Source organism: Flavobacterium stagni, from assembly GCF_004122105.1.
Classification (GTDB): domain Bacteria; phylum Bacteroidota; class Bacteroidia; order Flavobacteriales; family Flavobacteriaceae; genus Flavobacterium; species Flavobacterium stagni.
On record NZ_SBKN01000004.1, the window covers coordinates 1 to 57,671 of the forward strand.

20 protein-coding genes (1 of these 20 running past the window's edge) are annotated in these 57,671 nt (G+C 39.4%); 15 read left to right on the forward strand and 5 right to left on the reverse strand.

The window, feature by feature from the left end; genetic code table 11:
• The 10 genes from EQG61_RS07570 to EQG61_RS07615 form a co-directional block, all read left to right on the forward strand.
• The coding region (locus EQG61_RS07570) for a T9SS type A sorting domain-containing protein (protein WP_164974908.1) at positions 1-421 on the forward strand (421 nt) is incomplete at its 5' end.
• 312 nt (positions 422-733) lie between these two features.
• A complete protein-coding gene (locus tag EQG61_RS07575; RefSeq protein ID WP_129461322.1) occupies positions 734-3,871 on the forward strand; it encodes a PAS domain S-box protein in 3,138 nt (1,045 codons plus the stop codon).
• Between the two features lie 1,128 nt (positions 3,872-4,999).
• Positions 5,000-11,083, forward strand: coding sequence for a YDG domain-containing protein (locus EQG61_RS07580; protein ID WP_129461323.1), 6,084 nt, complete (start codon positions 5,000-5,002; stop codon positions 11,081-11,083).
• A 449-nt stretch (positions 11,084-11,532) separates the two neighbouring features.
• Entirely contained in the window at positions 11,533-15,687 is a 4,155-nt protein-coding gene (locus EQG61_RS07585; RefSeq protein ID WP_129461324.1) for a glycine-rich domain-containing protein, read from the forward strand.
• A gap of 225 nt (positions 15,688-15,912) precedes the next feature.
• Positions 15,913-21,594: a hypothetical protein gene (locus tag EQG61_RS07590; protein ID WP_129461325.1), complete on the forward strand. Its 5,682-nt coding sequence runs from the start codon at positions 15,913-15,915 to the stop codon at positions 21,592-21,594.
• A gap of 296 nt (positions 21,595-21,890) precedes the next feature.
• Entirely contained in the window at positions 21,891-25,514 is a 3,624-nt protein-coding gene (locus EQG61_RS07595; RefSeq protein WP_129461326.1) for a glycine-rich domain-containing protein, read from the forward strand.
• A 196-nt stretch (positions 25,515-25,710) separates the two neighbouring features.
• On the forward strand, positions 25,711-31,524 hold the full coding sequence (locus EQG61_RS07600) for a fibronectin type III domain-containing protein (RefSeq protein WP_129461327.1): 5,814 nt from the start codon (positions 25,711-25,713) through the stop codon (positions 31,522-31,524).
• Between the two features lie 203 nt (positions 31,525-31,727).
• The gene (locus tag EQG61_RS07605) at positions 31,728-32,039 is read left to right on the forward strand and encodes a hypothetical protein (RefSeq protein WP_129461328.1); all 312 of its coding nucleotides are present in this window, start codon (positions 31,728-31,730) and stop codon (positions 32,037-32,039) included.
• A gap of 307 nt (positions 32,040-32,346) precedes the next feature.
• Entirely contained in the window at positions 32,347-37,701 is a 5,355-nt protein-coding gene (locus tag EQG61_RS07610) for a fibronectin type III domain-containing protein (protein WP_129461329.1), read from the forward strand.
• Positions 37,702-37,971: 270 nt separating this feature from the next.
• A complete protein-coding gene (locus tag EQG61_RS07615; RefSeq protein WP_164974909.1) occupies positions 37,972-46,377 on the forward strand; it encodes a GEVED domain-containing protein in 8,406 nt (2,801 codons plus the stop codon).
• Between the two features lie 148 nt (positions 46,378-46,525).
• On the opposite strand, the gene EQG61_RS07620 is transcribed toward EQG61_RS07615, so the two are convergent.
• Both EQG61_RS07620 and EQG61_RS07625 read right to left on the reverse strand, forming a co-directional pair.
• Positions 46,526-46,744: a hypothetical protein gene (locus tag EQG61_RS07620; protein ID WP_129461331.1), complete on the reverse strand. Its 219-nt coding sequence runs from the start codon at positions 46,742-46,744 to the stop codon at positions 46,526-46,528.
• A 117-nt stretch (positions 46,745-46,861) separates the two neighbouring features.
• On the reverse strand, positions 46,862-48,451 hold the full coding sequence (locus tag EQG61_RS07625) for a peptide chain release factor 3 (protein WP_129461332.1): 1,590 nt from the start codon (positions 48,449-48,451) through the stop codon (positions 46,862-46,864).
• A gap of 205 nt (positions 48,452-48,656) precedes the next feature.
• Between EQG61_RS07625 and EQG61_RS07630 the strand changes: the two genes are divergently transcribed.
• From EQG61_RS07630 to EQG61_RS07650, 5 genes are all read left to right on the forward strand, one after another.
• Positions 48,657-50,624: a peptidylprolyl isomerase gene (locus tag EQG61_RS07630; protein ID WP_129461333.1), complete on the forward strand. Its 1,968-nt coding sequence runs from the start codon at positions 48,657-48,659 to the stop codon at positions 50,622-50,624.
• 5 nt (positions 50,625-50,629) lie between these two features.
• Entirely contained in the window at positions 50,630-52,030 is a 1,401-nt protein-coding gene (locus EQG61_RS07635; protein WP_129461334.1) for a peptidylprolyl isomerase, read from the forward strand.
• 25 nt (positions 52,031-52,055) lie between these two features.
• The gene (locus EQG61_RS07640) at positions 52,056-53,009 is read left to right on the forward strand and encodes an AAA family ATPase (protein WP_129461335.1); all 954 of its coding nucleotides are present in this window, start codon (positions 52,056-52,058) and stop codon (positions 53,007-53,009) included.
• Positions 53,009-53,368, forward strand: coding sequence for a hypothetical protein (locus tag EQG61_RS07645; protein WP_129461336.1), 360 nt, complete (start codon positions 53,009-53,011; stop codon positions 53,366-53,368). The genes EQG61_RS07640 and EQG61_RS07645 overlap by 1 nt, the downstream gene beginning before the upstream one ends.
• A 197-nt stretch (positions 53,369-53,565) precedes the next feature.
• Positions 53,566-55,833: an aconitate hydratase gene (locus EQG61_RS07650; RefSeq protein ID WP_129461337.1), complete on the forward strand. Its 2,268-nt coding sequence runs from the start codon at positions 53,566-53,568 to the stop codon at positions 55,831-55,833.
• A gap of 92 nt (positions 55,834-55,925) precedes the next feature.
• On the opposite strand, the gene EQG61_RS07655 is transcribed toward EQG61_RS07650, so the two are convergent.
• The 3 genes from EQG61_RS07655 to EQG61_RS07665 form a co-directional block, all read right to left on the reverse strand.
• Complete coding sequence (locus tag EQG61_RS07655; RefSeq protein ID WP_129461338.1) at positions 55,926-56,342, reverse strand: hypothetical protein; 417 nt, start codon at positions 56,340-56,342, stop codon at positions 55,926-55,928.
• A gap of 219 nt (positions 56,343-56,561) precedes the next feature.
• Positions 56,562-56,957 (reverse strand): hypothetical protein, encoded by a 396-nt coding sequence (locus EQG61_RS07660; RefSeq protein WP_129461339.1) that lies wholly within the window; start codon positions 56,955-56,957, stop codon positions 56,562-56,564.
• A gap of 153 nt (positions 56,958-57,110) precedes the next feature.
• Positions 57,111-57,671, reverse strand: partial view of a glyceraldehyde-3-phosphate dehydrogenase gene (locus EQG61_RS07665; RefSeq protein WP_129461340.1) — the 3' end only. Its footprint extends 888 nt past the window's final position; the window shows 561 of its 1,449 coding nt (coding positions 889-1,449); its start codon lies beyond the right edge, outside the window; the stop codon is at positions 57,111-57,113.

Consider the following 57,671-nt stretch of genomic DNA (forward strand, 5'->3'; position numbering starts at 1 on the left):
AAATGCGAACTACTTTAGATTGACTGATTTCCCGGGCTTGGTTCCTGGTGAAACGTATTCCGTGCAAGTAGCGGTGAAAATGCCCAACCAACCTGATTTTGGATCGTTTAGTAAAACGTGCTCGATTATTGTTCCTATGAATGCACGAGCGGTAGAAACAAGTACGGAACCAATGGCTTTTGAAGTGACTGTTTATCCGAACCCATTTGCAGAGAATTGCTACTTCAAAGTGAATTCAGCGAGCACAGCAGATTATACAATTCAAGTATATGATATGTTAGGTAAAATGGTGGAATCGAAAACGGTTTCATCCGATTCAGTGGAAAGCACAGAAGTAGGGGCTAACTTCCCAGCAGGTGTTTACAATGTGATCTTAACACAAGGTGAGAATATCAAAACACTACGTGTAGTGAAACGATAATCAATTTTCTTTAAGATGATATAAATTAAGGCCTCTCCATTAGAGAGGCCTTTTTTATGCGCCATACAAATATTCCTACCTAATTCGTAATTCTTTAATCATTAAATCAATTAAACTTTTTCGCATATTCTCAATCCTGACGCATCAGTGAAGAATAAAGTTCAATTCTTATGTTATTTTTTTTTAAAAGTTTTAAAAGAATTAAGAATAGTTTATACTCGAGTAATGTATGTTTGTGCCGATATCCCCAGAATCTGACTGATAATACTTACCCAATTTGTTGAAAAACAATTTTTATAAAACTGATATGTTATGAAAAAAGCTCCCATTTTTATTCATGAAAAGGAACGACTTCAGGAGCTGGAAAGCTATGAACTTATCGGGCTGGATGAGCATGAAGACTATGACTTCATCACCTCGATGGCTGCCCAAATCTGTGGTACTAAAATTTCTTTAATCAGTTTAATTACCGAAGATAAGCAGTGGTTTCTCTCGCATCGAGGTATGACTGTACGTGAAACACCTCGTGATATTGCGTTCTGTGCTCATGCTATAGTGGACCCCCACCAACCTTTAATCGTGGAAGATGCACGAAAGGATGAACGCTTTTTTGATAATCCGCTGACTGTAGAAGATCCCAATGTAGTGTTTTATGCAGGATTTCCCTTGGTCGAGTCCAATGGCTATGCCTTGGGTACCTTATGTGCTATTGATCATGAACCCAAAACCTTAACGTCTGAACAGATTAGTCAATTGCAAAAGTTGGCTCGTCAAACGGTGAAGCTTTTTGAAAACCGCAAATACAACTTGCAATTAGAAGCGTTGTATCTTGAATTGGAAAAGAAGAATCAATTGTTGGAGGCCACTCAAGCTGTCAATCAATTGGGAACCTGGGAGCTTGACATCGCGACAGGGGCAACTGTTTGGAGTGATGTGGTCTATACCATTCACGAAGTGTCTGAAGATTTTGAACATAACAAAAGCATAGGTCTTGCTTTTTTTCATCCCGAATCCCGACCTAATATTGATGTTGCACTACACGAGTGCATTCAATCAGGAACTCCTTTTGATTTGGTGTCTCGTTTAATTACCGCTAAAGGAAACCATATTTGGGTGCGCTCCACGGGGCGGAAATTAGGGGAGAAATTAGTTGGAAGTTTTCAAGACATCACAACCCTCAAGAGTGATGAGATACGTTATAAATCTGTTCTAGAAGGTACCAATGTAGGTACCTGGGAGTGGAATGTGCAAACGGGTAAATTAGTTTGTAATGCCCGTTGGGGTGCCATTGTTGGAGCCACTTTTGCTTCGGCAGAAATTTGTGATGCAAGTCTTTGGGAAACCTACACGCACCCTCAGGATTGGGTAGAAGCCTCGCGGCGCTTGCAAGCTTGTTTTGATAAAGTATCCGACTTCTATGAAATGGAATGCCGTATGCAACACCAAGACGGACATTGGGTGTGGGTGTATTGCCGCGGTACGGTATTTGAATGGACCGAATCGGGGGCACCTTTAATGTTTTATGGAACGATACAAGAAATTACGGAACGCAAACAAAAGGAAGAAGCCTTACGTATTAGTGAAGCAGCTTTTCGCGGTAATTTTGAAAATGCCGGGATTGGTATGGCACTGCTCGATATCAAAGGCAATTGGTTGAAAGTAAACCAAAAGGTCTGTACGATCATTGGGTATTCCGAAGCGGAACTGTTGGCCTTGAATTATCAAACCGTTACCCATCCCGATGATTTGGATAAGGATTTGATGTTACTTAATGAACTCATTCGCGGGAAGCGCAGTCATTACCAATTAGAGAAAAGGTATTTTCACAAGAATGGTCATTTGATTCATGTCATCCTTGCGGTCTCTGCTGTGCGGGATACAGAGGGGTCATTACTCTATTTTATTTCCCAATTTATTGACATTACGGCGGCCAAACAACAACAAGTGGCGTTGGATTATCAACGTAATTTGTTCACCGCTTTGTTCGATCTTTCGCCCATAGGAATCGCCTTGAATGATTATGAAACTGGAGCCTATCTGGAGGTAAATCAGGCGTTGTTGCAATCCTCGGGTTTTAGTTATGAAGACTTTTTGGCATCCAACAATTGGTTTTCGGGAAATCCAGCCTACACCGATAAAGAACGTTTGGCATTGGAACAACTCCAAACCCAAAGTGCATATACCCCTTTTGAAAAGAACATTACCTGTTCCGATGGAACCACTTACCCCGTAATCCTGCAAGGCGTGTTGATTCAAGACGAAGTGCATCAACGGCAATTGATATGGTCGTTTGTGCGGGATGTTCGCCATGAGAAGGAAGCTGAGCGCCAATTGCATGAGGCGATTGATAATTTGCAAGCCGTCTTGGACGGTAGTCGTCAAGTGGCTATTATTGCAACAGATATACACGGAACCATCACGCGCTTTAATTCAGGGGCTGAATTTTTATTAGGGTATCAAGCCAATGAAGTAGTGGGTAAAGCGAGTCCACAACTAATTCATTTGGCGAGTGAAATAGAAGTGGAGAGTCAGGCGCTCACCGCCAAATATCAAACTTCCATTACGGGGTTTGAAACGTTAGTATATGAAGCGAGTCAAGGGGATTCAACCACAAAGGAATGGACATATATTCATAAAGATGGCACGATGTTCCCTGTTTTGCTGTCGGTTAATGCGTTACGCTCCGAGGGTAAATTGGTGGGGTATCTTGCAGTGGCAACCGATGTGAGTGCCTTGAAAGCGGTGGAAAAGGAAATTACGTCTCTTTTGGATATTACCAACGAACAAAATGAACGCTTGCGTAATTTTGCCCATATTGTTTCTCATAACTTGCGTTCGCATAGCGGCGGATTTTCAGGAATTTTGGATTTGATTGATATGGAGTATCCTGATATTGCAGCCAATGAATTGGTCCAATTGATACGTCGTGGTGCCCATAATTTAAAACAAACGGTGCATGATCTTACTGAAATTGTAAAGGTGAATCTCACGCAAATTGAATCGGCCGATATCTCGTTGTACGATTTGATTCAAAAAAATATTGAAAGTTTACGAATTCCGATTCATCAAGCCGAAATTGAAATCCAGAATAGGATTCCCCCAGAACTGCGTGTCAAAGGGGTGCAAGCCTACATGGATAGTATTGTGTTGAATATGATTACCAATGCCATCAAATACCGCAGTTTAGAGCGTAGTAGTTATCTCAAAATCTCAGTTACTGAAGATGCCATTGAAAATATCCTGACTTTTGAAGACAATGGGTTAGGGATTGATATGCAGCGTCATGGTGAAAAGTTGTTTGGGATGTATAAAACCTTCCATAATCATGCCGATTCCCGTGGAGTAGGGCTTTTTATTACCAAAAATCAGGTGGAGAGTATGGGTGGTAAAATAGCTGTGGAAAGTGCTGTTAATGAAGGAACCACCTTTAGCATTACACTTCCCAAATAAGATTAATCGGGTTCCTCTCTTAAATTAATGATGATCGCATCCCACTTTATATTGTACAGCGAAACATCGAAATCAAGAGTTTAGTCAACGAAATACGCGTCTGTAGTAATGGAAAAGATGCTTATGAAACGCTGCTGGATTTGCATGCCCAAGGCAAACCAATGCCCGAACTGATCTTTCTGGATCTGAACATGCCCATTTGGTAGGGTTGGTACTTTTTGGAGGAATACATGTAGACGCCTTTTGCTGAACATTCGGAGGTGTATATTTTAACCAGTCCCAATAGTGATTTGGACTTATAGTTGGTTACTAAATACCCGTTACAAAATCACTATTTGACCAAGTTCTTGTATCGAAAAGCCTTGTGGGAAGTAGTGGAGCGTATGTGTTTACAATTGAACTAGGACGTCATGATGTTCTGTGGGGTGTATTTGGGATGGTTTGACAAAAAGGAAAGCGAGAATCACTATTACTTAGGATACACCTAGTAATACCTTTAGGTATTTTTTATACTACTTTAATAGTACTCTATTAGTGTTGTATCAGTGCTATATCTATGCTGTATCTATGCTATATCTATGCTGTATATATACCAAAGTGTGTTAGTAATGTTTAATAAAGCGAGAGGAGATTTGAGTTATAAATTATGAATTATAACTATACTGATGACTGATGACTGATGACTTACGACTTAAGACTTACGACTTAAGACTTACGACTGATGACTTACGACTGATGACTTCAAGTTTTTTGGACAGTACACCCAGAAATACCCCTGTTTCCTTTCTATAGATTATCCTTTTTTGATGGTCGTTGAAGTGTATTTCAAATTATCGATAAACGTCACTTTTTTAACACTTCTCTTGGGTAAAATTCTTACTTATATGGAAAAGTACTACAAGAAATTAAAGCGAATTTCGACACGATTTCCTCCATAAACTGTGCAAAAAGAACGTTTTTTGGAGTTGTTGAATGTTGTTGGTCGGTAAAAAAGGTTATACATCGATTTTGTTTGATATGTTAAAAAAACCGCTTGAAGAAATGGTTTTTTCACTTAATTTTACACCCCCTGAACGAACTCATTTTCAACAGGGTAAAAGGCGAAATTAGACTCTAAAACAGTATCGAATGATGGAAAAATCTACTTCGAAAGCATACGGATCAAGTATGCCAACCTACAGCTTGCGATGGCTATTCTTAATCGTGTTATTGGTATTTGCAAATACTTTAACCTTTGGACAATTGTTCCAACAAAATTTTAGTTCGTCTACAACCGTAGCCGATTATGCCAATGCTACTACTCCAACAAACGGACAGTTCAATGCGATTTCTACCTCTGGGGCAGGTACAGTTTTGTCGATCAATACGACAACATCGAATAAACTGCGATTTGCACGTACAGGAAATGCAGGGGCATTTTCTAGAACGACTGATTTTACAGGAACCCCAACCAGTTTGTTGTACCGTTTTGATTTTACGTTAAGTGCAAATTCTACAGCAACTACAAATGCAGCTACATTTCAGATAGGAAGTGGTTTTGGTACGGCGAGTAGTACAGAGACTAATGCGAATACCCATTCTCGAATCGGTGTTAACTTTACGACCACAGCAGGTCAATTTTCTTTACGGGATATTGGTGGTGGAACAAGTTCGGCCAATTTTACCGGTGTTCAAACAATTTTGTTAGCCATCAACAACTCTGGAGCAACTTTGACTTATCGTGCTCCTAACGGTACTTTTGAAACGGTTGCCAATGATACACAAGATGTTTGGGTTGGGACAACAAAAGTTTTTAATGATATTGCAGCAACTACTGCAACTCAAACTTTAACTGATATTAAGTATGTTATTTCTGGAGCTAATGGTACAACGGATTTTGATAACTTTTTAATTGATCCAATACCAGCTGTTCCAACATCTAATGCAGCTTCTTCTATTACCTCCTCTGGATTTACTGCCAATTGGACAGCTGTGTCAGGTGTTACAGGTTATCGTATTGATGTCGCAACCGATGCTGCATTCACAAGTTTAGTGTCGGGTTATAACAATCTATATGTTTCTGGTCAAGCAACCAACTCGTTAAATGTTACAGGGCTAAGTGGCAATACTACTTATTATTATAGAGTTCGTGGTGCTTCTCAATACACTGTTGATGAATTTGCTGGTGGAAATTCTACGTCTCAAAGTTTAACAACTTTATCATCTGCCGCAACCGATTTCTGTAACATTCAATTCCCAACCAGTGCTACTATTGGCGAGGGTGAAACAGTTGCTGTATATGCACAAGCGTATGAGCCAGGCTTAACAGAAGCGGCAGGTGCTGGTTCAGGTTTGTCTGCATGGATTGGATACAGCGCAACCAATTCAGATCCTTCATTAGGAGGATGGACATGGGTGGCAGCAACATTTAATATTCAATCAGGAAATAATGATGAGTTTGTGGCCAATTTAGGTAGTGGTTTAGCCATTGGAACCTATTATTATGCCTCTCGTTTTCAAATAAATTCAGGGCCTTATACTTATGGTGGTACAGCAGGTAACTGGTCAAGTACAGCCAATAATGGTGTTTTAACCGTCACTTCAAATGTTGTTGACTTTGCCAATATTCAATCGCCTACTTCAGGTTCAATTACAGAAGGCGGTACCTATTCCGTTTATGCTCGTGTGTATGAGCCGGGGGTTACTGTTCCCGCGGGTGCAAGTGCCAACATAACGGCTTGGATTGGAGTAAATGCTTCTAATACAAATCCAAATACTTGGACAACATGGATTCCGGCTACGTTTAATGCGCAATTTGGAAATGATGATGAATATTTTGCTAATATCGCTTCAGGGTTAACACCTGGTACCTATTACTATGCTTCGCGTTTTCAAAAAACGGGCAGTACTGAATACAGCTATGGTGGTGTAGGTGGATTATGGAGTAATAACAGTGGTGTACTTACTGTAAATCCTGATGTGGTTGATTTTGCTAATATTCAATTCCCTGCTTCGGGGTCAGTGGCTGAAGGCGGTACTTTAAACGTTTACATTCAAGCGTATGAGCCTAGTTATACAGAAGCTGGCGGAGCCAATGCAGGATTAACAGCTGAATTGGGTTACAGTTCGACCAATTCCAATCCCAACGGTGCGGGTTGGACATGGATTGCCACTACTTATAATACACAATCGGGAAATAATGACGAATATGTGGCCAATATTGCGGCAGGTTTAACGCCAGGTACCTATTATTATGCTTCTCGTTTTAAAAAATCAACCAGTACCTATTACCAATACGGAGGAACCAATGGAGTTTGGAACAACGATAATGGGGTATTAACCATTACGGCTGCCACACCGGTAGTCAGTTCAGGTTCGCCATCAGGTACTGTAGGTGTTGCGTTTTCATATTCCATTGTTGCATCCAATTCACCCACTTCATTTGCGGTGTCATTGGGTACATTACCTTCAGGATTAACGTTAAATACTACAACTGGTCAAATTACCGGTACGCCAACAGCGGCTGGAACATTTGTAGTTAGCGTAACCGCTTCAAATGCGGCGGGTACAAGTACACCTGCAACATTAACCTTCACTATTGCGCAAGGAAGTCAGACCATCACGTTTGGTGCATTAGCCAATGCTACTTATGGGGATGCTCCTATAGCTTTAACGGCTACTGCTTCTTCAGGATTAACAGTTTCGTATAGCAGTTCTGATACCAATGTGGCAACTGTTTCTGGAGCTACTTTAACAATCGTGGGAGTAGGGACTACTACAATTACAGCTTCGCAAGCGGGCGATGCTAATTATACAGCAGCGACCTCGGTAAATCAATCGTTTACTGTTGGAGCAAAAGGATTAACAATTTCTGGCATTACAGCCAATGACAAAGTACAAGACGGTACTACAACGGCCACTTTAGCAGGAACCGCTACATTAGTAGGTGTTGTTTCGGGTGACGAGTTGTTGGTAAGTCTTTCCGGTACACCGACCGCTAATTTTGCAACGGCATTACCGGGTGCAAACCAAGTGGTTACCGTGTCAGGTTATACATTATCAGGAACAAAGGCTGGTAACTATACTGTAGCACAACCTTCAGGTTTAACCGCTTCGATTACGGCGTTAAATACATCGGTAGCTACAGCCGACACCAATGCAACGGCGACATCTTTTGATGCGAATTGGAATGCGGTTACAGGCGCTTCAGGATATCAATTAGATGTTTATCAAGAAACGACCACTTTTACACCAGGATTATCTGTTTTAAATAATACAGGTACTTTAGGTGCATCGGGTTGGACAGAAACGGCTACTCAAGGAACTGTTTCTGGAAACAGTTATTATCAATTGTTAACTTCAACTTCAGTATTGATTAGTCCTGCAATGGATTTTTCGAATTTGTCTAATAAATCTTTGGTTTTCAAGGCACGTACTTTTGGAGGGCCATCAACAGCTGAAGCTACAATTACAGTTTCTATTTCGACTAATAATGGTTCCACATGGACAACCCTTGGAACTCGTATCCCTGGTTCGACAACATTAACCAATCAAGCTGTGTTTGACTTAAATAGTTATACAGGAACTCAAGTGAAGATTCGTCTTCAAACATTGGGTGCAGCAGGAGGTAGAGGAGTTGGAGTAGATGATATCATTTTAACAGCTGATCAAACTATCGTTAATCAAACCTTTTTGTCAGGATATAACCCTATGGTATTAGGAGCAGTTACATCTACTACAGTGACTGGTATAACTTCTTGTACTCAATATAAATACAGAGTTCGTGCAATCAACGGATCAATTGTTACTGCAAATTCAAATGTAATTACAGTTGAAGCGGTTTCTATAGGCGGAACAGCAACAGGTGATCAAACCATTTGTGAAGGAACACAACCTGCTGCATTGAATGTAAGTGGTCAATGCGGTTCTATTGTAAAATGGCAATCGGCAAGTGATGCATTGTTTACAACGCCAGTAGATATTGCCTCCACAGCTACTACTTTGAGTGGAGCTACTATAGGTAACTTAACAGCTACTACGTATTTCAGAGCTGTAGTTCAAAATGGGACACGTCCCGTGGCATATTCGAATGCAGTAACCGTTACTGTTACTCCTTCTACGGTAGCTTCGGTAGCTATTGTTTCTACAGCAACTACGATATGTATGGGAACTTCAGTAACCTTTACTGCTACACCAACGAACGGTGGCACAACCCCTTCGTACCAATGGAAAGTGAACGGAAACAATGTGGGTACAGATAATGCTATTTTCACTACAACGGCTTTGGCTAATGGTGATGTGGTAACCGTAGAAATGACTTCCAATGCGACACCTTGTTTAGTAGGTTCGCCCGCTACTTCGAATAGTATTGCTATCACCGTAAATGCTTTAGCTGCGGCTACGATTTCTGGTACTAACGGTCCGGCACTTTGCCCAGGTAGTGATGTTACCTTTACCGTAACAGGAACTTCGAATGCCATTTTATATTATAATTTGAATGGAGGAAGTACAGCGTTTACTGTGTTAACAGGAGGTTCCGCTACCATTACTGTTACAGGAGCGACTTCAACCCAAACCTTGAATTTAGAATCTGTTGACAATGGAATTTGTCCGGTTACTTTGTCTGAATCCGCTTCAGTAACTGTTGAAACAACTACTTGGGATGGTACAGCATGGAGCAATGGTGCGCCTTCAGCAACTAAAGCAGCTATCATTGCGGGTAACATGACCATTACTTCTAATATTGAAGCTTGTAGTTTAATTGTAAATAACAATGCGGTGGTTACGGTTGCCTCAGGTTATAATGTAACCTTACAAAATGCATTAACAGTAGCTTCAGGAAGTACCTTTACAGTAAATAGTAATGCCAACTTGATTCAAGTGAATCCAGCCGCTGTGAATAGTGGAAATATCGTAGTAAAACGTACAACCAACCCATTAATGCGTTTTGATTATGTATTATGGGGTTCACCTGTTGCGGCGCAGAATATCTTTAATTTCTCACCGTTGACTTCTGTGAGTCCGACTGTTCGTTTCTATTCTTATAATAGCACAACGAATTCGTATAATTCAGTTTCTGATTATGCTACACACGTAATGAATGTTGGAAAAGGCTATTTGATTCGTTTACCGTTTAACCACCCTACGGCACCTGCCACTTGGACAGGTTCGTTTACAGGCGTACCTAACAACGGTACGGTAACGGTTAGCTTAGCGAATAATGGAGCAGGTTTCCGTTATAATGCGGTAAGTAATCCGTATCCATCGACTTTAAGTATGGCACAGTTCTATGCGGATAACGTGAATAACATTGAGCCTACTTTGTATTACTGGAGAAAAACCAACAGTACGTCGAATCCTTCGTATTGTTCGTACAACTTATTTACCGATACATTCATTGATAACGATCAGCCGTTTACAGAGAATCCAAATGGTGCTATTCAAGTAGGACAAGGATTCTTTGTAGAAGCCAAAGACGCTTCAACCAGTGTTGAATTTAACAACGGACAACGTATTGGTAACAATGCCAACCAAATGTTCCGTAACGCAACGCCAAGTGCACAAACTATAGAGAAACACCGTATTTGGTTGAATCTTACCGGTGCAGCAGGAGAGTTCTCTCAAGCGATGGTTGGGTATTTCACAGGAGGTACTTTGGGTGCTGATGCTACTGACGCCAAGTTCTTTAATGACGGTATTGCGGTGTTGAATTCAAAAATTAATGGTACAGAATACATTATGAATGGTCGTCCAGTTCCTTTTGATGCGTCGGATATTGTGCCGATGAATTTGAAAGTAACAACTGCTGGAACATATACGATTGCCATCGATCACAAAGACGGATTGTTTGCGGATACAGCACAAGATATTTTCTTGAAGGATAATGAAACAGCTACGTATCACAATTTGAATAATGGTCCGTATACTTTCACAGCGCAAGCGGGTGCTTTTGAAAACCGTTTTGAATTGGTATATCAAAATGCATTAGGAACAATCGATCAAACATTAGATGCAACTGCTTTTGCCGTGGTAAAATCCAACGGTAAAGTAAGTGTTAAAGCCAATACTACATTAGAAACTGTGTCTATCTATGATATTCATGGCCGATTAATCACACAAGTTACGAATGTGAATGCACAAGAAGTAACGGTACCGGTGCAAGTTGCGGACCAAGTTTTACTGGTTCAGGTAACTACAACCGATAAGAAAACAGGAGTGAAGAAAGCGTTATAAAAAATAACTCCCGTTAAATTAGAGCGTGAAAGAGCTGTCATTAGTGGCAGCTCTTTTTTTTGTAGGAAATAGATTTAAATAATTTTTTAAAACTATGGAGCGAATTGTTACGTATATGCATTAAAAATGTTAAATGTTTGCGACCTCAATTTCAATACGTTATGCTATAAATACTAAAATACTTACAAAAAACAAAGTTTTAATTGTAAGGTATTTAGCTGATAATTTTGTTAAAACGTTGTAATTCAAATGATTTTAGGTGTTTATTTTGTAAGAATTAGTCCTTTCTGGTCTCGGTTAAAAGTGAAATTTATCGATGAAATTCAAAAAAAATCTTAAAAAGTGGACTTTGTCGAGTTTTTAAATCGTTTGCCGTAAGTTTGCCAACTTTTATCTATAGTACTTCTAATTTTGTATTCAAATCGCTCTAATTAATTTATATAACGCAAATGGAAAAAATGTACACACAATTATCGAAGAGATTCTGTTATTTGTTTTTGTTGTTTTTGTTTTTTGGCAATGTGGGTCAACTTATGGCTCAGTCATCAACATACAATGCTGATGGAACTTTTACAGCACCTCACAACACAAGTTCAGTTACTGTAGAGTGCTGGGGAGGTGGAGGACGTGGTGGATCCACGGCAAGTAACGGTACTGAAACCGGTGGAGGAGGAGGGGGTGCTTATGCCCGCAAAAATTCACAAGCAGTAACTCCTAATTCAAATTACACTGTTGTGGTAGGTGTTGGTAGTACAGGAACAACTGCTGGTGGTGATTCTTATTTTAACACTGCAGCTACTGTTATGGCCAAAGGAGGGAACTCAGTAGCCAATAATACTGCAGGTGGAGCAACCGGTGGATCAGCAGCTGCTTCAGTTGGTGATGTTAAATTTTCAGGAGGTAATGGAGCTAATGGTTCTAATGGTAACAATGGAGGCGGAGGCGGATCTTCTGCCGGTACTGCTGCAAATGGAACAAATGGAGGAAGTCCGGCTGGAGGTGTAGCGCCGACAGGTGGAGGAAATGGAGGAGCAGGACGTTCAGGAAGTAATGGAAATGGTAACGCAGGAAGTATTCCTGGCGGCGGCGGCGGCGGCGTACTATCGGGTAACACAAACAGTAGAACGGGTGGAGCTGGAGCGAATGGTCGTGTAGTCGTTTCATGGACATGTTCCAATGTATTGACATCAGGTACAGGTACAAATAATCAAACCATTTGTTTTGGTAGTGCGATTACAACCATTACGTATACATGTTCGGGTGCTTATGGGGCTACTTTTACAGGATTGCCAGCTGGGGTTACAGGAACCTACACAGATGGTTCAATAGTAATTTCTGGAACTCCTACAGTTACGGGGGTATTTAATTATACCGTAACTCCTACAGGCAGTTGTACATCTTCGATAGTAACAGGTACGCTTACTGTGAATCCAAAGCCTACAGATGTTACCGCTACTGCAAGTCAGAGTTCAATTTGTGTGGGTAGTAGTGTAAATTTAACAGCTGCTGCTAATTCTAATATTTTCTCAACTCCAATTACTGTTTTTTCTGAGAATTTCAATGCAGGAACAAATAGTTGGACCTTAACCAATACTGGTACAGGTGGTACACCCGCATTAGCGGATTGGACTTTGCGTGCAAATGGGTATACGGTAAGTTCTGAGACTTTCAATAGTAATGATGCTTCACAGTTTTACATGTCCAACAGTGATGCACAAGGAAATGGATCTACAACTGCAACGATTCTTCAATCCCCTGCATTTAGCACTGTGGGAATGAATTCTGCAAATTTAACTTTTTATCATTACTACCGCTATAATGGTTCAGAAACTGGATTAGTTCAAATTTCTACCAATGGTACAACTTGGACAACGCTTTCGGGTCCCTATACAGCTACTCAAGGTACTTCTACCAATTTTAGTTTGGTGACTTTGAATATTAATGCTTATATCAATCAACCAACCGTTTATGTTCGTTTCAAATACGATGCAAGTTGGGATTGGTATTGGGCAGTTGATAATGTTACAGTAAGTGGTATTTCTTCAACGCCAGAAGATTGTACCTATGCATGGACTTCTTCTCCAGCTGGGTTTACTTCTTCGCTTAAAAACCCTTCAGGAGTTACACCATCTGTAACTACAACGTATACAGTTGTTGCTACAAACGCGTTAGGTTGTTCAACATCGGCTTCAACAACGGTTACGGTTAATAATTACGTTACTGCATCAGTAAATATTGCGGCTTCTCAAACTACAATTTGTGAGGGCACTAATGTAACTTTTACTGCAACACCGACCAATGGAGGAACAACTCCATCTTATCAGTGGAAAGTAAATGGAAATAATGTGGGAACAGATAGTGCAACGTATGCTTCAACTAGTTTAGTTAATGGTGATGTAGTTACTGTGGTGATGATTTCTAATGCAACACCATGTGTTAATGGTACACCTGCTACATCCAATAGTATTTCAATGACTGTAATACCGAGTTTACCAGCTTCTGTAAGCATTGCAGCATCAGCGACAACCATCTGTGAAGGGACTTCAGTAACGTTTACAGCGACACCAACCAATGGAGGTTCAACCCCTTCGTACCAATGGAAAGTGAACGGTAATAACGTAGGTACAGATAATGCTTTGTATACGACTACAGCTTTACAAAATGGCGATGTGGTAACGGTTGTGATGACATCAAACGCTTCACCGTGTTTGACGGGTTCCCCTGCGACTTCAAATACTGTTACGATGACAGTAAATCCATTAGCGTCAGCAAGTATTACAGCTAACAATGGCCCTGTTCAATGTTATGGAAGCGATATTAGCTTTACGGTAAGTGGAACAACCAATGCGATTTTATATTATAATTTAAATGGAGGAGGGACTCAGTTTACGGTATTAACCGGTGGCTCGGCAACCATTACGGTAACGGGAGCTACGGCTTCACAAACTTTAAACTTGGTATCGGTAGACAACGGTCAATGTCCTGTAACCCTCTCAGAAACGGCTACAGTTACTGTAAATACCACAACTTGGGATGGAACATCATGGAGTGATGGTACACCAGATGCTACCAAGGCTGCTTTTGTAACCGGTAACTTAACCATTGCGAGTAACCTACAAGCTTGTGCGTTAGTGATTTCAAATAATGCTATCGTTTCGGTGGCTTCGGGATCGAATGTAACCTTACAAAACGCGATTTCAGTAGCTTCAGGAAGTAGCTTTACGGTGAATAGTAATGCGAACTTGATTCAAGTAAATCCGAATGCGGTGAATAGCGGAAACATCGTGGTAAAACGCGCTTCGAATCCATTGATTCGTTTGGATTATATCTTATGGGGTTCACCAGTGGCGGGACAGAATTTGTTCAACTTTTCACCGCTGACTTCTGTAAATCCTAATATTCGATTCTACCAATATAACCCTACAACAAATATTTACAATTCAATTGCTGACTATGCTACGCATACCATGCAAACGGGTAAAGGGTATTTAATTCGTTTACCGTTTAACCATCCTACGGCAGCAGCAGTTTGGAACGGTTCGTTCACGGGAGTTCCAAATAACGGTACCTATACGGTAACTTTAGGCAATACAGGATCAGGTTTTGGGTACAATGCGGTAAGTAATCCGTATCCTTCGACCTTGGATATTGCGCAATTCTACAGTGAAAATGCATCAAACGTTGAGCCTACTTTGTATTTCTGGAGAAAAACCAACAATGCAACCAAACCTTCGTATTGTACATGGAACATGGATACGGACACGTTTGTAGATAATGGAGAAGCCTATACGGAAACACCGAATGGCATTATCCAAGTGGGACAAGGATTCTTTGTAGAAGCGAAAGGCAGTGCGACATCTGTAGTATTCAACAATACCCAACGTGTGGGGAACAATGCCAACCAAATGTTTAAAACGCAAGGTGTTGCTACTCAAAATACAGAGAAACACCGTATTTGGTTGAATATTACCAGTGGTAACGACTTTGCACAAGCCGTAGTAGGTTACTTCAGTAACGGAACAGTAACCGCTGATGCAACGGATAGTAAATTATTTAACGATGGGAATTTAGCGTTAACTGCGCCTATTAATGGAGAGCAATATATTGTAAATGGTCGTCCAGTACCTTTTGATGCTGCTGATGTAGTGCCATTATCCTATAAAACAACTACAGCGGGTACAATGACTATAGCCATTGATCACGTGGATGGGTTATTTGTAGGTGGCTCACAAGCAATATACTTGCATGATTTAGCTGATAATACCTATCATAATTTGAATGCAGGTTCCTATTCTTTCACATCTCCAATAGGAACATTTGCCAACCGTTTTGAATTGGTATATCAAAATGCCTTAGGTACAATCGAAGTTACGCCTAGTTCAGAAGATTTATTGGTTACACATACGGAGCCATTAATCAAAGTTCAATTATTGCAAAATACAATTCAAGATGTTTATGTATATGACTTAAATGGAAGAATGTTAACCAGCAGTAAAGGGAATACTTCACAAAATGTAAATGTTCCGTTCTTGGGGGCACAACAGACATTAATTGTTGTTGTTAAAACTAATGATGGAAAAATTCTATCCAAAAAAGTGAATTAAATAATACACAGTACTTTATAGTAAGAAAAAAGAGTCAGCTAAATTCAAGTTGGCTCTTTTTATTTGTAAGAAATGGTGATTTAAAAATACAATAAATTGCATTTCGTCGATTATTTCTGTTTTTTATCGATAAAAAATTGCATTTCGTCGATTATTTTTTGTGATATTTGGTTCCGAATAGAAGTAAGTTTTACGACTATTTGAAGTCAAATCAACACAAATCTTATGAAAACAACAGTACTCATTAATAAGGAGCTGCATTTACATTCAGCACACATCAATGTGAAGAATTTAGTAGTTCTGACATTATTCTTTTTGTTATCCTACATTTCCAAAGGAGCAACAATCACCAGTACAGCAACGGGGGGCGCTTGGAATGCAACAACAACTTGGGTTGGAGGCGTAGTTCCTGCAACTACGGATAATGCAATTATAGCAACTGGAGCAACGGTAAATTTAACAGCTGCAGCTACTGCCGTAAATGTAACTGTTAATGCGGGTGGTACTTTAAGTATAGCTACTCAAATATTAACTGTTACGGGAACATTTGCCAATAATGGTACGCTTAATGGCACTACCGGTCGTTTGTATTTTGGGGGTAATGTAACCACTATGGGAACCCATACGTTAACAGGTACTCAAATCCGATTCACTGGTGCTGCGGCACAATCAATTGCTAGTTTTACAACAACAGGAATAGTGAATATGGTTAAAAATGGAGGAACAGCTACATTGACCGGAAATATTTCCTGTGGAGGTATTACCATCAACAGTACTGGAGGTAGTGTGTTAAATTTGGGTACAGCACTAACACATACTACAACAGGGGTTGTTACTTTAACACGAGGGACTTTAAATGGAGGCTCAAGTACGTTAAATGTAAATGTTGTAAGTACTACAGCTTGGAATGGATCAGGAACTGTGTTTGTGTCAGGAACGGGTACCGTAAATTTTGGAGCTGCGGGTAATCAAACCTTATCCAATAATCCTGTTACCAATTTTAATAATTTGACTTTCTCAAATACAGGAACAAAAACGATAACTACAGCCCGTTGTCAAGTAAATAATATTTTATCTATGGAAGGAAACGCAGTTTTATCTGCTGCTCCAACCTATGGAGCCGCTGCGACTCTACGATATAATCGAACAGCTGCTCGTGCCGCTGGAGTGGAATGGATTACTCCATTTGTAGCTACAGGAGGAGTTCAAGTGACCAATACGGGAACTATAACGATGAATGCGGCTAAAGTTTTTAATGCCTCAATTCCATTGTCAATTGCTACGGGAGCTACTTTGGCTACTGGAAATTTTCAATTGACATTAGGAGGAAACTTTACCAATTCAGGAACATTTACGGCAGGATCATCTGCAATCGTTATCAACAATACGATGGCTACGCAATCCATTTCTGGATTTACAACTACAGGATTGGTTAGTATGACCAAGACTGCGGGTGTTGCTACTTTTACAAGTAATGTTACTTCTGCAGGTTTGACTATTAATGGAACAGGAGGGACATTAAACTTAGGAGCTGCATTGACACATACATCATCGGGTGTCATTACGCTAACTGCAGGTTCATTAAATGGAGGTTCGAGTACATTAAATGTAAATGCAGTTAGTGCTACAGCATGGAATGGAACAGGAACTGTTTTTACTGCCGGTACCAGTACAGTAAACTTTGGAGCTGCAGGAGCACAAACACTTTCTGCATCTGCGACTACATTTTATAATTTGACGTTTTCCAATTCGGGTGTTAAAACACTAACTACAGCCAATTGTACAGCAACAAATACTGTATCCATGGAGGGTACTGCAACTGTTTCAGCGGCTCCCACCTATGGTAGCGCTGCCAAATTGATTTACAATACTGCTACAGCAAGAACTGCCGGAGTAGAGTGGATTACACCATTTGCGGCTACTGGAGGAGTGGTGATTGCCAATACAGGTATCATCACAATGAACAATGCAAAAGTGTTCAATACTTCGATTCCACTGACCATTAATACGGGGGCAACATTAGCTACTAATAATTTTCAATTGAATTTGGGAGGTGATTTTAATCGCTTAGGAAATTTTACCGCAGGAAGTTCGGCTGTAGTAATTGAAGGTACCATGGCAACACAAACCATTGTTGGTTTCACAACTACAGGTGTGGTGAGCATGACCAAAACTTCTGGAACAGCTACTTTTACAGCTAATGTTACTGCAGCGGGATTAACAATAAATGGAACAGGTGGAGCTTTGCATTTGGGCACGGGTTTAACACATACAATTTCTACCACTTTAACTCGAACGGCAGGAACGTTAAATGGAGGAGCAAGTACGCTACAATTAGCAGGTACAGTGAGTGGAACAGGTGGAACATTTGATGCGGGAACCGGTACTTTTGAATACACAGGCGCAGCACAATCCATTGCAGTATTACCGTATTACAATTTAACATTATCAGGTTCGGGTACTAAAACTTTTTCAGCTACGACAACCGTAACAAATACGATTTCCATTAATTCAGGAACCATCGCCAATTTAACGGCTGGTTTAACACATACTACCAATGGATTGATTCTGGGCGGAGTTGTACGTGCATCGGGTTCTTGGGGAGGCACAGGTTCAGGAGCCACAAATATTAATGCTACCTTTTTCACAGCGACAACAGGTAAGATTAATAATAACTGTTCCGTACCAACTATTACTTCACAACCTTCAGCACCCATAACAACTTGTTCAGGTTCGGGTGTACAAGTGTTGTCAGTAACAGCTACAGGAGCTGGGCTGACCTATTCTTGGAGAAAAGGGGGAGTGGCCGTATTAAATGGAGCCGTAATTTCCGGACAAGGAACAGCGACTTTAACCCTGACCAATCCAATTCTTAGTGATGCAGGTAGTTATGATGTTGTGATTACAGGGACATGTGCGTCTTCTGTAACTTCTAATGCAGTTTCTGTTGTAGTTGATGTACCATTAACTGCAGGGGTTTTAACGCCCTCTCCAGCTACTTCAAGTGTTTGTGATGGAACAAATGTATCCGTGACGGCAACCGCAGGAACGGGAGGTATTGGAACTGTAATGGATGAATTAGAAGTCAGTTTAAGTGGTGGTGCATTTGTGGCCTACACTTCAGGATCTCCTATAGCTACTGCTGGAGAAACCGCTGTAACTGTTCGTACACGTAGAACGGCAACGGGTCCTGGTTGTACAACATCTTCTTATAATACAGTCTCTTGGACAATTAATCCGTCTTTACCAGCTAGTGTTATTATTGCTACAGCTTCAACTACGGTTTGTGATGGTGAATTGGTTGAGTTTACCGCGACTCCAACTCATGGAGGAGCTTCACCTTCTTATCAATGGAAAATCAACGGTATCAATGTAGGAACCGATAATCCTATATTCTCGACTACTGATTTACTCAATGGAGACCAAGTTACTGTAGTAATGACTTCAAATGCTACGCCTTGTTTGGTAAATTCACCAGCAACTTCAAATACAATAACAATGACCGTTAACCCATTGGTGTTGGCAAGTGTTACTATTAGTACAGCCTCTACTACTGTTTGTGAAGGAGCAAGTGTTACTTTTACCGCAACCCCTACAAATGGAGGTACATCACCAGCTTACCAATGGCAAATTGATGGAAATGATGTGATTGGAGAGACTTCGAGTACTTTTACTACCAGTACATTATTGGACGGTGAAGTAGTGAGTGTAGTTATGGATTCAAATGATATATCACCCTGTTTAATTGGTTCTTCCATTTCTTCTAATGAAATTACAATGACCGTTTTACCCTACACTCCTGTAAGTGTTAGCATCGTTGCATCAGCAACTACGATTTGTGCAGGAACTTCGGTAACGTTTACGGCTACACCAACCAACGGAGGTTCAACACCTTCTTACCAATGGAAAGTGAATGGCAATAATGTAGGTACAGATAACGCTTTGTATACGACTACAGCTTTACAAAATGGCGATGTGGTAACTGTGGTGATGACATCCAATGCTTCACCTTGTTTGACAGGTTCGCCTGCGACATCAAACACTGTAACTATGACGGTAAATCCATTAGCAACTGCGAGTATTACAGCTAGCAACGGTCCGTCCCAATGTTATGGAAGCGATATTAGCTTTACGGTAAGTGGAACAACCAATGCGATTTTATATTATAATTTAAATGGAGGTGGAACTCAGTTTACGGTATTAACCGGCGGTTCGGCTACCATTACGGTAACGGGAGCTACGGCCTCACAAACTTTAAACTTGGTATCGGTAGACAACGGTCAATGTCCGGTAACCCTTTCAGAAACGGCTACAGTTGCTGTAAATACCACAACTTGGGATGGAACAGCCTGGAGTAACGGTGCGCCAGATGCTACGACGGCTGCTTTTGTAACAGGTAATTTAACCATTGCAAGTAACCTTCAAGCCTGTGCGTTAGTGATTTCAAACAATGCTATCGTTTCGGTGGCTTCGGGATCGAATGTAACCTTACAAAACGCGCTTTCAGTAGCTTCAGGAAGTAGCTTTACAGTAAACAGTAATGCCAACTTGATTCAAGTAAATCCGAATGCGGTGAATAGCGGAAACATCGTGGTAAAACGCGCTTCGAATCCATTGATTCGTTTGGATTATATCTTATGGGGTTCTCCGGTGGCGGGACAGAATTTGTTCAACTTTTCACCGCTGACTTCTGTAAATCCAAATATTCGTTTTTATCAGTATAATCCATCAACCAACGTTTATAACACGGTGAGTGACTATGCGACACACGCTATGCAAGCGGGTAAAGGGTATTTGATTCGTTTACCGTTTAACCATCCTACGGCAGCAGCGGTATGGAACGGTTCGTTCACGGGAGTTCCAAACAACGGAACCTATACAGTAACTTTAGGCAATACAGGATCAGGTTTTGGGTACAATGCGGTAAGTAATCCGTATCCCTCGACCTTGGATATTGCGCAATTCTACAGTGATAATGCATCAAACGTTGAGCCTACTTTGTATTTCTGGAGAAAAACCAACAATGCAACCAAACCTTCGTATTGTACATGGAATATGGATACGGATACATTTGTGGATAATGGAGAAGCCTATACGGAATCACCGAATGGTATTATCCAAGTGGGACAAGGATTCTTTGTAGAAGCGAAAGGTAGTGCGACATCCGTAGTATTTAACAATACCCAACGTGTGGGGAACAATGCGAATCAGATGTTTAAAACGCAAGGTGTTGCTACACAAAATACAGAAAAACACCGTATTTGGTTGAATATCACTAGCGGTAATGATTTTGCGCAAGCAGTAGTGGGTTACTTCAGTAACGGAACTTTAGCGGCAGATGCTACGGATAGTAAATTATTTAACGATGGAAACTTAGCTTTGACCACTTTAATTGGAACCTCTCAGTACGTTGTAAATGGAAGACCCGTTCCTTTTGATGCAGCCGATGTGGTGCCCATGAGTTATAAAGCAACGACACCCGGTATGATGACAATAGCAATTGACCGAGTGGATGGATTGTTTACTGGTGGATCACAAGCTATCTACTTGCATGATTTAGCTGATAATACCTATCATAATTTGAATGCAGGTCCGTATGTCTTCCAATCACAGGCTGGGACATTTAATAGCCGATTCGAATTAGTATATCAAAATGCGTTGAGTACTGTTTCACAAGAATTGGAGGCAAATCATTTCCAAGTGGTAAGAAAAGAAGGAACGCTTCATATTCAGGCCAATGAAATGATGGCACAAGTTATTGTGTTTGATTTGCAAGGTCGTGTTGTAGTTCAACAAAAGAATGTGAATCAACAAACTATTGTTTTACCGGGTGTAATCCAAGACCAAGTTTACTTGGTTCGTGTCATTACCACAACAGGTAAATCTGGAATAAAGAAAGTTTTGTAATTTAAATAGCGATTGATTTTGACAGCCTCTCTGAGTATTTCAGAGAGGTTTTTTCTTTTATGTAAGAAAAAAGTTAATAAGTGTAGATGTAAAAGTGTGTTCGTCGTTATCATAGTGTATTTTGTCGAAAACAAAAATTAGACAAATGGAAGAATAATCCGATAAAAATTGTTAAATTTTGTAAAAATGGCTTTTTAACGATTTTATTTTTAAGATATCGTTTTCTTTTTACCAGAATCTAAGATGGTTATAGTTTTGCCTTGTACCCCAATACATCGTAAAACAAGTTTAAAAAAATGAAAACAACAGTACAAAACTTAACCTCAAAAATTGTTTATGCAGCATTATTTGGAATGATGTTGCTTACATGGCAAGTTAATGCACAATCAAAAACTATCAATGCAAGTGGAACCTTTACAGTTCCTCACGGAGTCACTTCAGTCACTGTAGAGTGCTGGGGCGGCGGCGGAAAAGGAGGGTCTACCCTTTCAAACGGCACCGAAACAGGTGGCGGTGGCGGTGGTGCCTATGCGAAAAAGAATGCAGTTACTGTAACCCCAGGTTCAACTCAAAATGTAGTGGTTGGATTAGGAAGTTCGACAACTGCAGCAGGAGGCGATTCGTATTTTATTTCTACGACAACAATTTTAGCCAAAGGTGGAAATAGTTGTGCTAATAATTCGAATACTGGTGCCGCAGGAGGAAGTTCCTCAAATTCTGTGGGTGATGTGAGACGTGCCGGCGGTGCTGGTGCTAATGGTTCATCAGGGAATTATGGTGGCGGTGGTGGATCTTCTGCTGGACCTAACAATTCAGGAGTTGCTGCAACCAATGCAAACGGAGCTACAGCCCCAACAGGAGGCGGTAATGGCGGAAATGGACGTTCAGGTTCGAACGGAAATGGAACAGCTGGAACTATTCCTGGTGGAGGAGGCGGAGGCGTCATGTCAAGTGGATCAAATTCGTTTTCAGGAGGAAATGGAGCCAATGGACAAGTTATTATTTCTTGGAGCTGTTCAAATACTTTGACATCTGCAACCGGGACAGACAATCAATCTTTATGTTTACATACATCCATTACTACCATAACTTATTCTATGGTAGGGGCTTATGGGGCGACCTTTTCTGGTTTACCAACTGGGGTTAACGGTACCTACACGGATGGTGCAATTAGTATCACAGGTACTCCAACAACTGCGGGAGTTTATAATTACACCATAACTCCAGTAAATGGTTGTTCTTCTAATATTATTACTGGTAAAATTACTGTATTAGCTCCTCCAACTAACCTAAGTGCTGTGGCTAGTTCGACTGCTATCTGCTCAGGTGAAGCAGTAAATTTAATAGTTTCTTCCAATTCAAACTCGGCGTTAAGTGCAGTAATATTCAATGAAAATTTTAATGGTTCATCAAACGGTTGGACTTTATTCAATACAAGTATAGGAGGTACTGTAGAGAATGCAGCTTGGACATTACGCGCCAATGGATATACAATCAGCAGTGAGACGTTCACAAGTAATGATGCATCACAATTTTATATGTCCAATAGTGATGCTCAGGGTTCAGGAACTACTACTGCAACACAGCTAGTTTCCCCAGCTTTCAGCACCGTAGGTTTAACAGAAGCAACCTTAACTTTTTACCATTACTATCGTTATTATGATGGGAATGAAAGCGGATTAGTGCAAATTTCAACAGATGGTGCCACATGGACTACTATTGCAGGGCCTTATACAGCGAATCAAGGTTCAGCTAATGGCTTTAGTTTGGTGACTTTAAATTTGAATGCTTATGTAGGACATGCCAACGTGAAAATTCGTTTCAAATACGATGCTACGTATGATTGGTATTGGGCCATTGATAATGTTAAAGTTGAAGGAACTTTTGCTACAGCGCCAGAAGCTACTTACTCTTGGACTTCTTCACCAGCTGGATTTACTTCAGATGTAAAAAACCCAACAGGGATAGTGCCTACACAAACAACAACGTATACGGTAACGGCTACAAACTCTTATGGATGTTCTTCTACTACTTCGGTAACTGTAGTTGTCAATCAACCTTTAACTTTTACCAATTTAAGTGCTGATGCCAATGATATCTTAGCCAATGCTACAACAACGGTTCGTGCTAATGATGTGTCTGGAACTAATGCCAATGTATCATGGTTTACCGAACCCAATGGAAATGGAAACTTTTTAGGAACAGGTGCTGATTTAAGTAATGTGGGTCCAGGAAAATATTATGCACAAATCACAGGGTCTTGTGGGACAACGATTGAGCAATCAATTGAGGTATTCGGTTTAAGCAGTTGGACAGGAGCAATCAATACTTTATGGAATGAAGCAGGGAATTGGGCAGAAGGAGTTGTTCCTAATGCGTATTGTAAAGTAACTATTGGAACAGGTAAAACTGCTGAGGTTCTAGCACAAGATGCTACAGCATACAGTTTGGCTATCGCTGGTAATGGTGTTTTGACCGTTAAATCTGGAAAAAATATTACAGTAATGAATGCCATTTCAACAGTAAATGCAACCAATTTAATTGTAGAAAGTAATGCTAATTTAGTACAAGTTGATGCAGTTGCCAATACTACGGCTATTACCGTGAAAAGAAAATCAGCTGCTTTAAAACGTTTGGATTACATTTTATGGTCATCACCCGTTGCGGGTCAAAATGTATTGGCTTTTTCACCATTAACATCGGTAAGTCCAACCTCACGTTTCTATACGTACAATACTACATTAAATACCTACAATTCAATTGCGACTCCAAGTGCGGTTAATTTTGATGCAGCCAAAGGGTATTTAATTCGTGTGCCTAACAACCATCCTACAGCAGCAACCATTTGGAATGGACAATTTGTTGGAGTTCCAAACAACGGTAACATTACCTATACATTGACCAATTCAGCGGATGCTACAAAACGTTACAATTTAGTAGGGAATCCCTATCCATCAGCGATTAGTTTGTCAAAATTTATTGATGCGAATCAAAACAATATCAAAGGGACAGTATATTTTTGGAGAAAAACCAACGGAGCACCAAATAGTTCGTACTGGGCCATTTCAAAATACGGCTATTCTTCTAATGGAGAAGGGGTAAATCCAAACGGGATTATTCAAGTAGGTCAAGGTTTTATCGTTGAAGCTAAGGCTGATGCGACACAAGTTGTGTTCAACAATGACATGCGTATTTTGGATAATGCTAACCAAATGTTTAAAACGGGTGCCAATGCAACACAATCCCAATTGGGTCAAGAATCAGATCGTTTTTGGGTAAAAATGACAAGTGCTACCGGTTCATATTCACAAATTATGGTGGGTTATTTTCCTGAAGCTACAAATGGTTTGGATTCTGATATTGATGCCAAACAAATTGCAGATGGCGACATCTTATTAAGTACAGTGGTGAATGCTGAAAACTATGCGATTCAAGGACGTGTTGCGCCTTTTGATGCAGCTGATGTTGTTCCTATGAATTATACAGTAACTACAGCAGGTACGTACACACTTTCTCTTGATGCTTTCGAAGGAACTTTTAATGGAAATACAACCGTATTTTTAAAAGATAATGTTGCAGGAACAATGGTTTCTTTACAAGATGGAAATTATACATTTACTACTGCTGCTGGAAGTTTTGCTAATCGTTTTGAGTTGCATTATCAAACATTGTTAGGTCAAGTAGAATTGCCACAATCGGAATCAATTGGAATCAAATTTGTGAAAGGAAATTTGAAAGTTAATGTTGAAAATGATACTATTGATGAAGTTCAAGTATATGATTTAAACGGTAAAAAAGTAGCGTCTTCAAAAGGAATTCACGCTGCTCAATTTGAAATGAACAGTTTGCCAAAATCTACGGTATTGATCGTAAAAGTCAGTACAGAAAATAAAGCAGTTGCGGTACGTAAAGTAATGTAATTGAAAAATATAGCAGCGTAGCTGTTAACTTGTTAAAACGATGAATAAAGCCTGCTTATGCGGGCTTTATTGCATTTTGTCGAGGTTTTTACGATTTTATCGAATACACTATCTTGTTAAATAAATATATTATATCTTAGGCTTCTAAAACTTTAGCCGTTTGTAATTCAGGCTATTAAGTAACACTAGCTTTGCTATGCATCCAAACAATACTCTAGTTCGCCATTTCTTTTTGACCATAGTAATTCTTATGGTTCTATCGGCAAAAATGAATGCGCAGGTAAGTGCTTATTCCTTTACACAAACCATTCCCGTTTCAGGATATGTTCCATTATCGGGAGGAACAGTTGCATTTGCTGCTCCATGGGATGATGACGCTCCTGTTCAAGTGCCCATTGGTTTTAACTTTTCCTACGACAATACGGTATTTACAAATTGTTACATCAGTCCGAATGGATTCATCACTTTTGGAGCAACACCTCCAACTGTAGCCAATTATACGCCAATGAGTACAGCTACAGTATACAATCCTGGAAATACAGGAGGAGCGGTGGCAGCTATGGGGGTGAATTTAAGTTCGAATGGTTCTCCAATTGAATATGGTGTGATTGGTTCGGCGCCGAATCGAACATTTATCGTGCAATGGTCCAATGCGAATCGCAAAACAACAGCCGTTGTCCCAGGTGATTTTGACTTCCAAATTCAGCTTTCAGAGACAACCAATGCCATCACATTTTCATATGGAAACTGTGATACCACCCAATCCACAACGAGCGTCAATGTTCAAGTCGGTTTGCGTGGATTTGATAACAATTTAGTGCAAGGAAACGTATTTAATCGCGTACAAGGAAGTTCCCAATTGTGGGGTAATTCTGGGGCTACTATTCAAGGTGCGGTCAACACGGCTACCTTATTCACGAATGGGACTGCCTATCCCAATTTTGGGTTACAATTTATATTTGCACCCGGTTCGCCTTGTACAACTCCAGCCGAATTACCGACCGCTTTGGTGTTGGGAGGCACATCCATTACCAGTACTTCTTTTGTTGGTAATAGTTTTACGCCACCAACCAATCCACCGTCAAAATATATGGTGGTTCGAAGTTTATCCAATACACCACCCACCGCTGCTATTTTTGTCAACCGAACCTTTTATCCAGTAGGTACAACCGTTTCAGGATTTTTAGTAGTCGCCAATTCAAATTTGACTACTTTTAATCAAACGGGTTTGGCATCCAATACTACTTACTATTATTGGGTTATTCCCTATAACGACAAATGTATTGGAGCACCTTATTACAATTTAACTACGCCATTATCTGGGAGTGCAACCACTTGCTTTGCTACAACTGTTGCAGGAGCTGCAACCAGTGTAGGAGGAAATGGATTTACAGCCAACTGGTCTGCAGTTACTGGGGCAACGAGTTATTCCATTGATGTTTCTACAAGCAACACCTTTGCCTCCTTTGTAACAGGATACAATAACTTATCTATACCAACAGGGACAACTTCCTTGGTGGTTTCTGGATTATTACCTTCAACAACGTATTATTACAGAGTGCGTGCAAACGGTCCGGGCTGTGTTGTGAATAGTGCTACGATTACTGCAACCACTACCTGTGGTTATTACACCATTCCGTATACTCAAAATTTTGATACCACCACTGTTGGTAACGTTCCTGTATGTTACAGTGTATTGAATAACAATGCTGATACCAATCAATGGAAAGTACAAGCTGTAAGTTTTACTTCTTCACCCAGATCCATTCAAATTGATAAAAATCCTGCTGCGGATATGAATGACTGGTTTATTCTTCCAGGATTGAATTTAACAGGAGGCGTTTCGTATCGTCTAACTTTTAGATACAATACCGGTTCGGTTTCTGGGAACTCTGAAAATTTATCCGTGTTTTATGGAACTGCACAAACTAGTGCGGGAATGGTCAATAACCTAGTGAGTTTACCTGGAATCACCAATAATTTTTTTGAAACACAAACGGTTGATTTTGCCCCCGGAATTTCTGGGATATATTATATCGGTTTTTACGGATCGAGTTTAGCGAATCAAACATTTATTGCCATTGATGATATTAGTGTTACTTTGTCACCCTCTTGTTTGGATCCGTCCAACTTAAACGTTACTACAATTGGATCTACAACAGCATCTTTGACATGGACAGCATCTTCAATCGCTCCCTCTCAAGGTTATGAATATTATTTGTCAACAACGAGTACACCCCCAACAGGTGCAACTGTTGCAACGGGTTCAGTTGGGGCAGGGGTAACCACATTAAATTTATCAGGATTAAGTCCGAGTACCTACTATTGGATTTGGGTAAGAGGAAATTGTGGTCCTTCAGACAAAAGTATATGGACTACAGAAGAAACATTCAATACAGAATGTTCAACCCCTACAATCACATCAACTATACCTGTAACCCGTTGTGGTTATGGTAATGGAACGTTAACGGCCAATTCATCCGTAGGTTCAAGTATTCGATGGTATGCTACTTCTACAGGAAGTACAGTAATAGGCACAGGAACTACCATTACGACGCCAAACACCTTAACGGATATTACCTATTATGCAGAGGCTAGAGCTTTTGGTGCAATTGCCAAAACGGGGCCTGTAAACCCTTCGCTTCAATTGGGAACTCGTACGGTTCAAAATTATGCCGCAAAAGTAGATTTTACGGTCAATTCGAGTACCACTTTGCAATCGGTAGATATTTTCCCGATGGTATCCGGTCAAGCTGGACGTTTTATAGTTCGAACCATTGGAAATATTCCAGTGGCTACAATTAATTATACCACAAATGTTTCCGGGGGGAATACATTACAAACCATTGCCATCAATGCCAATTTGTTGCCCGGAAATTATTATTTATTTTTTGAAACCGTACCTTCTTCAGGTATTCGGATGAACAGTACAAATGGTACCTATCCTTATTCGAGTTCAGTAGCAACAATTGATGGGAATGACATTAATCCCGTGTATTATATGGGGGCATATAACTGGAAATTTACTACGGAATGCTTGTCTCCTCGAACACCTGTTACCTTAACGGTAACCGCTCCTCCAACATTGTCATTGAGTGCTACTGATTTTACCATTTGTGAGGATGAAACTACACCCGTGGTAAATGTAATTGGAAGTGCAAATTACAACTCGTTTACTTGGAGTCCAACTACTGGGGTTTCGGGATCGATAGCAACGGGTTTTACCTTTAATCCAACAGTAACTACAACCTACACTTTGATGGCAACACAAAGTGGTGGCAGTCTTTGTGGAAATATAACTTCCATTACGATAAATGTTAAAGCGGCTCCACCTGCGGTTTCCATCTTACCTGTCAATCCAACAATTTGTCAAGGTACAATATTGCAATTATTTGGAAGTACGAGTGTGGCCACACCTTCAGTTGTTTTAAATGAAAATTTTAACAGTCCGGTGAATAATTGGGTAGTTGCCAATACTTCTTCTGGTGGAAATCCAATAGATTCTCAATTTACATTGCAACCTTCAGGCTATAATTATATCAATGCTTTTGGTTGGGATGTTACTTTTTCAAGTAATGATGCGAGTCAATTTTATTTAGCCAATTCTGATGCCCAAAGTGCGAGCTCTGGTACAACAACCCGAACTACATTAACTTCGCCCACTTTTGATTTGATTGGCTATACTTCGGCTAATATCAATTTCTATCATTATATTCGTTTTATTTCTGGGGATAAATTTTGGATTCAAGTTTCTACCGATTCAGGATCAACATGGAATACCTTACAGTCATACACAGCTTCACAAGGTGTTGCTAATGCTTTTGCTAACAGTATAGTGAATATGACTCCCTACTTAGGAATGTCCAATTTGAAAATACGTTTCTATTATGAATCCAATTGGGGCTATTGTTGGGCATTAGATAATGTCAAAATTTCGGGAACTTTATCTGCAGCGTTAACATGGTCGCCTATTACTAATTTATATACTGATGCAGCTTGTACGGTTCCGTATACTGCAGGAGCTGCCCTAACTTCTGTATATACCAATTCCCCGAATACGATAACTTATCAAGCAACATTGACAGGTTCCAACGGTTGTTCAAGAACCGGATTTAGTGCTATTACAGTTTCTCCACCAACAGTTGCAGGTGTCTTGGGTGATTCTCAAATTGTTTGTACCTTAACTACACCCGCGAATTTAGTGTTGACGGGCAATGTGGGTAATGTTGTTCGCTGGGAATCTGCAGATGATGCGGCATTTACACTAAATGTAGCCAATATTGCCAATACCACTACAACTTTGACTGCTGCTCAAATGGGTACCATTAATCCTATAAAATATTACAGAGTACAAGTGAAGAGTGGAGCATGTAACGCCTTATATTCCAATGTGGTTTCGGTGGCTATTCCTGTTACAACTTGGAATGGAACAGCATGGAATAACGGCGCTCCCACATCCAGTGTTCGAGCAATTTTTGCTGGAAATTATACTTCCACAGGTGATTTAAATGCGTGTTCTGTTCGGGTGAATTCAGGGACAATTACCTTTAATGCAGGTCATTCACTTATCGTACAAAATGATGTTGTTGTGGCAGCGGGTTCCTTAGTGTTTAACGACACAGCTAGTTTGGTGCAAGTTGTCGATGGGGCAGTCAATTCGGGTAATATTGTTTATAAACGAACTGCCATGCCTATGCGTAAGTTTGATTTTACTTATTGGTCTTCACCAGTGGCGAATCAAGTTTTGAATGTATTTAGTCCGGTAACCCCTGCCGATAAGTTCTTTGTGTATGATCCTGTAAGTGTCAATTGGGTGAATGTATTAAATACGAGTACAATGACGCCTGGGAAAGGATACATTATTCGCGCACCAAGTTCATACAGTCCTGTGACAACTTCTATTTTTAATGGTTCGTTTTCAGGGGTACCCAATAACGGACCTGTAAATGCTCCGGTTGTTTTTAGTACCACAAATTATAATTTGATAGGAAATCCGTTTCCAAGTGCAATTAACGCCGATGCCTTTTTGTCGCATCCTAATAATATAGGTGTAATCGATGCCACTTTGTATTTTTGGACCCATAACACACCCATGACCAATAATAATTATACCAATAATGATTATGCGATTTATAATTATTTAGGAGGAACAGGTACAAGTGCTGCTGCGAATACAGGAGTAAATACAGCCATTCCTAATGGTAAAATTGCAGCGGGCCAAGGTTTTTTTGTGAAAGCTTTAGTTTCGGGTAATGTACTTTTTTCAAATAGTATGCGTATTGCTGGAAACAACAATCAGTTCTTTAGAATGCAAAATGGCAACCAAACACAAGTTACAACAAACCATCGTTATTGGTTAGATGTAACGAATGGTTCAGGTGCGTTCAAACAAACATTGGTTGGTTATTCAGCTGAAGCGACATTGGGATTGGACCGCGGTTATGATAGTGATTTTATAGATGTTGGTTTGCCGATGGCTTTATATAGTGTGTTGCCCCGTGGACAATCCTTATCTATCCAAGGTAGGGGATTGCCATTTGAAGTTTCGGATGTGGTGCCTTTGGGATTTAAATCAACAGCCTTAGATGATTATACCATTCATTTGTCTGCCTTTGATGGGTTGTTTGATTTCCAAAGTATTTATTTGAAAGATCGTTACCTTAATATTATACACGATTTAAAAGCGGGGGATTATTATTTCCGTTCCAATGCAGGGACTTTTAACGACCGTTTCCAAATCGTTTATTCCACAGCGTTATTAAATACATCCGAATTGGAATATTCCAATTCAGTTATATTATATCATCAAAACGATAAAATAACGATTCATTCACAAACAGAGTGGATTGAACGTATTAATGTTTATGATGTGAGAGGTGTTTTATTGGCTACTCAAAAAGAGATCGATCAACAAGAGATCAGTTTTGATTTAGCCATACCCGATCAAGTTGTTTTGTTTGAAATTTGGACGAACGACGGCAAAAAGATAGTTCGGAAATACGTGAAATAGTTAAAAAACAGGCGCTTATCAACTAAGCGTCTTTTTTTTGTCCATGAAATGCACAAAAAAAGGATAAAAAACTTCGAGGTCGGTAATAAACGAGTTTTAGGGTATTTTATCGAATATATTTCAGTAGCGCATTGTGTGGTTGTAGTTTTGACTCAGAAATAACAACAACGATGAACACCATTTCACATAATACTTCAAACACAATGCAAAAAAGAACTATCGTATTTTTCGTTTTATTCTTATTATCAAGCTTCGGAATGTTTGGTCAAGAAGTAAAGTCAGAAGAAAACACATTATCAACTACAGTTCCTGCAATTGAAGTAGTTTATGATTCAGAAGTGGATTTAGTAAACTGGTTCATGTCATCAAAACAAAATACAATGAATAACGAAGTGAAAGGGGAGTCTACTACGACTACAAAAAAACAAATCATCACTTCAGGTTCTCAACCAAATAAAGTGTTATACCGCACATTCGTAAAACGAATTGCTTCTAAAGATACAGCTATAGTTTAGTTAAGTACTATAAATCTGGTTAGTTTAAGTTTAAAGCCCTTCCTATGAAGGGTTTTTTTGTTAATAAAAAAAGCACGATTCTTTTCTTATTAATTGTAAATCTGTGTTTTACAAAGGTGTTGGAGTGGTAATAACATGATTTTACTTACAGTAATTAGTGTTCATAACCTGCTTAAAATCATGTTTTTTACCGATGAAACTCTGCTTTTTATCGATTTGGGCTTTCTTCCTTTTTTGAATTGAAATTTTTACAAAAAAATAATGTAAATTTAGCGCCAAATACAAGGATTACCCTAAATAAATCGCTATGGCAAAAAAAATACACGTAAACGTTGTGAATAATGGATTCTTGCGATTCATTACTTTAATTGTGCTATTCCTTAATTTTGGAGTTCAAGCACAGAGTTATACCGTTACACAAACCAACTGGACAGCTGGTTATACTACATTTCCATTGTCAGGTCGTACCACTTTGGCGGCTACAGGAGGTAATGTGGATGATGTTGTTTATCCCTTGACTATACCTTTTTCATTTGGATTCAATGGAGGGACTTATACCACGGTGAACATGTCAACCAATGGTTTCGTGTATTTTGGTACGGCAACAGGAACGCCTGCAACGGAATATTTTCCAATTTCTTCTTCGGCTACAAATTATACAGGTGGAGGAGCCATTTCGGTATATGGGCGCGATATGGATTTGATTGGTACAACTGCCACCGTAAATATGGGTTGGGTAGTTACAGGTACTGCACCGAACCGTATTTTTAAGATGGATTGGGTAACCCGTCGATCAATTGGCGCTAATGCTGTGCCTGCTAGTGAAGCTTCTATGGTATTTCAATTATGGTTGTATGAAACAACCAATGTGATTGAAATGATTTACAATAATGCTACGTTTACCAATACTACGGCGATTTTAACAGGGCAAATAGGTATTAGAGGTGCAACAAATACAGATTTTATTAACTTATCATACACAAACTCTGCGGCACAATGGCCGGGTTCGGCAACAACGCCTAACCAAATGGCATTAGGAACAGCTAATACAGATAGTGTAGTAACTAAAGGAAATACGGCTGCTTCGGCAACTATTCAAGCCACTTCCAATCGATTATTCCGCTGGACGCCGGTGTCTTGTTTTGCACCTACAGGGTTGACAGCTTCTAATATAACATTTAATAGTGTAGATTTAACTTGGCTAGCGGCTTCACCAGCTCCTGCCAATGGATATGAATATTATGTAGGGACAACTTCACCAATTGGGGCTTCTCCAGCTACAGGGTCTGTAGGTGCGGGGGTTTTAACCGCGAGTGCTACAGGATTGTCATCAGGTACATTGTATTATTATGCGGTACGTTCAGTATGTAGTGGTGTTGATAAAAGTGCCTGGACTACAGTAGGTACTTTTACTACCTATTGTGCACCAACCAATATCACGTACTATGAAGGCTTTGATGGTCCTTCAGTGGTCGTGCCGGCTACTTCACCCAACCATGGAAACATTCCTTCGTGTACATACGCAGTGAATGCAGGTACAGGGAACCCATGGGTAACGACCTATGAAGATTATTACCCGGGCTTAAATATGTTTTTCCAAGGGAACTTTTTAATGTACAACGGTCAAAGTCCGTCCAATGGTAATACGGCCAATGCATGGTGGTTTACCAACGGTTTGAACTTAACTGCCGGTACAACGTATCGTATATCGTTTTTCTATAGTGGTACCGATACTCCTTCAACGGTTCAAAACAAACTTAAAATTGGTTTAGCCACTTCGCCGTTGGCGGCTGGTGTAACCACCATTTTAGATGATTTGCCAAATATTAAAGGAGGACCAAGTGAAAATGTAATCAACTTTACAGCGCCTTCTACGGGTGTATTTTACATTGGATTTAATGCGTATTCTAATCCGAATAACGGTCAATTAGCGGTAGATGATGTTACGGTGGCGCCTGCGATTTGTTTAGCCGCTTCTAATGTAACTGTTGCTAATATTACAGCTTCATCAGCTTTATTAAGTTGGACTTCCCCATCACCAGCTCCTGCTAATGGTTTTGTTTATTATTATAATACTACTGGTGCTGCTCCAACAAATGCAACTGTTCCGTCAGGATCTGTTGGGGTTGGTGTTACCAGTTTGAACTTAACTGGTTTGAATGGAAGTACCAATTATTATTTTTGGGTGCGCACCTATTGCGGTGGCGGCGATTATGGGGAATGGGTAGCGTTGAACAATTCAGGTTCTGGATTTTTCACCACATTATACCAACCTCCTTTCTGTGTTCCGGCAGTATCTGCTTCACCGAATACTTCTACTTACATTACCAATGTTACTACTACAGGGGGTACAGCTAACTTAAATAACAGTTCAGGGTATTCAACGGGAAGTTATGGTGACTATTCCGCTCAAGTAGTGGCACAGGCTCCTGGATTTTCAGTGAATATGTCGATTGGTTTTATCGCGACTGGTGGAGTAGGTGTAGCGGTATATGTAGACTGGAACAATGACGGTACTTTTGCAGTTGCAGAGCGTATGTACAATTCCGCTACTTATTTATCTACTTCACCTGTAAATACAGTTATTAACGTGCCAGGTGCACAAGCTTTAGGCGATTACCGTATGCGTGTAGTGGCTGATTATTGGGCAACCAATCCACTTCCTTGTACCTATGGAAGTTCTCCTTCTCGTTGGGAAGTAGAAGATTATACCTTCCGTGTTGTAACACCACCACCACCATTGTCAATCAACATTACTTCGGATACACAATGTGCGGGTAATCCATCGGCTTTGGTGCAATTAACTACTCCAGTTTCAAATTATCAGTCTTATTCTTGGTTGCCAAATGTAGGTGTTTCAGGATCTCCTGCAGCTGGTTGGACATTTACCAACACTGTCACTACAGTTTATACATTAACAGCTAATGAAACTATAGCTCCTTTTGGTTCTAGACAATTAACATTTACTTACATAGCCAATCAAACTCCAACACCGATTGTTTTGTCACCCGCTACGCCAACCGTTTGTGGATCTGGTCCAGCGGTGCAGTTAACATCAACGGGTGGTTTGGTTTCAGGTTTTCCTATATTAAGTGAGAACTTTAATACAGGAGCACCAGGTTGGACATCTTCATCTACTGCAGCGCATACAGGTGGAAATACTGCAGTTTCTTTATGGCAAATTCAAAACTCTCCTTATGACGGAATTGTCAGTCCGGACTCCTCTCAATTCATGGTGTCTGATTCTGACGGTCAGGGAAGTGGGTCAACTACTTTCGTTGAATTGACATCTCCAGTATTTAGTTTGGTGGGTTACACAGATGCGTCATTAAGTTTTTATCATTATTATCGTCCATGGATTAATGGTACGGCCACGGTTTACATTACCACAAATGGAGGTACAACATGGACACAAATTCGTCAATGGACAAATACAGCTAATGGAGAGACTACACAAGGTACAACAACCAATTTTGCTTTAGTTAATCTTCCTTTGGTTGCCTATGTAGGACAAGCCAATGTGCAAATTAAATTTACCTATACTGCACAATGGGGTTGGTACTGGGCAATCGATAATTTCTTAGTTTCAGGTACAGCTTCCTCGGCTGTAAATTGGAACTTGGCTACTGGCCCAGTAGCCAATGGGGTTGCAGTTCCAGGATTGTATACTGATGCTGCTGCTACAACGGCTTATATCGCAGGTACTGGTTCAGCATCAGTTTATGCGTTACCAACAGCGACTACAGATTATACAGCAAGTGCAAGTACGCCAGCACCTGTTTGTGCTACTAATAGTTCAATAACTGTAACGTTATCAAATGTAGGTGCGGGAACTGCATCATCCGATCAAACGATTTGTAGTGGGATGCCTGCGAACTTAACATTGACAGGTTATACAGGTACTATTACAAAGTGGCAATCGTCTACGACAGCTGCATTTACAACACCGGTTGATATTGCAGCAAGTGCATCGGCGACCTTGACTTCTGTTCAAATGGGAGCGATAACAGCAACCACCTATTATAGAGCAGTAGTAACCAATGGAGGTTGTACAGGGTATTCGAATGTGGTTACAATTACGGTTAGTACGAGTACATGGAATGGATCAGTATGGAGTAACGGAGTACCTTCTCTAACTAAATCGGCAATTTTTGCTGGTAATTACAGTTCGACTGGTGACTTATCGGCTTGTTCGGTAACTGTTCAAAGCGGTACAGTTGTATTTAATACGAATCATACCTTAACGGTTCAAAATGCGGTAACAGTAACAGGTGGATCTTTAACTTTTGAAAACGCTTCAAGTTTGTTACAGGTAACCAATGCGGTAAACTCAGGTAATATTACTTATAAACGTACAACAACACCTATCCGTAAGTTTGACTTTACGTATTGGTCATCACCAGTAGCGCCACAAACATTGGTAGCATTATCGCCATTAACGCAATTTGATAAATATTTCACCTTTGATCCTGTAATTGGTAACTGGGTTACAGTTGCCTCATCATCTCTAATGGTGGCTGGTAAAGGGTATATTATTCGTGGACCCAACAATTTTGATCCTGTGGTTGCGGCTCCTTACAATGCCTCTTTTGTGGGTGTGCCCAACAACGGTACCATTACGGCTCCAATTGCTTTGGGAACATCGGATGTGAATTTAATTGGTAATCCGTATCCAAGTGCTTTGAATATTGATTTGTTCATGGATTACAATGGTAATACTGGATTAAACTTAGTGGATAAAACAATCTACATATGGACACACAATACAGCCATGACCAATAATAATTATACGAATAGCGATTATGCGGTATACAATTACATGGGTGGGGTAGGAACTGCTGCAGCACCAGGTTCAAATAATGCTGTTCCAACAGGAAAGATTGCTTCAGGTCAAAGTTTCTTTATCAAAGGTTTAGCTAATGGAAATGCTATTTTCAACAACACCATGCGTGTAGCTGGAAATAACGCGCAATTCTTCCGTTCGGCGGCTGATAAGAGTCGTGTTTGGTTGCAGATTTATGACGGTGCAGCTGGCTATAAACAAACTCTAGTAGGTTATGCAGATGGTGCTACTAATGGTGTTGAAAGTGGTTATGATGGTGATTTATTTGATGCTGGAAATGCAGTAACATTATATTCGTTGGTAGGTAATTCTAAATTGACTATCCAAGGTAGAGCTTTACCATTTAATGTAAACGATGTTGTGCCTTTGGGTTATAAAGCAACTGAAAATGGCAACTTGACTATTAGCTTGCATAATTTTGACGGAGTGTTTACTTCACAAGATATTTACTTAAAAGATAACGCGTTGAATGTAATCCATGATTTGAAAGCAGGCGATTACACATTTGCTACTGGAGCGGGTACTTTTGAAAACCGTTTCGAATTGGTTTACACGAACAATGCCTTAGGAATTGATACTCCTGAGTTCTCAAATTCGGTTGTGGTGTATGCTCAAAATGGAGTGATTCATGTACAATCTTCTTCTTCCAATTTAGACCATATCGAAGTGTATGATGTACGCGGTGCGAAGTTAGCAACGATGCAAAATGTGAACAGTAATACAGCTCAATTAGCCCATGTTAGCAATGCGAATCAGTTACTATTTGTTAAGGTAACTGATCAAAATGGCAATACTTTAACAAGAAAAGTACAGTATTAGAAATAGTATTGTCTTACTTATCCCTATAAAAAAATCGACAAGAGTGTATTTTGTCGATTTTTTTGTGTTTATATCGGTTTTGTTAATGTGGTGTTAACGTGATATTATTTCTTTTCTTAATTTAACGCATTAATTAACCCAATTTTTTTAATTATGATGGATAACTACAGTTCTCCGGGATATCGAACGTGTTCGTTTCCCGATTCGTCTGATTATTCAGAACCAAAGGCTAAAAAGTCTGGTTCGAGTAAAAGACGATCCTCATGGATTATGAGTTTAGTTGCCATGGTACTTGTACTATGCAGCTTTACATCATGGTCTCAGGTAACTGGGTATTCTTTTGCTCAAACGAGTGGAACGTATACACCAGTTACTGCAGGAACTCAAATCATCACAGCAAACACTGATGATGGAAGTTCTTCAGCAACAAACATTGGTTTTAGTTTTACCTTTAATGGTACTGCTTTTACCCAATTTGTTGCCAATTCAAATGGTAGTATTCGATTAGGGTCAGCTGCTCCAACGAGCCAGTACACACCTATTTCGACTACTGGAAACACTAATGCTATTGCATTGTTCGCTAGAGACGGGCAAGCAGTTGGTGGTGTTTTTACTGAGTTGAGTGGTACAGCTCCTAATAGGGTGCTGACCATTGAATACACTAATTTTGCACCATCTTATTTAGCATTAGCTAATGTGATGAATGCACAAATTAAGTTGTATGAAACAACAAATGTTGTGCAAATTGTTTACGGTTCTTCAACAACTACGGCTTCTTACACAGGGCAAGTAGGTTTAAGAGGTTCTACAACAGCTTCAGATTACTCTAACAGGTTGTCAACTACTTCATGGTCGGCTTCTACAGCAGGAACTGCAAGTTCATCTACGATGACTTGGTCTGCTACTGTACAGCCTACTTCAGGACAAACGTATACTTGGACACCTCCTGTTCCTTGTTCTGGTACTCCAGTAGCAGGTTCAGTTGCTCCAGCATCACAAAGTTTATGTACTGGTGGAACGGTTGCGGCTTTAACGGTTTCGGGTTATACTTCTGGTGTAACTGGATTAACATTTCAGTGGATTCAATCTACTGATGGTGGTTTAAACTACGCTCCAGTAATTGGAGGTACAGGGGCTACTACAGTAACGTATACTCCTCCTGTATTTGCGGGGACTCCAATTTTATATGCTTGTAGAGTTACTTGTTCTAATGGAGGTGCGTTTGCAGATTCAACACCTGCTTCCGTATCTACGCCTGCAAATCCAACAACACAAGCTTCTGCATTGGCGGCTACTACGATTACTTATAATGGTGCAACTTTAGGTTGGACAAATGGTAATGGAGCACGTCGGGTAGTGTTCTTAAGTAATTCGCCCATTGTAGATCCTGTTAATGGAAATATGGCTGCATATACTGCGAATACAGTTTATGCGGGTACAGGTCAACAAGTAATTTTAGATGGTACTGCTGCTACAGTTTCTGTAACAGGTTTAGCGTTAGGTACCACTTACTATGTAGGTGTTTATGAATACTTACGTTGTGGGGCTGGTCCTTATGACTACTATTTTAACACTTCAGTCGGTACAAATAGTATTTCATTTACAACATGTTCAGCGGTTTCAATTCCTTATTCAGAAAGTTTTGAAACGGCAACAGTTCCTAATTTTGCTGCATGTACAGTAACGAGTTCACATCCGTTAACACGTTCTACAACTGCAACTGGAGCTGCTCCTCGAACAGGAACTAAGTATCAAAATATTCGTTGGACACCAACAGTTACCAAATACTTATATTCCGCGGCTTTAAACTTAACAGGTTCTGTGTCGTATGACATGGGGGCTTGGTATTTAACTGATGGAATTGCAGGTTGGACTTCTATTAAATTGTATGCTAATACTGCGCCATCTGTAACAGGGGCAACATTATTAACGACGGTAAATAATGCAACAAATACATCGTATCAAAATATCAATGGAACCTATGTTCCTGGAATTACAGGTGTGTATTACTTTATCATTGAAGTAGTACATACAAGTGGTCCAAATGATATGTCGATTGATGATTTGTATGCAGTGCCTACACCAACATGTATTGTTCCAACTGCATTAACTGTCTCAAACGTAACGCCTAATACGGCGAATGTTTCTTGGACAGCTCCAACTACAGGGACAACACCAGTTCAGTATGAATATGCAGTAACAACTTCTGCTACTCCTCCAACTTCTGGTACAATTGTAACAGGTACTTCGGATTCAGTATCAGGCTTAACGGCTAATACTACATATTACTTACATGTTCGTTCTGAGTGTTCATTGGGTGTGGATTACAGTAACTGGGTAACTAGTGCGTCGTTTACTACGCCAGCAACTACGCCAGCACCATGGACTGAAAGTTTTGCTACGACTACGACTCCTACGGGTTGGTCAAATACAGGTTTTTCAATTGGTTCGGTAGCAAATTTTGCACCTACAACCAATGCGATTTATAAAAATTTATATTCTGGTGCAACTACTGGTACTTTTTCAACAATTAACGTTGGACCAGTTGGACCAGGTATGAACTTATCGTTCCAATACAATCTTGTAGATTGGGGAACTGGAGTTACTACTATTCCTGCTGCAGGAACAGGTAATTTTGTTGTAGAAGTTTCAACTGATTTTGGTTCAACTTATACAACATTAGAAACTGTTGTAAATGATGGTTTAGGAGGATGGAGAACTAAATCCTATTCATTAGCATCATATGTTGGACAGTATTTAAAAGTTAGAATCACAGGTAACTGGATTACTACAGGTGATTATTATTTAGCATTTGATAACTTCAGTGTAGATTATACTCCAATTACAGTATCTTCATTTGCTCCAACGGCTGTTTGTTCGGCTGATTTGGCAACTTCTGTAGTTACTTTAACGGGTACTAATTTTACAGGTGCTACTGATGTTCAATTGAACGGTGTATCACACACATTTGCTGTAGTAAATGATACAACAATTACCGTTAATTTGACAGGTACGTCAACAGCAGGTACTTTTACAGTGTACAATATTTACACTTCAGGTTCAAGTACTGGTTCATTAACTATTAATGCAAGTCCAGTTGTATCTCCAATCACAGGGCCATCTAATGATTTGTGTATGCCAAATACATTGGCATTAGCTAACAATACAGCATTAGGGGTTTGGTCTTCTTCTGATACAGCTGTTGCTACAATCAATACTTCAGGTGAAGTTACTGGTGTTACTGAAGGTACTGCTACGATTTCGTATACAGTAACGGATAACGGATGTTCTACAGCAGTTACTTACACAGTAAATGTGAAAGCTCCTGTTGCAATTACTACTAACCCTGTAAATCAGTCAGTAGTAACGGGTAATAATATTTCGTTTACTGCGGCTGCTACTGGTACTGGAGTTTCTTACCAATGGGAAGAATCTACTGACGGTGGTATTTCTTATTTACCTATCTCTAATGGTGGTGTTTATTCAGGTGCTGATACTGCAGTGTTAACATTAACTGCTGTTCCAGATACAATGAATGGCTATTTCTACCAATGTGTAGTATCAGGTACTGCTCCATGTGGTCCTGAAACAACATTAGCAGCAATGCTTACTGTAGGTAATACAGGTATTGCTACACATCCTTCTAATTTTACATTGTGTGATAATGGAACAGCAACTTTCTCAGTTGTAGGTTCAGGCCCAGTTGTTTCCTATCAATGGTATCAAGATGCTGGTTTAGGTCCAGAGCCTCTTGTTGATGGCGCTGGTGTTAGTGGAGCTACTACTGACACGTTAACTTTGACAGGTGTAGATACTTCATTCAATGGGTATACTTACTATGTTGATGTTGTTGGTCCAGCGAATACATCACCTTCAAACTCAGCTACTTTATTTGTAAATACTCCAGCAACAATTACTACTGACCCAACGAATCAAACAGTTTGTTATTCAGGCGGTACAGTTTCATTCACTGCAGCAGCAGGTGGAACGTTCTCAGGAGTACAATGGCAGTATTCTACAGATAATACATCTTGGAATAATGTTGCCAATGGAACTCCAGCAGGAGTAACTTACAATGGAGCTACAACGGCTACATTGAATGTAACAACAACAGTAACTACACCAATCGGTGGTACTTACTATTACCGTATGTTAGCAGATGCTACAGCACCATGTTTTGATGTGCCTTCTGCTTCTGCCCAATTGTTGTTCAACAACCCTGCCATTACAACTGCACCAGCTGCAGCAACTGTATTAGCAGGTAACACAGCAACTTTTACTGTAGTTTCAAATGCTACAGGTACAGTAACCTACCAATGGCAACGTTCAACAACCTTGAATGGCACATATTCAAATGTTGTTAACGCTACTCCTGCGAATGTTACTTATAACGGAGCAAATACGGCAACATTATCTGTAATTACAGGTACAGGTGCAACTGCAGGAGCTAATAACTATTATAGAGTTATTGTTACTTCTGATGGATGTTCGGTTACTTCAACAGGAGCATTGTTAACAATTACAAATTATTGTAACTCAACTCCATCAAGTAATGACGCTTCTGGTATTACAGCTGTAGTGTTGGGTGCAACTAACTTTACGATTCCTGATGTAACCTACTCAAATCAAACGGCTACACCGGTTTCATTTGTTCAAGGTTCAAGTGCAAACTTCCAAGTTACTTTTGCAACTGGATATACTTATGATAGTAATGTATGGATTGACATGAATGATGATGGAGATTTTGTGGATGCAGGTGAGTTAGTGAAATCTGGTGTTTCATTGGCAACTAATCCAACAACATTGAATTTATCATTCACTATGCCAATTACTACACCAGTAGGTAACCACAGAATGCGTTTGGGGACTGCAGACTCAGGTCAAGCAACTCCTAATCCTTGTTATACAGGTTCATTTGGTGTGACTATTGATTTTACTGTTACAATTACTGCTGCACCTCAATGTACAGGTACGCCAGCAGTTCCAGTAGCTGCAACAAGTGCTTCAGCTACATGTGCGAACAGCTCAATTAACTTGACATTATCAGGTATTCCTGCAGAATTAGGATATACATACCAATGGTATAGCAGAACGTTGCCATCAGGTTCGTTTGCTCCAATTGCTGGCGCAACAACTTCAACGTATGCTTACACTATTCCTGCTAGTTCTGAAATTTATGCTACTATTACGTGTACAAATTCAGGTTTATCTGCGGATTCAAACACGTTAACAGTTACAACTACTTTATGTAATTATACCGTTACACGTAATACAGGTATTACTTACAATTCTGTAATGACAACTGGTTCAACGTATACTTCGTTGTCTTCTGCGGATGATGGTAAAACGAATACAGTAAGTTTAGCAGGTACTACATTCACTTACAATGGTGCAGTAGTAACTGGTTTCTATGCAACTTCAAATGGTTGGATGACTTTCAATACGGGTCAAACATCAGCAACATTTACAAATGATTTGACTTCTACAGGTCAAAACAACGTATTAGCACCATTCTGGGATGACTTAGTAATTAAAGGTAACTTATTAGCAAATAGAGATATTTCTATGCGTTACCAAGTAATTGGTACTTTAGGTAGTGGTTCTGCAGATATCGTTATCGAGTGGGCTGAAATGGAGAAATTCAATTATGGAGATCCTAATATCAATTTCCAAATAGTACTTCACGAAGCTGATAACTCAATTGATTTCAACTACGGTAATATGCAGTTGTTCAATGGAGCTACTCAAAATACTTCAAACGGGTACTATACGTATTCTGTAGGTATGAATGGTTCTGTACCTTCAACAAATGCAACTACAAGTCGTATTATGTTACAAAATGGGAATAATTATAATTTTGCCTCTACGGTTCAAAATAGCTTGAAAGAGTCGCCAGATTGTAATTCACAATTACGTTTTGTACCTTCTGCAGCTCACGTAAGTGGTACTGCTCCAGCTTCATTAATTCCAACGAATAATGAACCAGCGGGTGCAATCACTTTAGCAGTGAACAACGATCCATGTACTTCAAACTGTGGTAATATTTATACAAGTAAAAATGCTACAGCTACTGCAGGAATTGGTGTTTGTACAGCTACTACTCCTGGTACTGCAGATGACGATGTATTCTTTACATTCACTACAAATTCTACTATTCAAAATTATAGAATTGAAGTTCAGGCATCAACAAACTACAACCCAGTTGTACAAGTTTTAGATGCTTCTTTAAACCCAGTTGCATGTTTCAACGCTGCAGGTGCTGGTTTAACTGAATTGGTTTCTTCTGTAACCTTGTCTTTAAGTACTCAATACTACTTAAGAATTTATGATTCGGCTACAGGTGCTGCAGGTGGAGCTTCAGGAAGTGGAGAGTTTGCGGTTTGTATTAGTCAAATCTTACCTCCTCCTGCTTATGATGAACCAGCCGGTGCATTATCATTAACTGTTGGAACAACATGTTCACCAGTTGCAAGTGTACCAGCGGAAATCTTACGTTCTACTGCTACTGCAGGAATCCAAGTTTGTAATGCTACTACAGCAGGTACTCCAGATGATGACGTATGGTATAAATTTACTACACCAGCAGCTTCGTCAGGAATTACTTATACAATTAATGTACAAGGTATCTCTACATTCAACCCTGTAGTACAGTTGTTTGCTGGTACGCCAAGTACTGCTAACTCTGTAGCATGTGTGAATAGTACTGGAAATGGAGGACTAGAGACTATCTCAAATTCTGCTTTATTACCTAGTACAGATTACTATGTGAGAATTTATAACTCAGGAGCTGGTGCAGCAAATGGTTCATTTACTGTATGTGTATTAGCTTCAGTTCCAGGATGTGTATCTTCTCCAACTGCTCCTGCAAATGCATCTACAACTTGTGAGTCTACTTCAGGTACAACATTATCTTGGGCTGCAGTTTCAAGTGCAACACTTTATGATGTTTATTTTGAAGGAAACTTGGTTTCAGCTGATCAAACAGCTTTATCTTGGACTACATCAGTATTAGCTGCTGGAACATACAGCTGGAGTGTAGTGCCTAAGAATGTTTATGGAACTGCAACTGCATGTTCAACATTTACTTTCACAGTACTTCCAAATATTACCTATTATGCGGATTTAGATAACGACGGTTTCGGTAATGCTGCTGTTCCTGTTGTATCTTGTACTCCAATTGCAGGTTATGTAACCAACAATCTTGACTGTAACGATAACCAAGTTAGATATCAAGATAACGATGGTGACTTATTTGGTTCTTCTGTAAAAGTTCCTTGTGGCGGTGTATTGAATAGCACTGATTGTAATGATAACTTGTTGACCTATGTAGATGCTGATCTAGATGGTTATGGTACCACTACTTTAGCTGCTTGTGGATCTACTTTCAATACAGATTGTGATGATACAGTTGCTTCTACTAACCCAGGTGCTGTAGACGTTTGTTACGATGGTATTGACAACGACTGTAACGGTAACATCGATAACATCGGTTTACCAGGTGGTTGTACACCAATCTATACAGTACCAGCGGTTACTGTTCCTAATTCAACAATTAGTTATGGTGCTTCTATCATTACAAGTTTAGTGGCGAACTGTCAAGGATATCGTTATGTGGTTACACGTGTGAATCCAGCCGATGATACACCGATGTCAGCCCCTGTAACTGTGGATATGGGTATGCGTAACTTGTTCTTGTCTAACTTGTCTAACTATGCTTATGGTGCGAAGTTTAAAGTAGAAACTACGGTTCGTATCAATAACGTATGGCAACCGAACTATGCGCCTGCATTCTTCGTGTTCACGCCAACACCATTAAGTACAGTGGCTTCATGTGGTGTTCAGATTTCGAATATGACTACTCAAGTAACAAGTTCACCAGTTGCCTTAGTATCGGTATACCGTTACCAAGTACAACGTTTGGATGCAAGTAACAACGTATTGAGTACACAAGTAATTACAAGTGGTTTACGTTACTTCTCATTCGAACAAGTAACCGATTTCCGTTACGATGCTAATTATAGCGTATCGTGTGCGATCCGTAACTTAGACGGTGTGTTTATGGCTTACGGTCCTGCATGTACTATTCAAGCACCGAAACACCCAACTAGTGAAGTTCGTGCTACACAATGTAACGACTACGCGGTATCAAGCTATAACGAAAACATCTACGCGAACTTAGTTCGTAATGTAGTGTTGTACCGTTACCGTATGTATAACGTATCACAAGGATACGACTACAGTGTAGACAAGAATGCCAACTACTTCAAATTGACTGATTTCCCTGGTTTAGTACCTGGAGAAACGTATTCAGTACAAGTAGCGGTGAGCATGCCAGGTCAACCTGACTTTGGTCCATTCGGAAAAACATGTACGCTTGTAATACCAAACGTGGCACGTACTATCGAAGATACACAAGTGGCAGGAGCCATCAGCTTCGAAGCTACAGTTTATCCGAACCCATTTGCAGAGAACTTCTATTTCAAAGTGAATTCAGCGAGTAACGAAGATTACACTATCCAAGTGTATGACATGTTAGGTAAATTAGTAGAAACCAAAACGGTTGCTGCTGATTCAGTAGAAAGCACAGAAGTAGGGGCTAACTTCCCAGCAGGTGTTTACAATGTAATCTTAACACAAGGAGCGAATATCAAAACATTACGTGTAGTGAAAAGATAATCTATCTTCTTTAAGATGATATAAATTAAGGCCTCTCCATTGGAGAGGCCTTTTTTTATTCTGATTGAATCTAAACTTTAAAAGTTCAGGTATAAAAAAACCGCCATGCTTTTAAAGCATGGCGGTTTTTTTATATTTTGAAATTATCTTATTTCAAAGATAATTTATAGTTTCTCATTTTGTATCCTGCAAAAACAACAGCAGCAATAATTAAAATAAATAAATTGGTATTGATAGGAGCAGGGGCTGGGTCACCACCTTCAAGACCACCATCACCAGTGTCGCCAGGTCCACCTTGTGCAAACAAACTTACATCAGCACAAAATAAAGCACTTAACAAAAGTAATTGAGAAATTCTGTTTTTCATTTCATATCATTTTACGTCACAAATATAAAATCATTTTTTAAATTAAACCTATTTAATAGAGTATAATCGATTAAATGATTGTTAATTGCCATAAAATTGTAGTTTACAGTAATTTTTTTAATCAATTTCTGATGTAAAAAATAATTTTACCGTTGGATATTTACTTTGTGTCATTTGAATGGTAAAATCTGAATCCGCTAAAAATACTAATTGTCCATACTTGTCATGTGCTAGAAATTTTTGCTTGATTCGTTTGAATTCCAAAAACTCCTCATTTTTTGGATCTTCGGGTTTTACCCAACAGGCTTTATGAACGGGGAAATTTTCATACGAACATTTGGCACCGTATTCGTGTTCTAAACGATATTGAATTACTTCATACTGAAGAGCGCCTACCGTACCAATGACTTTTCGATTATTCATTTCTAAGGTAAATAATTGGGCTACTCCTTCATCCATTAATTGATCGATGCCCTTTTCAAGCTGTTTGGCTTTCATCGGGTCAGCATTGTTAATGTATCTAAAATGCTCCGGTGAAAAACTGGGTATCCCTCTAAAATTCATGATTTCTCCTTCGGTCAAAGTATCTCCAATTTTAAAATTCCCAGTATCGTGTAAGCCAACAATGTCACCCGGAAAAGAAATATCGACAATTTCTTTTTTCTCAGCAAAAAAGGCATTCGGACTCGAGAATTTTAAACTTTTCCCCAATCGCACATGCGTGTAGAGTTTGTTGCGTTCAAAGGTTCCTGAAACAATTTTAATGAATGCCAAACGGTCACGATGTTTAGGGTCCATATTGGCATGGATTTTAAAAACAAATCCCGAAAGTTTGGTTTCTTCTGCAGCGACCAATCTTGTATCCGATTCTTTAGCTCTCGGGCTAGGTGCAATTTCAATGAAACCATCCAATAATTCTCTTACTCCAAAATTGTTTAATGCCGATCCAAAAAATACAGGTTGCAGCGTGCCATTTAAATAACGCTCTCGGTCAAATTCAGGATAGACTTCTTGAATTAATTCCAATTCATCTCGCAATTTTGAAGCAGCTTTATCTCCTATTATTTTATCCAATTCTGGATTCTGAATGTCACTAATTGCAATGACATCTTCTATGTTTTTGCGACTATCGCTGCTGAATAAATTGATGTTCTTTTCCCAAATATTGTAAATCCCTTGAAAATCGTAACCCATTCCTATAGGAAAACTCAAAGGGGTAACTTGTAGTCCTAATTTTTTTTCAACTTCATCCATCAAGTCGAAGGCATCTTTACCCTCACGGTCTAATTTATTGATGAAAACAATAATAGGTATATTACGCATGCGGCATACTGAAACTAGTTTTTCAGTTTGCTCCTCAACCCCTTTAGCTACGTCAATCACAACAATAACACTGTCTACAGCAGTTAATGTACGGTACGTATCTTCCGCAAAGTCCTTGTGACCTGGCGTATCCAGAATATTGATTTTTTTGTCTTTATAGTTAAAGGCCAATACAGAAGTAGCCACCGAAATTCCCCGTTGACGCTCAATTTCCATAAAGTCACTCGTGGCGCCTTTCTTGATTTTGTTACTTTTTACCGCACCCGCTTCTTGAATGGCTCCTCCGAATAAAAGGAGTTTTTCAGTTAATGTGGTTTTTCCAGCATCCGGGTGAGAGATAATGCCAAAGGTTCGTCGACGTGCGATTTCTTGTAAAAAATTCATAACTTCTAAAATTGGCTGCAAAAATACTATTTATCATTCAATTATTTCCATTAATGCTGCTTCGAAAATTGCATTTGAAAAGTGTTAATAAATTTTTGTTAATAGTAAGGTGGCGACTTGTTTAATACCTGCGTTTTCTTACTTTTGTTGATTCGAACCTAACCTTTTTAGATACGTTGAACAAACGATAATTCGAGCTAAAATTATGAATTTAAGAAATTTATTTTTTGCCCTTTTGACCGGACTAACAATGTCGGCTCAACAACAAAATTCTGGCAAAGAAGTGCTTTTTACCATTGATAAAAATCCCTATTATACCGATGAATTTATTCGAGTTTATAACAAAAACTTAGATTTGGTAAAAGATGAATCCCAAAAGAATTTAGACCAATATCTCGAACTCTTCATCGGATATAAACTAAAGGTTAATAAAGCGTTTAAATTGGGCTTGCAAAATGGAACCCAATACCAAAACGAGTTAAAATCGTACCGTACCCAATTGTCCAAAAATTATTTAATGGACTCAAAAGTAACCCAAGAATTGTTGGATGAAGGGTATGAACGCCTCAAAAAAGAGGTCAATGCGTCTCATATACTTTTAATGGTGGATGAAAATGCAGCACCTGCGGATACATTAGCTGCCTACAATAAAATTATGGCAATTCGTGATCGTATTGTGAAAAATGGTGAAGATTTTGGAACAGTTGCTATGGCTGCTTCTCAAGATCCATCGGCAAAAGAAAATAAAGGAAATTTGGGGTATTTTACCGCGTTTCGGATGGTGTATGCTTTTGAAAACGGTGCATACAATACTGCGCTAGGTCAAGTGTCAATGCCCGTTCGTAGTCGTTTTGGCTACCATATTATCAAAGTTAATGATATTCGAAACAATAGAGGTGAAGTAGCCGTTTCACACATCATGATTCTGAAACCCAAGGAAGGCGAAGACCCAACTAAAGCAAAAACTACAATTGACGAAATTTACCAAAAATTACAACAAGGGGAGCAATTTGAGGAATTGGCGAAACAATTCTCCGAAGACAAATCTTCTTCCACCAAAGGCGGTGTACTTAACAAATTTGCTTCGGGTCAATTAAGTTCGGAAGAATTCGAAAATCAATCGTTTGCTTTAACTAAAGAAAATCCACTTTCAAAGCCTTTTGAGACTGCTTATGGTTGGCATATTGTGAAATTGAATGACAAATTCCCACTTCGAACTAAGGATGAAATGAAAATGGAGTTGGAGAATAAAATCGCTCGTGATGATCGCTCCAAGAAAATAAGTGATGCTTTGGCGGTGAAACTGAGAAAAAAATATCCGGTTAAACCAGAATCTAAATTGTATAAAGAGATTGCCAAATCAGTCGATGATTCTTTTTACAAAGGAGAATGGAAAATGCCAGCAGATTTGAAAAAGTTTGATACAAAACTTTTTGTTATTGGCTCAAAAGAAATAAAGGGAGGAACATTTATGGATTATTTGTATTCCCAACAAAAAAGTGCGGTGGGTATCAAACCGGTTTCAAAATTAGTGGATTATTATTTTAGTCGTTTTGCTGATGAGCAACGCGCTGTTTTCAATAATGAAAATCTTGAAAATGAATACCCTGAGTTTGCTGCTGTTATGAGCGAATACCGTGACGGATTGCTTTTGTTTGATTTAATGGAAAAAGAAATTTGGCAAAAGGCAAAAACAGACAGTATTGGTTTGAAAGATTTCTATGAAAAAAACAAACAAAAATACCTTTGGAAAACGCGTTTTGATGCAGAAATTTATTCTTCTACCAAACCCGATGTAATGAAAAAGGTGTTGGCTCTATTGAAGAAAGGGAATGATGCCAAAACGATTAAAGAAAAATTCAATAGTGAAAAAGAGTTGAATGTGATGATGTATGATGGCATCTACGAAGAAGGGGCAGATGCCTTACCTAAAAACATCAAAGCCGGTGAAACCTACACTGAGATTTCGCAAAAAGGGGAATATTATTACATTGCAAAAATTCGAAAAGTGATTCCGGCAGGAGTCAAGTCTTTGGAAGAATGCAAAGGAAGAGTGACCAATGAATACCAACAGTTTTTAGAACAAAATTGGATTGACACGCTTAAAAAAGAATTCCAAATCAACATCAATAAAGACGTGTTTGAACGCGTAAAACAACAAATAAAGAAATAAAACCAATGCATACATTCAAATTAATCCGAATTCTTTTTTTAGGTTTATTTATAGCTACACCAATGGTGGCTCAAGAAATTATTCCAGAAAAGCAACCTGAAAAAAAATCGGTGAATCCACCCAAAAAACAGCGTATTGATGGAATAGTTGCGACTATTGGGGATTATAATATTCTTGATTCAGATATTGATAAGACATATTTAGAAATTGAAAGTCAAGGCCAGTCAACAAAAGATATCACGCGTTGTCAAATTCTGGGCAAATTAATGGAAGAGAAATTGTATGCGCATCAAGCCATTCAAGACTCCATCCAGGTAAAAGATGAAGAGGTTAAAGAGCGAATGAATCAACAAATTGATTACATGGTGGAGCAATTGAAGTCCATGGATGCTGTAGTCAAATATTTCAAAAAAGATAATGAAGATGAATTTCGTGCAGAGTTGTTTGATATCTTAAAACAACAGCAATTGGCCTCAGAAATGACCAAGAAAATTGTGGGCGCTGTGGAAATTACTCCAGAAGAAACGCGAACATTTTTTCAAAAATTATCCAAAGATGATTTGCCCTTAGTAGGTTCTGAAGTGGAAGTTGCCCAAATAGTGATTACACCGAAAGTAAGCGATGAAGAAAAGAAAATCGTTATTGATCGTCTAAAAGAAATAAAAGCTGAAGTGTTAAACGGGGCCAGTTTTACCACCAAAGCCGTTTTATACACTGAAGATCCGGGTTCCCGTTCAAATGGAGGATATTATAAAATAAACAAGAAAACACCTTTTGTTAAAGAATTTAAAGATGTAGCGTTTTCATTGCAAGAAGGCGAAATATCGGATCCTTTTGAAACTGAATTTGGGTTCCATATTATTTATTTGGAAAAAGTCAGAGGTCAAGACTTGGAAATTCGCCATATCTTGATGAAGCCCAAGGTGACTAGCACTTCATTAAAAGAAGCCCGTGAACGTGCCGATTTAATTCGCAAGCGTATCATGGATAAAGAAATCACATTTGCAGATGCAGCCCGTACCTTATCCGATGAAAAAGAAACCCGTGCTAACGGTGGTGCCTTGATTAATCCAAAAACGCAGGATACGCATTTTGAATTGACAAAAATGGATCCCGAATTGTATAGCCAAGTTTCCAATTTAAAAAGTGGTGAAGTGACTCAAGTGTTGTTTGATGATGACGGACGTAACGGGAAACGCTATAAAATCATTACGGTAACTTCTAAATCAGACGAGCATTTAGCCGATTTTAGTAAAGATTATACCAAAATCCGTGAGTTGGCTCTCAAAGAGAAGCAATTAAAAGCCATTGGAAAATGGTTTGATCAAAAAATTAAAGAGACCTATATCAAAATTAATGGTGAATACAAAGAATGTAAATTCACCAACAATTGGTTGAAAAATTAATCCCTAATTCTAGCACACACTATATATGTCAGATGTAACAGCGATTCAAAATTTAGTTCAAAAACGCAACGAACTTAAGACTGAAATTTCAAAAGTAATAGTAGGTCAAAATGCCGTGGTGGACCAAATCTTGTTGAGTATTTTTTCAGGAGGACATGCTTTGCTCGTAGGTGTGCCCGGATTGGCAAAAACGTTGATGGTAAATACGATTGCCCAAGCTTTGGGCTTGGATTTTAAACGTATTCAATTTACACCCGACTTGATGCCATCCGATATTTTAGGAAGTGAAATTTTAGATGAAAATCGCCAGTTTAAATTTATCAAAGGTCCCGTTTTCTCCAATATTATTTTAGCTGACGAGATTAACCGTACACCACCCAAAACACAAGCCGCTTTGTTAGAAGCCATGCAAGAACGTGCGGTGACTATTGCGGGACACAATTACAAATTGGATTTGCCTTATTTTGTATTAGCAACACAAAACCCCATTGAACAGGAGGGAACCTATCCACTTCCTGAAGCTCAATTGGACCGTTTTATGTTTGCTATAAAATTGGAATATCCCACTTTTGAAGAAGAAGTGCAAGTGGTGAAAAGTACGACCAATGACTCCAAACCCACCATCAATGCGTTGTTTACAGGTGAGGAAATCATTGAGTTCCAACATTTGATTCGCCGTATCCCTGTTGCCGATAATGTGATTGAATACGCTGTAGGTTTGGTGAATAAAACCCGACCCAATGGAGCCATGGCTTCGGATTATGTGAAAAATTATTTGGATTGGGGCGCTGGACCTCGTGCTTCGCAAAATTTAATTTTAGCCGCCAAAGCCCATGCTGCTTTTTCGGGTAAATATTCGCCTGATATTGAAGATGTCAAAGCGGTTGCTGAAGGGATTTTACGACACCGTATTATCAAGAATTATAAGGCAGATGCAGAAGGAATCTCGGAAGAAATGATCATTCAAAAACTACTGTAATGATTAAAAAAGTACTGTGGTTTATCCCGGATTTTTTTATCGTATCCATCGCCCTTTTTTGGTTTTTAGAAAACTATTTAGAGTCGGGACTGATCAATTACTACGCTCTCGTTGCAGCATTTTTAGTAGTTGTCGCAGCAATGAGTAAAGTTCGTTTGCTAGGTATGCTCATGGGGGCGTTGACGGTACTCTTTTCCATTTTTTTGGGATTTCGGTTTTACGCTTTATATTCTGAAATCAAAGCCATCCCGAATGCCTCAAGTCTCACCTTTTTATTGATGGGTATATTTATAGTGAGTTTATTGAGCGGACTTCTTTTATTCTTCAAATACTACAAAAGAACCGAACACAGCGATTAGTTTCACAAGCCTAGGTTTTGGTTAAAAAAATCAAGTATTTTTAATTTTTCTTCGATAAAATACTATTTTGGTAAAAATCATCTATTGATTTTATCTATTTGGCAAATTATTTCTGCTGATAAAGATAATTGATTAAATATTTTTTAAAAGTACATCGTTTTCGTAAATTTGCGTTGCAAACAAATAAACCTTTTTTTATGGCTTTTGATATTGAAATGATTAAAAAGGTGTATGCTAACATGCCACAACGTGTGGATCAAGCACGTGCGTTAGTGGGTCGTCCGCTTACACTTTCTGAAAAGATTTTATATGCGCATTTGTGGGAGGGTACTCCATCACAAGCGTTCTCTAGAGGTAAAGATTATGTAGATTTCGCACCAGACCGCGTGGCATGCCAAGATGCCACTGCGCAGATGGCTTTGCTGCAATTCATGCATGCAGGAAAATCTCAAGTTGCTGTTCCAACAACAGTACACTGTGACCACTTGATCCAAGCGAAAGTAGGAGCTACAACCGATTTAGCCGTGGCCAATTCACAATCGAAAGAAGTATTTGATTTCTTGTCTTCGGTTTCTAATAAATACGGTATTGGATTCTGGAAACCGGGTTCAGGGATTATTCACCAAATTGTTTTAGAAAATTATGCATTTCCAGGAGGAATGATGATTGGAACCGATTCACATACGGTGAATGCAGGTGGTTTGGGAATGTTAGCTATCGGTGTTGGTGGAGCAGATGCCGTAGACGTAATGTCCGGCATGTCGTGGGAATTGAAATTTCCAAAATTAATTGGAGTTAAATTGACCGGTAAATTAAACGGTTGGACGGCTCCAAAAGATGTTATTTTGAAAGTGGCCGATATTCTAACTGTAAAAGGAGGAACTGGGGCTATTGTGGAATATTTTGGTGAGGGTGCTGAAAACATGTCTTGTACAGGTAAAGGTACCATTTGTAACATGGGAGCTGAAATTGGAGCTACCACTTCTACTTTCGGTTATGATGATTCTATGCGTCGTTATTTGATTGCCACTGGTCGTCAAGATGTAGTAGATGCAGCTGACCAAGTAGCGGCTTATTTGACAGCAGATGCTGAAGTATATGCAAACCCAGAACAATACTTTGATCAATTAATCGAAATTAATTTATCTGAACTAGAGCCTCATATCAACGGACCTTTTACACCAGATCGTGGAACGCCAACATCGAAAATGAAAGAGGAAGCGGAGAAAAACGGTTGGCCATTAAAAGTAGAGTGGGGATTGATTGGTTCTTGTACTAATTCATCGTACGAAGATATGGCACGTGCAGCTTCTATTGTGGAGCAAGCGGTTGCCAATAACATTACCCCAAAAGCAGAATTCGGGATTAATCCAGGTTCTGAACAAATCCGTTACACGATTGAACGCGATGGTATATTAGCCACATTTGAAAAAATGGGAACAAAAGTGTTTACCAATGCGTGCGGACCTTGTATTGGACAATGGGATCGTGAAGGTGCAGATAAAGGAGAGAAAAATACGATTGTTCATTCATTCAACCGTAATTTCTCCAAACGTGCCGATGGAAATCCAAACACCCATGCTTTTGTGACTTCTCCAGAAATGGTAGCTGCTTTAGCTATTTCAGGTCGTTTAGACTTCAATCCAATTACCGATACAATTTTAAATGATAACGGTGAAGCGGTTAAATTGGCGCCACCAGTCGGAGACGAATTACCTTCTAAAGGTTTTGCCGTGGAAGACGCGGGCTATCAAGCGCCTGCTGCTGATGGTAGTGGGGTGAATGTTGTAGTTTCGCCAACTTCTGAGCGTTTGCAATTGTTAGATCCGTTCCAACCTTGGAATGGTCAAAATATTACAGGAGCTAAATTGTTGATTAAAGCGTTTGGTAAATGTACAACGGATCATATCTCGATGGCCGGACCATGGTTGCGTTTCCGTGGACATTTGGATAACATCTCAAACAACATGTTAATTGGTGCTGAAAATGCGTTCAATGGAAAAGCCAATTCGGTGAAAAATCAATTGACAGGTGCGTATGATGAAGTGCCAAAAGTACAACGCGCCTACAAAGCCGCAGGTATTGCTTCAATTGTAGTAGGTGATCAAAACTACGGAGAAGGTTCTTCACGTGAACACGCTGCAATGGAACCAAGACATTTAGGAGTTTCTGCTGTATTGGTGAAATCATTTGCCCGTATTCACGAAACCAATTTGAAAAAACAGGGGATGTTAGCGCTTACTTTTGCTAACGAAGCCGATTACGATAAAATCCAAGAAGATGACACATTCAACTTTGTGGACTTGACAGCATTTGCTCCAGGAAAACCGTTGACATTGGAAGTTGTTCATGCTGATGGTTCTACGGATACAATCCTAGCTAATCATAGTTATAACGAAGGACAAATCGAATGGTTTAAAGCAGGTTCTGCCTTGAATCTTATTGCTGCCGCAGGTAAAGCCTAATCGGTTAGTAATACATTTTTGCATCAAAAAACGCCCCTTGCACAAAGGGGCGTTTTTCTTAATAACCTAAACAAAATAATAATATATGAGTGCTATTCTTCGACGGCTATAGCCGTTTGGGATAATGTGGGTGTGGATTTTCCCGGATTTACATAAACTTCTGTAATACCGTTGTCCCGTTCGACAGATTCATAATGAAATTCTATCGAAGTTAATTGTTCAATGCAGGTGATTTTACACGTACCATTGACAAGAGCACCACTAGTGCGCAATTGAATTCGTGTGCCTGATTTCGGTTTGTTCTCTTTGTAATAGTCAAACATCGCAATCGAAATCGGTTCAATCAAATCAGGTCGGGAATTAAAAGTGCTCACTATAATGGTCATACCACTTTTGTATTTCACTATATATTCCATACCATTCTTTCCATAATTGTAGGGAACAGTAACCTGATTTTGTGCATTTCCATAGAGACTGACTAGTACAATTAAAAAAGCTAATTGTCGCATAGTCTAGTAGGTTGGTTTATAATAGATTTGGGGACTATTATGATGAACGTACTTTCTTTTTCTTGATTCAATATTACAACATTAAATCGATAAAATACAAATAAAATCGATGAAATGCATTAAAAAATAATAAATGTAATAATAGTATTACAATAAAGTTGTTTTTGAGTATAAAAAAACCGCTGCGATGAGCGGTTGGTGTATTATTAAAAGTAAGGTTTATCCAAAAGTATTTCGGTATAATTCCGTAATTCCATCCGGCCATTCTACTTTTTCATAGTGGAATTCAATCGTCGTCAACTTCCCTTTTTTGGTCACAATGCATTTTCCAGTCACTTTTGCTTGTTGCCCTTCAATGGTCAGTGTAATAGGGTCAGTCCCATTTTTCCGTAAATTTTCCCAATAATATTGAAAAATGCGTTGCGCTATATCTTCTTTTAAATTGAGTTTGGAATTATACGTACTTACAATAATGGTCTCTCTCGGAGTGTTTGCGATGAGTTCCATTCCGTTATAGCCGTACCGATAGGTTTTGGTACACGCTTCTGTATTGGCATCTTGTGCCAATACAAATTGACCTGCTGAAAACAGCATAAGCATTAGTAATTTTTTCATGATCAAGTAGTTTGGGCTATTTTGATAAGGCGAATATAGAAATTTTTTTCATTCAGCAATCATTAACTTGGTGAATATTAAGACTATCTTAATTTATTTAACAAAAAAGTCCGGTTTTTGGACCGGACTTTTTTAATACTGAATTAATAACTATTAATAATAAGTGTATCGTCTTACTTTTGAAATGTATTTGGCCAATCGAATCACTTGATGACTGTAGCCGTATTCGTTATCATACCAAACATATAATACAATGTTTTTTCCATCAGCAGACACAATAGTCGCATTACTGTCATAAATGGATGGGGCAGAAGTGCCTACGATATCCGAGGAAACCAATTCGTTATTCAATGAATATTTGATTTGTTCCACTAATTCTCCTTCTAAGGCATACTTACGCATGATATTGTTTACTTCTTCAACCGAAGTTGTTTTTCCCACTTCTAAATTCAAGACCACTAAAGATCCATTTGGTACGGGAACACGAATAGCATTAGAAGTTAACTTACCTGCCAAACTAGGTAATGCCTTAGCCACAGCACTGCCTGCTCCAGTTTCTGTAATCACCATATTTAACGCAGCTGCTCTTCCTCTACGGTATTTTTTATGCATGTTGTCCACTAAATTTTGGTCATTCGTATACGCGTGGATTGTTTCTAAGTGACCTTTTACTACTCCTAACGTATCTTCAACCGCTTTTAAAATCGGAGTAAT

Bases quoted from the DNA above. Each gene is read 5' to 3' on its own strand.
- EQG61_RS07640 (WP_129461335.1), top strand. From the start codon at position 52,056: ATGTCAGATGTAACAGCGATTCAAAATTTAGTTCAAAAACGCAACGAA.
- EQG61_RS07605 (WP_129461328.1), top strand. From the start codon at position 31,728: ATGCAAAAAAGAACTATCGTATTTTTCGTTTTATTCTTATTATCAAGC.
- EQG61_RS07580 (WP_129461323.1), top strand. From the start codon at position 5,000: ATGATGGAAAAATCTACTTCGAAAGCATACGGATCAAGTATGCCAACC.
- EQG61_RS07610 (WP_129461329.1), top strand. From the start codon at position 32,347: ATGGCAAAAAAAATACACGTAAACGTTGTGAATAATGGATTCTTGCGA.
- EQG61_RS07600 (WP_129461327.1), top strand. From the start codon at position 25,711: ATGCATCCAAACAATACTCTAGTTCGCCATTTCTTTTTGACCATAGTA.
- EQG61_RS07655 (WP_129461338.1), bottom strand. From the start codon at position 56,342: ATGCGACAATTAGCTTTTTTAATTGTACTAGTCAGTCTCTATGGAAAT.
- EQG61_RS07575 (WP_129461322.1), top strand. From the start codon at position 734: ATGAAAAAAGCTCCCATTTTTATTCATGAAAAGGAACGACTTCAGGAG.
- EQG61_RS07615 (WP_164974909.1), top strand. From the start codon at position 37,972: ATGAGTTTAGTTGCCATGGTACTTGTACTATGCAGCTTTACATCATGG.
- EQG61_RS07595 (WP_129461326.1), top strand. From the start codon at position 21,891: ATGAAAACAACAGTACAAAACTTAACCTCAAAAATTGTTTATGCAGCA.
- EQG61_RS07645 (WP_129461336.1), top strand. From the start codon at position 53,009: ATGATTAAAAAAGTACTGTGGTTTATCCCGGATTTTTTTATCGTATCC.
- EQG61_RS07590 (WP_129461325.1), top strand. From the start codon at position 15,913: ATGAAAACAACAGTACTCATTAATAAGGAGCTGCATTTACATTCAGCA.
- EQG61_RS07660 (WP_129461339.1), bottom strand. From the start codon at position 56,957: ATGAAAAAATTACTAATGCTTATGCTGTTTTCAGCAGGTCAATTTGTA.
- EQG61_RS07635 (WP_129461334.1), top strand. From the start codon at position 50,630: ATGCATACATTCAAATTAATCCGAATTCTTTTTTTAGGTTTATTTATA.
- EQG61_RS07620 (WP_129461331.1), bottom strand. From the start codon at position 46,744: ATGAAAAACAGAATTTCTCAATTACTTTTGTTAAGTGCTTTATTTTGT.
- EQG61_RS07650 (WP_129461337.1), top strand. From the start codon at position 53,566: ATGGCTTTTGATATTGAAATGATTAAAAAGGTGTATGCTAACATGCCA.
- EQG61_RS07585 (WP_129461324.1), top strand. From the start codon at position 11,533: ATGGAAAAAATGTACACACAATTATCGAAGAGATTCTGTTATTTGTTT.
- EQG61_RS07630 (WP_129461333.1), top strand. From the start codon at position 48,657: ATGAATTTAAGAAATTTATTTTTTGCCCTTTTGACCGGACTAACAATG.
- EQG61_RS07625 (WP_129461332.1), bottom strand. From the start codon at position 48,451: ATGAATTTTTTACAAGAAATCGCACGTCGACGAACCTTTGGCATTATC.